The sequence below is a fragment of the Comamonas aquatilis genome (assembly GCF_965139575.1).
GTDB classification, from domain to species: domain Bacteria; phylum Pseudomonadota; class Gammaproteobacteria; order Burkholderiales; family Burkholderiaceae_C; genus Comamonas; species Comamonas aquatilis.
Genome location: NZ_CBCSIW010000007.1, coordinates 40,932 through 97,371, shown reverse-complemented (window position 1 = coordinate 97,371; position 56,440 = coordinate 40,932). Strand labels below are relative to the sequence as shown.

51 protein-coding genes and 3 tRNA genes (1 of these 54 running past the window's edge) are annotated in these 56,440 nt (G+C 60.6%); 28 read left to right on the top strand and 26 right to left on the bottom strand.

The features are described from left to right. The 5 genes from tesG to ACNAZA_RS11120 all read right to left on the bottom strand — a co-directional run. Positions 1–636: the 5' portion of a 4-hydroxy-2-oxovalerate aldolase TesG gene (gene tesG / locus ACNAZA_RS11140; protein WP_415796634.1), read on the bottom strand. Its footprint begins 402 nt before the window's first position; the window shows 636 of its 1,038 coding nt (coding positions 1–636); its start codon is at positions 634–636; its stop codon lies off the left edge, out of view. Positions 637–650: 14 nt separating this feature from the next. Continuing rightward, positions 651–1,574, bottom strand: coding sequence for an acetaldehyde dehydrogenase TesF (gene tesF, locus ACNAZA_RS11135; protein WP_415796633.1), 924 nt, complete (start codon positions 1,572–1,574; stop codon positions 651–653). 6 nt (positions 1,575–1,580) lie between these two features. Continuing rightward, positions 1,581–2,375, bottom strand: coding sequence for a 2-hydroxyhexa-2,4-dienoate hydratase TesE (gene tesE / locus ACNAZA_RS11130; protein WP_415796632.1), 795 nt, complete (start codon positions 2,373–2,375; stop codon positions 1,581–1,583). Positions 2,376–2,381: 6 nt separating this feature from the next. Next, positions 2,382–3,221 (bottom strand): alpha/beta fold hydrolase, encoded by an 840-nt coding sequence (locus tag ACNAZA_RS11125; protein WP_415796631.1) that lies wholly within the window; start codon positions 3,219–3,221, stop codon positions 2,382–2,384. Positions 3,222–3,289: 68 nt separating this feature from the next. Continuing rightward, entirely contained in the window at positions 3,290–4,267 is a 978-nt protein-coding gene (locus tag ACNAZA_RS11120; RefSeq protein ID WP_415796630.1) for a flavin reductase, read from the bottom strand. Between the two features lie 276 nt (positions 4,268–4,543). On the opposite strand from ACNAZA_RS11120, the gene ACNAZA_RS11115 reads away from it, so the two are divergent. The 9 genes from ACNAZA_RS11115 (at position 4,544) to ACNAZA_RS11075 (ending at position 14,211) form a co-directional block, all read left to right on the top strand. Then, positions 4,544–5,740, top strand: coding sequence for an acyl-CoA dehydrogenase family protein (locus ACNAZA_RS11115; protein WP_415796629.1), 1,197 nt, complete (start codon positions 4,544–4,546; stop codon positions 5,738–5,740). A gap of 101 nt (positions 5,741–5,841) precedes the next feature. Then, positions 5,842–7,572 (top strand): FAD-binding protein, encoded by a 1,731-nt coding sequence (locus ACNAZA_RS11110; protein WP_415796628.1) that lies wholly within the window; start codon positions 5,842–5,844, stop codon positions 7,570–7,572. 13 nt (positions 7,573–7,585) lie between these two features. Then, the gene (locus ACNAZA_RS11105; protein ID WP_415796627.1) at positions 7,586–9,319 is read left to right on the top strand and encodes an FAD-binding protein; all 1,734 of its coding nucleotides are present in this window, start codon (positions 7,586–7,588) and stop codon (positions 9,317–9,319) included. 131 nt (positions 9,320–9,450) lie between these two features. Further along, a complete protein-coding gene (locus ACNAZA_RS11100) occupies positions 9,451–10,518 on the top strand; it encodes a 2Fe-2S iron-sulfur cluster-binding protein (RefSeq protein ID WP_415796626.1) in 1,068 nt (355 codons plus the stop codon). Positions 10,519–10,521: 3 nt separating this feature from the next. Next, positions 10,522–12,141 (top strand): FadD3 family acyl-CoA ligase, encoded by a 1,620-nt coding sequence (locus ACNAZA_RS11095; protein ID WP_415796625.1) that lies wholly within the window; start codon positions 10,522–10,524, stop codon positions 12,139–12,141. 95 nt (positions 12,142–12,236) lie between these two features. Further along, positions 12,237–12,312: transfer RNA gene (locus tag ACNAZA_RS11090), tRNA-Gly, on the top strand. Between the two features lie 98 nt (positions 12,313–12,410). Then, positions 12,411–12,499, top strand: a tRNA-Leu gene (locus ACNAZA_RS11085). Between the two features lie 368 nt (positions 12,500–12,867). Beyond that, complete coding sequence (locus tag ACNAZA_RS11080) at positions 12,868–13,494, top strand: DUF6806 family protein (protein WP_120966900.1); 627 nt, start codon at positions 12,868–12,870, stop codon at positions 13,492–13,494. 141 nt (positions 13,495–13,635) lie between these two features. Beyond that, complete coding sequence (locus tag ACNAZA_RS11075; RefSeq protein ID WP_415796624.1) at positions 13,636–14,211, top strand: YgjP-like metallopeptidase domain-containing protein; 576 nt, start codon at positions 13,636–13,638, stop codon at positions 14,209–14,211. A gap of 5 nt (positions 14,212–14,216) precedes the next feature. Here the strand turns inward: ACNAZA_RS11075 and murI are convergent, their stop codons facing one another. Next, positions 14,217–15,113, bottom strand: a complete 897-nt coding sequence (gene murI, locus ACNAZA_RS11070) for a glutamate racemase (protein WP_415796623.1) — start codon at positions 15,111–15,113, stop codon at positions 14,217–14,219. 158 nt (positions 15,114–15,271) lie between these two features. Then, a complete protein-coding gene (locus ACNAZA_RS11065) occupies positions 15,272–15,871 on the bottom strand; it encodes a hypothetical protein (RefSeq protein WP_415796622.1) in 600 nt (199 codons plus the stop codon). A 372-nt stretch (positions 15,872–16,243) separates the two neighbouring features. On the opposite strand from ACNAZA_RS11065, the gene ACNAZA_RS11060 reads away from it, so the two are divergent. From ACNAZA_RS11060 to ACNAZA_RS11025, 8 genes are all read left to right on the top strand, one after another. Next, positions 16,244–19,219: a monovalent cation/H+ antiporter subunit A gene (locus tag ACNAZA_RS11060; protein ID WP_415796621.1), complete on the top strand. Its 2,976-nt coding sequence runs from the start codon at positions 16,244–16,246 to the stop codon at positions 19,217–19,219. Further along, positions 19,219–19,584, top strand: a complete 366-nt coding sequence (locus ACNAZA_RS11055; protein ID WP_120966904.1) for a Na+/H+ antiporter subunit C — start codon at positions 19,219–19,221, stop codon at positions 19,582–19,584. Before ACNAZA_RS11060 ends, ACNAZA_RS11055 begins: the two co-directional genes overlap by 1 nt. After that, positions 19,581–21,431, top strand: a complete 1,851-nt coding sequence (locus ACNAZA_RS11050; protein ID WP_415796620.1) for a monovalent cation/H+ antiporter subunit D — start codon at positions 19,581–19,583, stop codon at positions 21,429–21,431. Before ACNAZA_RS11055 ends, ACNAZA_RS11050 begins: the two co-directional genes overlap by 4 nt. Continuing rightward, positions 21,428–21,928: a Na+/H+ antiporter subunit E gene (locus tag ACNAZA_RS11045; protein WP_415796619.1), complete on the top strand. Its 501-nt coding sequence runs from the start codon at positions 21,428–21,430 to the stop codon at positions 21,926–21,928. The genes ACNAZA_RS11050 and ACNAZA_RS11045 overlap by 4 nt, the downstream gene beginning before the upstream one ends. After that, positions 21,925–22,203 carry a K+/H+ antiporter subunit F gene (locus ACNAZA_RS11040; protein WP_415796618.1) on the top strand — a complete coding sequence of 93 codons (279 nt, stop codon included), beginning with the start codon at positions 21,925–21,927 and terminating at the stop codon, positions 22,201–22,203. The genes ACNAZA_RS11045 and ACNAZA_RS11040 overlap by 4 nt, the downstream gene beginning before the upstream one ends. After that, positions 22,200–22,655, top strand: a complete 456-nt coding sequence (mnhG, locus tag ACNAZA_RS11035; protein ID WP_415796617.1) for a monovalent cation/H(+) antiporter subunit G — start codon at positions 22,200–22,202, stop codon at positions 22,653–22,655. Before ACNAZA_RS11040 ends, mnhG begins: the two co-directional genes overlap by 4 nt. A 33-nt stretch (positions 22,656–22,688) precedes the next feature. Then, on the top strand, positions 22,689–23,066 hold the full coding sequence (gene crcB, locus ACNAZA_RS11030; protein WP_415796616.1) for a fluoride efflux transporter CrcB: 378 nt from the start codon (positions 22,689–22,691) through the stop codon (positions 23,064–23,066). Between the two features lie 236 nt (positions 23,067–23,302). Then, the gene (locus tag ACNAZA_RS11025; protein ID WP_415796615.1) at positions 23,303–24,178 is read left to right on the top strand and encodes an LOG family protein; all 876 of its coding nucleotides are present in this window, start codon (positions 23,303–23,305) and stop codon (positions 24,176–24,178) included. Between the two features lie 135 nt (positions 24,179–24,313). Here the strand turns inward: ACNAZA_RS11025 and ACNAZA_RS11020 are convergent, their stop codons facing one another. From ACNAZA_RS11020 to ACNAZA_RS10980, 9 genes are all read right to left on the bottom strand, one after another. After that, the gene (locus ACNAZA_RS11020; RefSeq protein ID WP_415796614.1) at positions 24,314–24,832 is read right to left on the bottom strand and encodes a DUF2199 domain-containing protein; all 519 of its coding nucleotides are present in this window, start codon (positions 24,830–24,832) and stop codon (positions 24,314–24,316) included. A 17-nt stretch (positions 24,833–24,849) separates the two neighbouring features. Further along, entirely contained in the window at positions 24,850–25,458 is a 609-nt protein-coding gene (locus tag ACNAZA_RS11015) for a DUF938 domain-containing protein (protein WP_415796613.1), read from the bottom strand. Between the two features lie 102 nt (positions 25,459–25,560). Beyond that, a complete protein-coding gene (locus tag ACNAZA_RS11010) occupies positions 25,561–26,148 on the bottom strand; it encodes a hypothetical protein (RefSeq protein WP_415796612.1) in 588 nt (195 codons plus the stop codon). A 15-nt stretch (positions 26,149–26,163) separates the two neighbouring features. Then, the gene (locus ACNAZA_RS11005; protein WP_415796611.1) at positions 26,164–26,589 is read right to left on the bottom strand and encodes a GFA family protein; all 426 of its coding nucleotides are present in this window, start codon (positions 26,587–26,589) and stop codon (positions 26,164–26,166) included. 144 nt (positions 26,590–26,733) lie between these two features. Beyond that, positions 26,734–27,459, bottom strand: a complete 726-nt coding sequence (locus ACNAZA_RS11000) for a TIGR02117 family protein (protein WP_415796610.1) — start codon at positions 27,457–27,459, stop codon at positions 26,734–26,736. 60 nt (positions 27,460–27,519) lie between these two features. Beyond that, on the bottom strand, positions 27,520–28,008 hold the full coding sequence (locus ACNAZA_RS10995; RefSeq protein WP_415796609.1) for a hypothetical protein: 489 nt from the start codon (positions 28,006–28,008) through the stop codon (positions 27,520–27,522). 158 nt (positions 28,009–28,166) lie between these two features. After that, positions 28,167–28,475, bottom strand: a complete 309-nt coding sequence (locus ACNAZA_RS10990) for an NIPSNAP family protein (protein ID WP_415796608.1) — start codon at positions 28,473–28,475, stop codon at positions 28,167–28,169. A 266-nt stretch (positions 28,476–28,741) separates the two neighbouring features. Then, positions 28,742–30,295, bottom strand: a complete 1,554-nt coding sequence (locus tag ACNAZA_RS10985; RefSeq protein WP_415796607.1) for a fumarate hydratase — start codon at positions 30,293–30,295, stop codon at positions 28,742–28,744. 413 nt (positions 30,296–30,708) lie between these two features. After that, positions 30,709–32,856: a putative bifunctional diguanylate cyclase/phosphodiesterase gene (locus ACNAZA_RS10980; RefSeq protein WP_415796606.1), complete on the bottom strand. Its 2,148-nt coding sequence runs from the start codon at positions 32,854–32,856 to the stop codon at positions 30,709–30,711. A gap of 285 nt (positions 32,857–33,141) precedes the next feature. On the opposite strand from ACNAZA_RS10980, the gene fumC reads away from it, so the two are divergent. Further along, complete coding sequence (gene fumC, locus ACNAZA_RS10975; RefSeq protein WP_415796605.1) at positions 33,142–34,533, top strand: class II fumarate hydratase; 1,392 nt, start codon at positions 33,142–33,144, stop codon at positions 34,531–34,533. A gap of 131 nt (positions 34,534–34,664) precedes the next feature. Here the strand turns inward: fumC and ACNAZA_RS10970 are convergent, their stop codons facing one another. Further along, positions 34,665–35,357, bottom strand: a complete 693-nt coding sequence (locus ACNAZA_RS10970; RefSeq protein WP_415796604.1) for a DUF3334 family protein — start codon at positions 35,355–35,357, stop codon at positions 34,665–34,667. Positions 35,358–35,462: 105 nt separating this feature from the next. Between ACNAZA_RS10970 and ACNAZA_RS10965 the strand changes: the two genes are divergently transcribed. Beyond that, a complete protein-coding gene (locus ACNAZA_RS10965; RefSeq protein WP_415796603.1) occupies positions 35,463–36,056 on the top strand; it encodes a hypothetical protein in 594 nt (197 codons plus the stop codon). Positions 36,057–36,089: 33 nt separating this feature from the next. Here ACNAZA_RS10965 and proX (ACNAZA_RS10960) read toward each other — a convergent pair whose 3' ends face one another. The 5 genes from proX (ACNAZA_RS10960) to ACNAZA_RS10940 form a co-directional block, all read right to left on the bottom strand. Next, a complete protein-coding gene (proX, locus tag ACNAZA_RS10960; RefSeq protein WP_415796602.1) occupies positions 36,090–37,175 on the bottom strand; it encodes a glycine betaine/L-proline ABC transporter substrate-binding protein ProX in 1,086 nt (361 codons plus the stop codon). A 95-nt stretch (positions 37,176–37,270) separates the two neighbouring features. Further along, the gene (gene proX / locus ACNAZA_RS10955) at positions 37,271–38,263 is read right to left on the bottom strand and encodes a glycine betaine/L-proline ABC transporter substrate-binding protein ProX (RefSeq protein WP_415796733.1); all 993 of its coding nucleotides are present in this window, start codon (positions 38,261–38,263) and stop codon (positions 37,271–37,273) included. Positions 38,264–38,357: 94 nt separating this feature from the next. Continuing rightward, entirely contained in the window at positions 38,358–39,581 is a 1,224-nt protein-coding gene (gene proW, locus ACNAZA_RS10950) for a glycine betaine/L-proline ABC transporter permease ProW (protein WP_415796601.1), read from the bottom strand. A gap of 12 nt (positions 39,582–39,593) precedes the next feature. Next, positions 39,594–40,907, bottom strand: a complete 1,314-nt coding sequence (gene proV, locus ACNAZA_RS10945) for a glycine betaine/L-proline ABC transporter ATP-binding protein ProV (RefSeq protein WP_415796600.1) — start codon at positions 40,905–40,907, stop codon at positions 39,594–39,596. A gap of 718 nt (positions 40,908–41,625) precedes the next feature. Next, on the bottom strand, positions 41,626–42,255 hold the full coding sequence (locus tag ACNAZA_RS10940) for a TIGR00645 family protein (RefSeq protein ID WP_120966926.1): 630 nt from the start codon (positions 42,253–42,255) through the stop codon (positions 41,626–41,628). Positions 42,256–42,669: 414 nt separating this feature from the next. Between ACNAZA_RS10940 and acs the strand changes: the two genes are divergently transcribed. Together acs and ACNAZA_RS10930 are read left to right on the top strand one after the other, a co-directional pair. Continuing rightward, a complete protein-coding gene (gene acs / locus ACNAZA_RS10935; RefSeq protein WP_415796599.1) occupies positions 42,670–44,667 on the top strand; it encodes an acetate--CoA ligase in 1,998 nt (665 codons plus the stop codon). 213 nt (positions 44,668–44,880) lie between these two features. Next, a complete protein-coding gene (locus tag ACNAZA_RS10930) occupies positions 44,881–45,348 on the top strand; it encodes a LapA family protein (RefSeq protein WP_415796598.1) in 468 nt (155 codons plus the stop codon). Between the two features lie 121 nt (positions 45,349–45,469). Here ACNAZA_RS10930 and argG read toward each other — a convergent pair whose 3' ends face one another. The 4 genes from argG to ACNAZA_RS10910 form a co-directional block, all read right to left on the bottom strand. Then, complete coding sequence (gene argG, locus ACNAZA_RS10925; protein WP_415796597.1) at positions 45,470–46,807, bottom strand: argininosuccinate synthase; 1,338 nt, start codon at positions 46,805–46,807, stop codon at positions 45,470–45,472. Between the two features lie 95 nt (positions 46,808–46,902). Next, positions 46,903–47,220 (bottom strand): pyrimidine/purine nucleoside phosphorylase, encoded by a 318-nt coding sequence (ppnP, locus tag ACNAZA_RS10920; protein WP_415796596.1) that lies wholly within the window; start codon positions 47,218–47,220, stop codon positions 46,903–46,905. 139 nt (positions 47,221–47,359) lie between these two features. Then, positions 47,360–48,130, bottom strand: a complete 771-nt coding sequence (locus tag ACNAZA_RS10915; protein ID WP_415796595.1) for a glycine zipper 2TM domain-containing protein — start codon at positions 48,128–48,130, stop codon at positions 47,360–47,362. Positions 48,131–48,266: 136 nt separating this feature from the next. Beyond that, positions 48,267–48,626, bottom strand: coding sequence for an ArsC family reductase (locus tag ACNAZA_RS10910; RefSeq protein ID WP_415796594.1), 360 nt, complete (start codon positions 48,624–48,626; stop codon positions 48,267–48,269). 85 nt (positions 48,627–48,711) lie between these two features. On the opposite strand from ACNAZA_RS10910, the gene folC reads away from it, so the two are divergent. From folC to ACNAZA_RS10875, 7 genes are all read left to right on the top strand, one after another. After that, positions 48,712–50,037, top strand: a complete 1,326-nt coding sequence (gene folC / locus ACNAZA_RS10905; RefSeq protein ID WP_415796593.1) for a bifunctional tetrahydrofolate synthase/dihydrofolate synthase — start codon at positions 48,712–48,714, stop codon at positions 50,035–50,037. A 110-nt stretch (positions 50,038–50,147) separates the two neighbouring features. Beyond that, a complete protein-coding gene (locus ACNAZA_RS10900; protein ID WP_415796592.1) occupies positions 50,148–51,062 on the top strand; it encodes an SPOR domain-containing protein in 915 nt (304 codons plus the stop codon). A 34-nt stretch (positions 51,063–51,096) separates the two neighbouring features. Then, a complete protein-coding gene (locus tag ACNAZA_RS10895; RefSeq protein WP_415796732.1) occupies positions 51,097–51,609 on the top strand; it encodes a CvpA family protein in 513 nt (170 codons plus the stop codon). A gap of 195 nt (positions 51,610–51,804) precedes the next feature. Next, positions 51,805–53,313 (top strand): amidophosphoribosyltransferase, encoded by a 1,509-nt coding sequence (gene purF / locus ACNAZA_RS10890; protein WP_415796591.1) that lies wholly within the window; start codon positions 51,805–51,807, stop codon positions 53,311–53,313. 328 nt (positions 53,314–53,641) lie between these two features. Then, the gene (locus tag ACNAZA_RS10885; protein ID WP_415796590.1) at positions 53,642–54,853 is read left to right on the top strand and encodes an O-succinylhomoserine sulfhydrylase; all 1,212 of its coding nucleotides are present in this window, start codon (positions 53,642–53,644) and stop codon (positions 54,851–54,853) included. Beyond that, complete coding sequence (gltX, locus tag ACNAZA_RS10880; RefSeq protein ID WP_415796589.1) at positions 54,853–56,259, top strand: glutamate--tRNA ligase; 1,407 nt, start codon at positions 54,853–54,855, stop codon at positions 56,257–56,259. The genes ACNAZA_RS10885 and gltX overlap by 1 nt, the downstream gene beginning before the upstream one ends. 72 nt (positions 56,260–56,331) lie before the next feature. Continuing rightward, positions 56,332–56,407 (top strand) — tRNA-Ala (locus ACNAZA_RS10875). Positions 56,408–56,440 lie beyond the last annotated feature (33 nt).

The window sequence follows — 56,440 nt, the reverse complement described above, 5'->3', positions numbered from 1 at the left end:
CAGCGAGTTGGCGATGCCCATGGCCAGGTTGTGGTGGCCGTGAAAGCCCAGCTCGGTTGCGGGGTTCAGGGCCTGGCGCACGGCGGACAGGCGTTCCTTCACGTCGTCGGGCAGCATATAGCCGGCAGAGTCGGTGATGTAGATGCAGTTGGCGCCGTAGCTTTCCATCAGCTTGGCCTGCTTGACCAGGCCTTCGGCGCTGTTCATATGGGCCATCATCAGAAAGCCCACGGTGTCCATGCCCATCTTGCGGGCCATGGAAATATGCTGCTCGGAGACATCGGCCTCGGTGCAGTGCGTGGCCACGCGGATGGTGGAGACGCCCAGCTCATGGGCCATCTTCAGGTGATCGACGGTGCCGATGCCGGGCAGCAGCAAGGCCGAAACCTTGGCCTGCTTCATCAGCGGGATGACGGTGGACAGGTACTCTTCGTCGGTGTGGGCGGGGAAACCGTAGTTGACCGAGCTGCCGCCCAGGCCGTCGCCGTGGGTGACTTCAATCAGGGGCACACCCGCGGCGTCCAGGCCGCAGGCCACGGACTTCATCTGCTCCAGCGTCATCTGGTGGCGCTTGGGGTGCATGCCGTCACGCAGCGTCATGTCGTGAACGGTGATCTTCTTACCTTTGAGGGACATGTTCTTCTCCTAGATCAGACGGCAACAGCGGCTTCGGCCAGCTCGAAGCGGCCGGCCAGGATTTCTTCGGCAAACATCTCGGCCGTGCGCGCGGCGGCGGCGGTCATGATGTCCAGATTGCCGGCGTACTTGGGCAGGTAGTCGCCCAGGCCTTCGACTTCCATGTAGATGGAGACGCGGTTGCCGTCGATCACGGGGCCGTTGACCAGCTTGTAGCCGGGCACGTACTTCTGCACTTCCTTGATCATGGCGTGCACCGAGGCTTCGATCTCTGCAACTTTGGGCGTATCCACGGTCAGGCAGTGGATGGTGTCGCGCATGATCAGCGGCGGCTCGGCCGGGTTGATCACGATGATGGCCTTGCCTTTTTGGGCGCCGCCGATCTTCTCGACCGCACCCGAGGTGGTGCGGGTGAATTCGTCGATGTTCTTGCGGGTGCCGGGGCCTACCGAGCGGCTGGAGACGGTGGCCACGATTTCGCCGTAGCTCACGGCCTGCACGCGCGAGACCGCCGCCACCATGGGGATGGTGGCCTGGCCGCCGCAGGTGACCATGTTCACGTTCATGGCCTTCTCGGCCACTTTCTCGGCCAGGTTGACGCTGGGCACGCAGTAGGGGCCGATGGCGGCGGGGGTCAGGTCGATCATCAGCACGCCCAACTCGTTGAGCTTGCGGCTGTTCTCGGCGTGTACATAGGCGCTGGTGGCGTCAAAAGCGATCTGGATGCCGTCTTCCTTGACGAAAGGCAGCAGGCCATCCACGCCATCGGCCGTGGTCTTGATGCCCATTTCGCGAGCACGCTTGAGGCCGTCGGATTCTGGGTCGATACCGACCATCCACACAGGCTCCAGAATAGAGGAGCGCTGCAGTTTCATGAGTAGATCGGTGCCGATATTGCCGGGCCCGATCAGTGCGCACTTGATTTTCTTTTGCGTCATGGTGTCTTACTCCGTGAATTGAATGGAACAGGTGCCCATGCCTGCGATGACCATGTCGAAACGGTCGCCAGCGGCGGCGGGAACCAGAGGGGCGAGGGAACCCGAGAGAATCACTTCGCCTGCCTTGAAAGGAATGCCGAAAGCGCCCAGGGTGTTGGCCAGCCAGGCCACGGCTTCGGCAGGATGGCCTTGCACGGCGCTGCCCAGGCCCGAGCCTGCGGGCTTGCCGTTCTTGCTCATCTGCATGGCGGCAGCGGCCAGGTCCAGCGAGGCCGGGTCGGTGTGTTGCTTGCCGATGACGAAGACACCGCAAGAGGCGTTGTCGGCCACGGTGTCCTGAATCTTGATCTTCCAGTCGTTGATGCGCGAATCGACGATCTCGAAGCAGGGCGCCACCCATTCGGTCGCGGCCAGCACGTCTTCCTTGGTCACGCCCGGGCCTTGCAGATCCTTTTTGAGCATGAAGGCGATTTCGCCTTCGGCGCGGGGCTGGATCAGGCCGGATGCTTTGAGTGAGACGGCGGCGCCGTCTTCGTATTCCATGCTGTCGGTCAGAAAGCCGAAGTCGGGTTGGAACACGCCCAGCATGTCCTGCACGGGCTTGGAGGTCACGCCTATCTTTTTGCCGATCACGCGCTCGCCCGATGCTTCGCGCAGGCGCAGCATGTGCAGGGAGATGTGATAAGCATCTTCCACCGACATTTCGGGGTGGCTGTCGGTCAGCGGTGCCAGGGTCTTGGCGGTGCGCAGCGCGTCGTAGAGGCGCTGGCCCTGGGTCTGGATGAATTCTTTGTTGCTCATGGAGGATCAGCCGTTTTGCATGAAGTCGATGCAGCTGCGGTTGAACATCTCGCGATGTTCGACCTGTACCCAGTGGCCGCACTGGTTGACCAGGATCACGCGGCAGTTCTTGATGCCCTTGGCCAGCTTGTCTGCGCCACCCACGGGGTTGAAGGCGTCTTGCATGCCCCAGAAGCCCAGCACGTTGCACTTCAGCTCAGGCAGTTGCTCGGTCATGTTGGGCACGATGAGCACGGAGCGCGCAGCCTGGGTCTGGGTCTCGGCAATCGGTGCGCGTTCGTTGATGATTTCGTCGGTCAGCAGCGATTGGTCCACCACCTGCATGCTCATCACGGCGCGCATGGCTTCCTTGCCTGTCTTGCCCGACTGATAGATGCTGAACATATTGGCAATACCGGGCATGTCCAGATAGGTCTGCAGGTCTTCCACACCGCCAGGGGCCATGAGGATCAGGCTTTTGACATCTTCGGGGTATTTGAGCGCATAGCCCAGCGCCACGGCGCCACCCAGCGAGTTGCCCAAAATGGTGATGTTCTTCAGGCCCAGCTTGTTCACCAAGCCCTTGATGCCGGCGATGAAAAAGTCCAGGTGGTACTGCTTGGGCTCTTCGGTCTTGGAGGAGAGACCGTAGCCCAGCATGTCGGGCACGATGGCGCGGAAACCGGCCTTGGCAAATTCCGGGTAGTTGCCCTTGAAGTTGCTGTAGCCGCTGGCACCGCCGCCCGCGCCGTGCAGGAAGATCACGGGGTCGCCCGAGCCTTGCTCGTGATAGTGCACCCGCTGGGTTTGGCCGGCGATCTCTCCGATGTCTACGTATTGGCCTTCGGGAATGGAAAATTGGCTCATCAGTGTTCTGTATAGCTAGAGTTGAACGGCGAAGGCTTGTCTCCGGCCTTCGGATGGAGAAGGGGAATTCAGGCCTTGGCTTGCCAGAGTTTGGGCAGGCCGGGGTCGGTGGCGGCAATGGCTTTTTTCAGCAGATTGCGCAGCGTCACAGCCTCCATCTCGCCCAGGCTGGCGGTCAGATCGGTTTCCACCGCCTTGGCTGCCGCCAGCACATGCAAGATGGCTTCGTTGCCCTGTGCAGTCAGCTGCAGCGATTGGGCGCGATCACGACTTTCCTCTACCCAGCCCTTGCTGATCAGCGACTGCAGGGCGACGGTGCCGATGTCGGTACCGGTGTAGGCCATGTGCGAGGCGATCTCGGCAGGCGATTGAGGTTGCTGGATGCTGAGCAGGGACAGCACGTAGAAATCGGCATCAGTCATGCCGAACTCGGCCATGGGGTTGCGTATGCCGCTCAGAAATTGAAAGTGAGCGCGGCCCATCAGATAACCAATCAGATTTTCTGAGTACGCGGTGTTGGTGTCGGCAGCCGGTTCGGTGGCAATGGCCTGCGACTTGGGCGAAGCCAGGGCGTAGCCGCCCGTGACATAGAGCAACGGCGGCGTGGGGTTGGCGTCGTAGTTCGTCACTTCGCCGACGAAGATGATGTGGTCGCCACCGTCGTATTGAAACGCCGTCTTGCATTGGAAGCGTGCGCTGCAGTCCTGCAGCAGCGGCGCATGCTCCTGTTTGGAGTCCAGGGGCAGGCCGGAAAATTTGTCCTCGCCGGCGCGGGCAAAGCGGTTGGACAGGGCTTCCTGCTCGTTGGAGAGGATGTGCACATTCCAGGTCTGGGCGCTCTGGAACACGGGCAGGCTGCGTGCGTTCTTGGCCAAGCTCCACAGCACCATGGGCGGCTCCAGCGATACGGAGTTGAAGCTATTGGCCGTGATTCCCACGGGTTCACCGTTTTCGGCACGGGTCGTGACGATGGTGACCCCGGTGCCGAACATGCCCAAGGCGCGGCGGAAGTCTTTGGGATCGAAGGTGGCTGCAGTACTTTGCATAGGGTGAATGTCTCCTTGCTGTGAGAGTGCGGCAACCGGGCTTGCGGGGAATCCTTCACATGGACTAGCAGGGGAACTTGGACCTGGTATTTGCCCTAGGCCCTCTTTTTGACGGCGTTGGAGCGGTCTTCGAGGTGGTGATTCGCCGGGAGGAGGTCGTTAGTCTGATCGGACGATGAAGCTGCTTTTGCATGGTGAGAGCATCCTTTTCCATAGGCGCAGAGCCTTGCCCACCACACCAAAAGCCGCCCGGTGGAGCGGTAACTGGAGACTCGAATGAACACAATGACCGACAACTACCTCACTCCCGATGCGCTTGCAGTGATAGATCGCGCCAAGGCTCTCGCTCCCAAGCTCGCGGCCCGTGCCCAGCAGGCTGACTGCGAAGGCAAGATCAGCGACGAATCGATTGCCGAGATGGCTGAGGCCGGTCTGTTTCGCGTGCTCCAGCCAAAGCGCTTTGGTGGCTATGAAATGGATCCACGCGTGTTCTATACCGTGCAGATGGAGCTGGCCAAGGGCTGCATGTCCACGGCCTGGGTCTACGGTGTGGTCGGTGTCCATCCATGGCAGCTGGCGTTGTTCCCCGATCAGGCGCAGAAAGATGTCTGGGGCAAGGACAGCAGTGTTCGCATTGCCTCGACCTATATGCCCACGGGCAAGGCCGAGGCGGTGGAAGGCGGCTATCGCTTCAATGGTCGCTGGAGCTTTTCAAGCGGTTCCAAGCACTGCGACTGGATCTTTCTCGGTGGCTTGTTGCCAAAGAAGGACGGATCCGGTGCGCTGGAGCATGTGACCTTTCTGTTGCCCAAGTCCGACTACCGCATCGAAGACAACTGGGATGTGCTGGGCCTGCGTGCCACAGGCAGCCATGACATCGTGGTGGAAAACGCTTTCGTTCCCGAGCACCGTACACAGCGCACCAATGATCATTCCGATGCCGGTTGCCCGGGCCGTGCGGAGAACAGCAGCTGGCTGTATCGCATTCCCTTTACCCATGTGTTCCAGCGTGCGGTGTCCACCGCCTGTCTGGGTGCACTCGACGGTGCCGTGGCCGAGTTCAAGCGCCGTGCCACCGCGCACGTGGGCAAGCATGGCAACAAGACGGCAGAAGACCCGAATGCCCAAACGGCGGTGACGGAAGCCTTGATTGCGATCGATCAGCTCAAGCTCGTGCTGTTCCGCAACTATGCCCGCATCGTGGACGCGGCAAAGACCGGCGTGCAGCTATCGCTCGAAGAGCGCTTGCTGCAGCGTGCGCAGGCTTCTCATGTGCCCAAACTGACGGGGCATCACGCAAACGAGCTGCTGCGCGCCAGCGCAGGCAGCGGGCTGTACAAAATCAATCCTATCGAGCGTGTGTTCCGTGACATCCATCAGGGGCGTGCGCATATCGCGAACAATACGGACGCCTATGTGCGTGCCTATGGCTCGCATGTGCTGGGCATCGCCAATCAGGAGCCCTTCGTCTGATTCCGGTTCGGTGAAATTTCGGCAGCCGCCCTTAGGGGCAGCTGTCGCAGATGCTTTTTGCAACAGTCCATCCATAAAACAAAGGTTCCGGGAGACAAGGTATGGCAGAACAAGAATATGACCTGATCGTTGTGGGCTCGGGTGCGGGAGCCCTGCTTGGTGCGATCCGCGCGCAGGAACAAGGACTCAAGACTTTGCTGGTTGAGAAAGCCAGCCTGTTTGGCGGAACCTCGGCTTTGTCGGGTGGCGGCATCTGGATTCCCGTCAATTACGATCAAGCGCGCGCAGGCATCAAGGACGATCTGGAAACGGCTTTCGGCTATATGAAGCGTTGCGTGCGCGGCATGGCAACGGACGATAGGGTGCTGGCCTATGTGGAAACCGCCAACAAAATGGCGGAGTACCTGCGCCAGATTGGCATTCCATATCGCGCCATGACCAAATATGCGGACTACTACCCGCATATCGAAGGGGCCAAGCCCGGTGGTCGCACCATGGATCCGGTGGACTTCAATGCGGCCAAGCTGGGGCTCAAGGCACTGGAGACCATGCGTTCAGGCTCCACCGGCAGCATGCTGTTTGGCAAGATGAGCATCAATGCGTTTGAAGCGCATTCCATGTTGTCGCGCGAGTTGAAATCGCGCTTCACCATCGTGGGCATCATGCTCAAATATTTTCTGGATTACCCCTGGCGCAACAAGACCAAGCGCGACCGCCGCATGGCCGGTGGCCAGGCCTTGATCGCCGGACTGCTGGCGGCAGCGAACAAGGCGGGTGTAGAGATGTGGTGCAACACACCGCTCAAGGAGCTGGTGCAGGACGCATCGGGGCGTGTGACGGGCGTCATCGTTGAGATAAATGGTCAGAGTGCGCAGATCAATGCCAAGCGCGGCGTGATGCTGGCTGCCGGTGGTTTTGAGCGCAACCAGGAAATGCGCGATCAGTACCTGAACAAGCCGACAAGGGCCGAGTGGACGGCGACCCCGGTTGACGGCAACACCGGTGATGCCCACCGGGCAGGGCAGGCCGTGGGGGCGCAATTGCACTTGATGGATTGGTCTTGGGGTGTGCCGACCATGGATGTGCCCAAGGAGCCCGCATTTCGCGGCATTTTCGTCGAGCGCTCGCTGCCGGGCTGCATGGTGGTCAATGCCAAAGGTCAGCGCTTTCTCAACGAATCCGGCCCCTATCCCGAGTTTCAGCAGGCCATGCTGGCCGAGCATGCCCAGGGCAATGGCGGTGTTCCCGCCTGGATTGTGTTTGACGCCGGCTTCCGCGCTCAGAACCCCATGGGCCCCTTGATGCCTGGTTCTGCGGTGCCCGACAGCAAGCTGCGCCGTAGCTGGTTGAACAATGTGTACTGGAAGGGCGAGACGCTGGAAGATCTGGCTGCCCAGATCGGCGTGGATGCGGCAGGCCTCAAAGACAGCGCCCGCAAGATGACGGAATACGCCCAGAGCGGCAAGGATCTCGACTTCGATCGCGGCGGCAATGTGTTTGACCGCTACTACGGCGATCCGAGACTGAAAAATCCCAACCTCGGCCCCATCGAGAAAGGTCCGTTCTATGCCATGCGGCTGTGGCCCGGCGAGATCGGTACCAAGGGCGGTCTGCTGACCGATCGCGAAGCCCGTGTGCTCGACACCGGCGGCAAGGTGGTTGAAGGCCTGTACTGCGTGGGCAACAACTCGGCTTCCGTGATGGGGCCGGCCTATGCAGGCGCAGGCTCGACGCTGGGACCGGCCATGACTTTTGCTTTCCGCGCCGTGGCGGATATGAAAGGTCAGCCCCTGCCGCTAGAGAACCCGCACTTGCTGAGCAAGGCTATTTGAGCGGGAGGCGGTTATGGCAAGTCCCAAGAAGCATGTCAGCACCATCAATCCGATTGGTGAGGCAGTCGAGGTGCGCTCGGCCGACGAAGTTCAGTGGTCAGATGCAGCCGATGTCGTGGTCGTTGGCTGGGGCGGCGCCGGTGCCAGCGCCGCCATTGAAGCGTGCGAGCAAGGTGCACAAGTGCTGGTGATTGATCGCTTCGGCGGCGGCGGTGCCAGCGTGCTTTCCGGTGGTGTGGTCTATGCAGGAGGCGGCACCCGTTACCAGAAGGAAGCCGGCTTTGACGATACGCCAGAGGCAATGGTGGCCTATCTCAAGCATGAGTCCAATGGCGTGGTCAGCGACGAGACGCTGGCCCGTTTCAGCCAGGAAAGCGTGGCCAATCTGGAGTGGTTGGAAAAGCAGGGGGCGACTTTTGCATCCACCATGCCATCCCACAAAACCTCCTATCCGCCTGATGGCGTCTATCTGTACTACTCGGGTAATGAGGTGGTGCCCGCTTATGGCAACTCAGTGCTGGCCAAAGCTCCAGCACCGCGCGGCCATAGAGTCGTGGCCAAGGGGCAGTCGGGAGCGACTTTTTTTGCGGCGCTCAAGCAGTCCACGTTGTCTCATGGCGCGCGCACTCTGACCCAGGCTCGTGTACAGCGACTGGTGCGCGAGCAAGACAGCGGCCGTATTCTGGGGGTGGAGGTGATGGTGCTGCCCGAGGGCGATCCACGTACCGAGCGCCACAAGCAGCTCGACGATTTGGTGGCCAAGTGGCGTCTGTACCAGGCGCCACGAGCCCAGGCGGGCCGGCGCGAAGCGGCTCAAATTGAGAGTGAGATCGGTGAAAAGCGCTTTATCCGTGCCCACAAGGGGGTGGTGCTGTCTACTGGCGGCTACATCTTCAACTCCGACTTGATGGAGAAACATGCGCCGGCCTACAAGCCCGGGTGGCTGACCGGTGCTGCAGGCTGCGATGGCTCGGGTTTGCGCCTGGGTCAGAGCGTGGGCGGTATGGGCCAGGATTTGCACAATATTTCGGCCTGGCGTTTCATCACGCCGCCTTCTGTCTGGCCCAAGGGCCTGGTGGTCAATTCCAAAGGGGAGCGCTTCTGCAACGAACAGGTCTATGGCGCCAAGTTGGGCTATGAGCTGATGGAAAAGCAGGGCGGCAAGGCCTGGCTCATTATTGATAGCAAGCTGCGTAGGCAGGCCACATGGCAGTGCCTGTTTGGTGGGTTATGGGCCTTCCAGTCCATGCCGGCGCTGGCGCTGATGTACAAGGTCGCCGTCAAGGGCCGCTCCGTGGCCGATCTGGCCAGCAAGCTCAAGCTGGATGCGGCTGTTCTGCAGCGTCAGTTTGATGATGCAAATGCCGCTGCTCGCGGAGAGAGTGACGACCCCATGGGCAAGTCCTCAGACATGCGCCACGAGTTCAAAGGTGGGGCGCTGTTTGCCATCGACATCTCCATCAGCCAGAAGATGTTCCCCCTGGCCGTTCTGAGTCTTGGCGGCCTACAGGTAAATGAGGACAACGGTGCGGTGATTGATGCGCAGGGACGCGATATTCCGGGTCTGTATGCCGCAGGACGTACCGCTATTGGTATTGCGTCGTCACGCTATGTCAGCGGCCTGTCGTTGGCTGACTGCGTTTTTTCTGGTCGTCGTGCCGGCAAGGCGGCAGCCTTGTCCGCCGCCCAGCCTGCGTTGGTTTTTGCGACGCAACGCATTGGAGCGCTGGAAAGCATGAGTTACTGAGCCTCTGGTATGCGTCCGCGGTCTTTGAGCACTGCGTCGAGATCGTTATCGGTTCGCGTGAGGAGGCAGTCATGACGGGGGTGTAGATCATGGCTGTACAGCTAGGTGTGAGTGAGTAAGGGGATAAATATATGAGCAGTGAAGCAACAACAGCCACATCGCGCTACCACCCGCTGCGTGTGCGCGCGGTGATTGAGGAAACTCACGACACCAAGTCGATTGTGTTTGAGGTGCCGCAGACGTTGGAGGAGCAGTTTCGCTATCGTCCGGGCCAGTTTCTGACACTGCGCCTGCCTATCGAAGGCCGCTATGTGCCGCGTTGCTACTCCATGTCCAGTGCGCCTGCGCTAGACGATGCGCTGCGCGTGACCGTCAAACGTGTGAATCAGGGGCGCGGTTCCAACTGGGTTTGCGACAAGGTTCGCGCGGGCGACATGATTGAGCTGATGCCGCCATCGGGCCTGTTCTCGCCCAAAAATCTGGCGCAAAACTTTGTGCTGCTGGCTGGTGGCAGCGGCATCACGCCGGTGTTCTCTATCTTGCGCACGGTGCTCAAGCAGCATCAGGGCAATGTGGTGCTGTTCTATGCCAACCGCGACGAACGCTCGGTCATCTTCAAAAAAGATCTGCAACAACTCGCGGCGGAATACCCCGATCGACTGCAGATCGTGCACTGGCTCGATTCCGTGCAGGGAGCACCGTCGCAAAAGCAGTTGTCGGCCTGGGCCAAGCCTTGGGTCGGCGCTGCGGGTCAGGCCTTTATCTGCGGGCCGGGCCCGTTCATGGACGCCGCGCAGGCCGCCATGATCGCCGCAGGCATGCCCGCAGAGCAGGTGCATGTGGAGCGCTTTGTCTCGCTGCCCGATGAAGAAACCTTGCAGCAAATGCAGGACGCTGCTGAGCCTGTCGCCGCTGCGGTGGACCAAGCCGTGGTGCAACTGCGTCTCGATGGTGAAGAGTACGAGTTCAGCTGCAGCGGCACCGAGACGATTCTTGAGGCCGGGCTGCGTGCCGGTATCAATGTGCCGTTTTCTTGCCAGGCTGGCATGTGCGCATCCTGCATGTGCCAGGTGCAGGACGGCAGCGTGCATCTGCGCCACAACGAAGTGCTGGATGCCAAGGATCTGGCCAAGAAGTGGACGCTGGCCTGCCAGTCCATCCCCACCAGCGAAAAGCTGCGCGTCAAATTTCCGGAGTAATTTATGTCGAATATTCAACCCGGCGCAGCCGACCTTCCCAACACCTTGCCGGGCATGCTGGCTGAAGCGGTCAGCCGCTATGCGGAGCGCGATGCCATTGTCGAAAATGGCCGCAGCATCAGCTATGCCCAACTGCAGCAACAGGGCCGTCAGGCTGCGCGTGCGTTGATGGCGCTGGGGGTGCAGGCCGGTGATCGCGTGGCCATCTGGGCGCCCAACCTCAGCGAATGGATTGTGGCCGCTTGCGGCGTGCACGCCTCCGGTGCGGTGATGGTACCGCTCAATACCCGCATGAAAGGTGCTGAGGCCGCCGATATCCTGGAGCGCAGCGGCGCCAAGGTACTGGTCTGCGTGGGCGATTTTCTGAACAACTACTACCCCGACTTGCTGCAAGGCCAGCGCCCGGCAACGCTGCAGCATCTGGTGGTGCTGGGTGACAAGGTGCTGCCCAGTGCAGATTTGAGCTGGGCGCAGTTCATGGCTCGTGCCGAAGGCGTGAGCGCCGAGACGCAGCTGCAGCGCGAAGCGCAAATCGGCCCTGACGACACGGCCGACCTGATGTTTACTTCAGGCACCACAGGACGCCCCAAGGGCGTGATGGCCGCACACCGCCCCACGATTTTGGCCTTTAAGGCCTGGGCCGAAGTGGTGGGCCTGACCGAAGGCAGCCGTTACCTCATCATCAACCCCTTCTTTCACACCTTTGGCTACAAGGCGGGCTGGGTGGCAGCCTTTCTGCAGGGCGCTACCGTCTATCCCGAGCAGGTGTTCGAAGCCGAGGCCATCTTGCGCCGCATCGAGGCAGACCGAATCAGCTTTCTGCCCGGCCCGCCCACGCTGTTCCTGTCCATGCTGGCGCATCCGCAACTGGGCAAATACGACCTCGGCTCGCTCAAGTCTGCGGTCACCGGCTCGGCCACGGTGCCGCCCATTCTGATCAAGCGCATGCGTGAAGAGCTGGGCATTCAGAACGTGACCACGGCCTATGGTCTGACCGAATGCGGAGGCTGTGCCACGCTGTGCGAGCCCACAGACACGGTGGAAACCGTGGCCAACACCTGCGGCAAAGCCTTGCCCGGTACCGAGCTGCGCTGCGTGGACGAGCAGGGTAATCCTGTGGATGTGGGCGAAGCCGGCGAAGTGGTGCTGCGCGGCTATCACGTCATGAAGGGGTACTTCGAGGACGATAAAGCCACGGCGGAAACCATCGATGCTGATGGCTGGCTGCACACCGGCGATGTGGGCGTGCTGGACGAACGTGGCTATCTGCGCATTACCGACCGTCTGAAGGACATGTTCATCGTTGGTGGCTTCAACTGCTACCCGGCAGAAATCGAGCGCATTGTCTCCAACCACGCCGATGTAGCACAGGTGGCTGTGGTGGGTTTGCCCGATGAACGCATGGGCGAGGTGGGTTGCGCCTGCGTGGTGGTGCGCAATGGTGTGACGCTGGACAAGGAGGCTTTTATCGCCTGGTGCCGTGCCAACATGGCCAACTACAAGGTGCCGCGCGTGGTTATGCAGCTCGATAGCCTGCCGCTCAACGCATCCAACAAAGTGCTCAAGCGCGACCTGCTTGAGATCGTCAAAGCCAGACTGGAGCAGGCGGCGCAACCTGCCTGAACCGGAGGCAAGAAATTTTGGCCAGCTTTCCCAAAGCGGCCAAAATTCATGGCTATAATTCGTGCTTGTCTGTAAGGTGCTTGCTTTTCAGATATGCGGGAATAGCTCAGTTGGTAGAGCGATACCTTGCCAAGGTATAGGTCGACGGTTCGAACCCGTTTTCCCGCTCCAGATTCGAAAAGGGAAGCGAAAGCTTCCCTTTTTCATTGCATGGCTCGTTATGCCGATGCAATACTTAGGGTGGCAGATTTGTCTGTCGCACCAAGTGGGCCCCGATGGTGAAATTGGTAGACACTGCAGACTTAAAATCTGCCGCTTTTAACAAAGCGTACCGGTTCGATTCCGGTTCGGGGCACCAGGAAATTTCTGCAAAAGCCTGCTTTTTCATTGAAAGCAGGCTTTTGTTTTTGGTGCTGGCTGCAATGGCCGTCATCGTGCAGGTTCGCGCCATCGACGTGAATGCCTCCATGGCTAGGGCCTCAAGCCATCTTGGCTGGCCCGCTCAGCTCAAAAAATCAATATCCAAGCTTGCCGTCGGCGGGCTTTTTTTGCCTCTGTGTCGATGGCCTTGACTGGTGTATTGATAGGGGGAACGTGCGAAAATACCCCCTAAACCGGTGCAGGCTTGAGTTGCGGTTTGCCTGATTGGACAGTTCACGCAATGCTTGCAATATGGAGCCTGTGTGGCGAGCGCTTTGCTTTAATCACCGGACTGTGAGAGAAAAGATGTCAAGTTACAACGCTGCTTTTGAGATTCATGTTCACGGCCAGGTGCTTTTGCGTGCCGACGTTACGTTTGAGCAGCTGCAAGACGCTCTGCGCCCGTTGTGGGCTTATGCGGGTGCGCGTTCGCTCAGTGATGGCGCGCAAAGCTATTACGACGAAGAGCCTGGCATCAAGTTCGACGAGCAGGAGCATGCAGTGCAAATGTGCTGGACAGTGCGTGGTGATGATGACTTTCGCCAGGCGCTGGATGACATGTGCATGGGGCTCAATGAGTTGGCAGAGCAGGGTGCGGCCATTGAGGTGACTTTCTACGACACCGACTTCGACGAAGAAGAGGCTCCCGAAGAAGCACAAAGCCGTGATGATTTCCTGATGCTGTTTGTGGGTCCCAATCCCGCAGCCATCATGCAGGTGCAGCGCGATTTGCTGGTGCAGGATGTGATCAATATGATGGAGCGCCACTTTGACGCTTCGGAGTTGAGCGGCGTGGTGGCGGAGGTCGACAAGCTGTTCTCGCAACGCTTCGAGGCCCTGGTGAGTTCGCTGGAGCTGGGTAAGCCGCCGCGTGGTGCCGGCGGTTCGGGTTCGGGCCACGGCGGCAATCGCCGTCCCCGTCATTTGCACTGAGCCTTTGCTCAGGTGGCCGCCAGGCCGCTGCCATCTCGCCCTCTTGTGTCTGTGCCAAGAGGGCTTTGTTTTTGAAGTGCTTGTCCGACTGCTGTGAAACCGATACCCACCCCGAAATACTCAGGTGCAATCACGCCCCAGATGCGCAAGAAATCGGTGCCTGCGGTTTCCGGGGGCGGGTGTGTGCCAATGGCTTTGCCTTATCTGGCCGGCTATGCCGCTTCGCTGCAAAACAAGGCGCGAGACTGGTTGCAGGCCGGCAAGGCCGGGCAATGGTTGCTGCAAAAATACCCGGCAGCGCATGCCATGCGCAATGACAAGGCTTTGTACGACTATGTAGATGGCCTCAAGTCCGAGCATTTGCGCAATGCCGGGCTGCTGCACAAGGTGGCATATGACAGCAAGATTCATGTGGTGCGCAATGCCTTGGGTCTGCACACCCGCCGTGTCATTACCCATGGGAGCAAGCTCAACACCCGCCACGAGATTCATGTGGCGTCCATGTTCAAGCAGACACCCGAGGCATTCTTGCGCATGATTTGCGTGCACGAATTGGCGCATCTGCGCGTGATGGATCACGACAAGGCTTTCTATCAGCTATGCACCCATATGGCGCCTGATTACCATCAGCTGGAATTTGATGTTCGTCTGTATCTCAGCCATCTGGACGAAGGTGGCGAGCCTCTTTGGAGTGCGCCGGCGGACGTGCCTGCTTGAAGGCTTCAGCAGACCTGCGCGCTGAGTGACGGTACCTGTACCTGGGCGCAGGTTTGTGCCGGCAGATCCAGCCAGCGCTGGGCGGCGGCTTGCAGTGCACTCAGGCTTCCGGTCGTCATCAGCTGTATCTGCCCCGCTCCTGCAATCACTTCGTTGGATGCTGCCTTGATTTCGGTGACCAGCGTGTGGTGCTGCTCCAGCATGCGGCGAGTCTGGCGTGCCACGGGAGCGCCGGTGTCCAGGAACTGAATATCAGGTCCTAGCAGTGCGCGCAAATCGTCTTTGACAAACACGTAGTGGGTACAACCCAGCACCAAGGTGTCCATTTGCCCGGTTTTTTGGCCAAAACTACCTAAAGCTTGCGTATATGTGGCGCAGAGTGCTCTTATTTCGGTAGTTTCCGGGTCTGCGGGTAGTGGTAACTCCGTGCTGCGCTCTATGGCTTTTGCCAATCCGTCGCAAGGCTGTAGATGAAAGCGAGCGCGCTGACCGTGTTCTTCAACCAAGCGTGCCACGCGATAGCTGGTAATGGTGCCGCGCGTAGCCATCACCCCCACGTGGTGGGTCTGGCTGGAGTAAGACGCAGGTTTGATTGCCGGTTCCACGCCAATGACCGGCAGATCCGGCATCTGGGCGCGCAATGTCTCCACGGCCGCAGCCGTGGCGGTGTTGCAGGCAATCACCAGAATTTTGATGTCATGCTGCTGGCGCAGGTACTGGGCGATGGCCAGAGTGCGTTCCTGCACAAAGGCGTCGCCGCGCGCATCGCCGTATGGGGCGTTGCCACTGTCGGCCAGATAGACAAAATGCTCATGAGGCAGCTCATGCCTCAGGGCTTGCAGCACGCTCAGGCCGCCAACGCCGCTGTCAAAAATGCCTATGGGTGAGTTGAAAGTGGGCATGGAGCTGGCGTTTCGCAGAGTATGGTCAAAACTGGGCTCGAGTATGCGTCGTATCAAGCAGCTGAGGTGAGCTTGGGGACATCACAAAGATTCGCTGCAGTGGCTTGTTGGCCTTGGGTTACTCCAAGTAAAAACAGTACTTGTTGTTATGTTGCGCATCATTCATGCAAATCTCCTTTATCGGTGTTTATTTGCATGGATTGCACAAATTCTCCGAAAAAGGATTGGCGCACGTTCAATAGTGCTGAAAGAGAACCTGCTGGGTATTGTTCAAAGCTCTCGCGATCAATGCAGAATTCGAAAAAAAGATACCCAACGCCTTTGATCTTGAACTGATAGGGGCAGCTTTTGCCTGAGCCACGCTTTTTCTCCACCATGGCCGTTCGGCTGCTGTCCTGGCCTAGCAGCACGGTGTAGGCCATAGGCAGGCTGGACGAAATATTCAGCCACAACACGCCAAAGAAAAAAGCCAGGCAAAGCGGTGCCATCAACCAGCGCTTCAGTGGGCTATAAGTGAGCCAGGGGCCAGCCGGTCGCCATAGGCCGCGCCGATACAAAGCCCGTAGCAGCATGCAGCTGGCAGCTATCAAGAGCAGGGTCAGATAGGTTGCCGTGATGCGCCAGTGAGGTGCGGGAAGGAATCCGCGCCAGAAAATGGGCGCCAGTGCGCCCAGCAAGCAGAGCAGGAATACCGATATCAGCCATTTCTGGTGATTAGGCGTTCCGTTTTGCCAAAGTCCATTTATCTTCCGGTTCATGCCAAAGCTTCCAGTTTGGGTCAGAGACTATGCCAGCCTGTTTTAGATGCTCGGTACGCTTCGCAGGTATGCCGCAGACCCTGCGGGCAGGAAGAGTGCCCGCAGTCTGCTTGACTCAGGAGCTGCCCGGAGACTGATAACTCCGGATAGGCATGATGGACTGAATGGTGTTGAATACCGTTGTGAATGTTTGGGAATTGACTCTTTTTTGGTGAAATGGGTCTGCATACAGGTGCTCTGAGGTTTTGCTCTGATCAGATTGCTACCATGCCTTTTCTGATAGTAATTGAAGGTTATCGTTGGATTAAATCCTGTGGATGCTCAGGTTTTTATAGCGGGGCAATAAGCGCTTGCCCCTAGAATGGTTCGCCCATGCCCCTGATTACCCTCGTACTACTTCCCTTCGTCGGCAGCCTTCTGGCTGCCTTTTTGCCTGCAAATGCACGCAATTCAGAGTCAACTCTGGCAGGCATCATTGCTCTGGTGTGTGCGGTACAGGTGGGAATGTTGTTCCCCGAGGTGGCTGATGGGACGGTTCTGCGCCAGGAAATCGCCTGGTTGCCAGCGCTGGGTCTGAATCTGGTTATTCGCATCGACGGCTTCGCATGGATGTTTGCCATGCTGGTGTTCGGCATCGGAGCACTGGTGGTGCTCTATGCCCGCTACTACATGTCGCCGGCCGATCCGGTGCCGCGTTTTTTCTCCTTCTTTCTCGCCTTCATGGGAGCCATGGCAGGTGTGGTGCTGTCGGGCAACATCATTCAACTGGTGTTTTTCTGGGAACTGACCAGCCTTTTCTCATTTTTGCTGATCGGTTATTGGTATCACCGCAAGGACGCGCGCCGTGGCGCGCGCATGGCGTTGACGGTAACGGGTACCGGGGGGCTGGCCATGCTTGCGGGCATGCTGGTGCTGGGTCATGTGGTGGGCAGCTACGATCTGGACAATGTGCTGGCCGCGGGGCAGCAGATTCGCGATAGTCATCTGTATTTGCCGGCATTGGTGCTGATCTTGATGGGTGCACTCACCAAAAGTGCTCAATTTCCATTTCATTTCTGGCTGCCCAATGCCATGGCTGCGCCCACGCCGGTATCTGCATATCTGCACTCGGCCACCATGGTCAAGGCCGGCGTATTCTTGCTGGCCCGCATGTGGCCAGTGCTGGGAGATACCGATGCCTGGTTCTGGATGGTGGGTGGGGCAGGTGCCTTAACTTTGCTTATCGGCGGTTATTGCGCCATGTTCCAGCATGATCTCAAGGGATTGTTGGCATATTCCACGATTTCCCATCTGGGCTTGATCACATTGCTGCTGGGATTGAATAGCAAGTTGGCAGCGGTGGCCGCCGTGTTTCACATCATGAATCACGCCACGTTCAAGGCCTCGCTGTTCATGGCGGCCGGCATTGTGGACCATGAAAGCGGTACGCGCGATATCCGCCGCCTCTCGGGCTTGCGGCATCTGATGCCGATTACGGCAACTCTGGCTTGCGTGGCCAGCGCGGCCATGGCGGGCGTGCCGCTGCTCAACGGCTTTATCTCCAAAGAGATGTTTTTTGCCGAAACCGTCTATCTGGATGCCGCACCCTGGGTCAAGACGGTGCTGCCGGTGGCGGCTACGGTGGCGGGCATGTTCAGCGTGGCTTATTCGCTGCGCTTTACGGCCGATGTGTTCTTTGGCCCCAAGGCCACGGACTTGCCGCATACCCCGCATGAGCCCCCACACTGGATGCGCGTGCCTGTGGAGTTGTTGGTCATGGCCTGTCTGATTGTGGGCATCTTCCCGGCCTGGGCCGTGGGTGGGTTTCTTGCCGCTGCGGCAGGGCCTGTAGTCGGAGGCGAGTTGCCTGAGTACAGCCTGGCGATTTGGCATGGCTGGAATATGCCGCTGATCATGAGCCTGGTGGCTTTGGCAGGCGGCATTGTTCTCTACACCATGCTGCGCTGGCAGCGTGAGCTGGGGCGTTTTGACGATACGCCGCTTCTTGGCCGTATCAGCGGCAGCCGGGTGTTTGAAAACCTGCTGGCGCGCATCACCCTGGCCGGTCGTGCGGGCCGCAGGGCGCTGTCCACGCGCCGGCTGCAGTGGCAGATGCTGTGGCTGGTCTGCGTGGCCATCGTTGCCCTGGCTTTGCCGCTGTGGCTGCAAGGCATGAAGCTGGGAGATCGTGGCACCTTGCCCATCTCGCCCTCGTTTGTGTTGCTGTGGATCATTGGCGGCCTGTGTGCCCTGGGCACGGCCTGGAAAGCCAAGTACCACAGACTGACGGCGCTGATCATGCTGGGCGGGACAGGCCTGTGTACCGTGCTGACCTTTCTCTGGTTCTCTGCCCCCGACCTAGCCCTGACCCAGCTGGTGGTGGAAGTGGCCACCACGGTGCTGATGCTGCTGGGCCTGCGCTGGTTGCCCAAGCGTGACAAGGCCATGCGCACCAATGACAGTTTTGACGCGCGAGCCAAGGTGCGCCGTCTGCGCGACCTGATTCTTTCGCTGATTGCCGGTGGCGGCATGGCCTGGCTGGCCTTTGCCATGATGAGTCGCCCCTTCTACGAAAGCTCTTCCACCTTCTTCCTGGAGCATGCTCTCAGCGGTGGCGGCGGCACCAATGTGGTCAATGTGATGCTGGTGGATTTCCGCGGCTTTGACACCTTTGGCGAAATCGTGGTGCTGGGCATTGTGGCCATTGTGATTTATGCGCTGCTCAGGCGCTTTCGCCCCGCGCGCGAAACCATGGATATTCCGGAGCAGCAGCGCTATGTGCCAGGAGACTTGCAGACCGATCTGTTGAATCCGCGCAACGCCAGCGACACCGCGGTGGGCTATCTCATGGTGCCCGCCGTGCTGGTGCGATTGCTGCTGCCGTTTTCCACGCTGGTGGCCGCTTACATCTTTATGCGTGGCCACAACCAGCCCGGCGGCGGTTTTGTCGCAGGCCTGGTGTTCTCTGTGGCTTTGCTCATGCAATACATCATCTCCGGCACGCACTGGGTGGAGGCTCACCTGCCGCTGTATCCACGCCGCTGGATCGCGGCCGGCCTGCTGTGCGCTCTGGCCACGGGCATGGGCTCCATCGTGGCTGGCTATCCTTTCCTGACCAGTCACAGCTTTGACTTCGAATTGCCGCTGCTGGGCCACATACATATAGCAAGTGCTACGTTTTTTGATATTGGCGTGTTTGCGCTGGTGGTTGGTTCCACCATGCTGATCTTGACTGCGATTGCCCACCAATCGGTACGTGGCCACCGTTTTCATGCGCGTCTGATCGAAGAACGTGAACAAGAAGCCAAGGAAGCGGAGGCTGCCGTGCAGGCGGCGACTGCCGAGGCATTGGCCCGAGGAGGTATGTGATGGAATTGATTCTGGCTTTGGCTATCGGTGTACTCACCGGCTCGGGCGTGTGGCTGCTGCTGCGCCCACGTACTTATCAGGTCATCATGGGCTTGGCCCTGATGTCCTATGCCGTCAATCTCTTCATTTTCAGTATGGGTCGCCAGGGGCTGGCCATCAACAAGGCCCCGGTGCTGCGTAACGGTGTGCCCACCGATCTGGCCCACTATGCCGATCCCATGCCCCAGGCGCTGGTGTTGACCGCCATCGTCATCGGCTTTGCCATGACGGCACTGTTTCTGGTGGTGCTGCTGGCGTCGCGCGGCTCCTCGGGGACCGACCACGTGGATGGCGTTCATTCGCGCACCGAGCAGGAAATGCTATGACGCAGTGGATCGCCAATCTGATGCCGCATCTGATGCTGGCACCCATCATGCTGCCCATGTTCACGGCGGCCTTGATGCTGTTCCTGCGCGAGGAGCATCAGCGCTTCAAGCTGGGTATGAACCTGATCTCCACCGTGATCGGGCTGGCAAGCGTGATCATGTTGCTGGGCTGGACCAATCAGGCCGGCGCGCCTGTCACCATGGCCGTTTACATGCCGGGCAACTGGCCTGCGCCCTTTGGCATTGCACTGGCGCTGGACCGTCTGACGGCACTAATGTTGTTGGTCACTTACGTGGTGGCCCTGGCTGCGCTGATGTTCTCGGCGGCGCGTTGGCATAGAGCCGGCGTGCATTTTCACCCGCTGTTCCAGTTGCAGCTCATGGGCTTGTGCGGTGCGTTTCTGACGGCCGACCTGTTCAATCTGTTCGTGTTTTTCGAGATCATGCTGGCCGCATCCTACGGCTTGCTGCTCCATGGTTCGGGCCGCACCCGCATACAGTCCGGCCTGCATTACATCGCCATCAATCTGGCGGCGTCCTCGCTGTTCCTGATCGGCGTGTCCATGCTCTATGGCATTACCGGCACGCTGAACATGGCCGATCTGGCCCGCGCCATTCCCCAGGTGCATGAGGCGGATAGAGGCTTGCTGCATGCGGCCGCCGGTATTTTGGGCACGGCCTTTCTGATCAAGGCCGCCATGTGGCCGCTGAATTTCTGGCTGGTGCCGGGCTATAGCGCTGCCACGGCACCGGTAGGTGCGGTGTTCGCACTCATGACCAAGGTGGGGGTCTATGTCATCTTGCGTCTGTGGACGCTGCTGTTCAGCTCGGAGGCCGGTGCCTCGGCCCTGTTCGGCAGCAGCTGGCTGATTCTGGGCGGCATGGTCACCATGGCGTTTGGTGCCATCGGCATGCTGGGCTCGCAGCGCCTCACGCATATGGCAGGCTTTGCGGCCATTCTTTCGTCGGGAACCTTGTTGGCCGCCACGGGCTTTGGCGAGAACCTGCTGACGGCCGGCCTGCTTTATTACCTGCCCAGCTCCACCCTGGCCGTCAGCGCCTTGTTTCTGATTGCCGACGTGGTGGACCGCTGGCGCGCCGATGAAGAGGAGGGCGAACCCTACGAGGATGATGAGGCGCCGTTTCTCAACGCCGAGCTCCTGCCCTCCGTGGGCTTCAATCTTGACGAGCATGAAGAGCTGTTGATCGGCCGGGCGTTTCCGGCGGCAGCGGCCTTTGTGGGTCTGAGCTTCATGGTCTGCACGCTGCTGATTTCGGGTCTGCCGCCGCTGTCGGGCTTTGTGGGTAAGTTTGCAATGCTCACCACCTTGCTCAACCCGCTAGGGCTGGGCACCTCCAATGGCATGCTCATGGGATGGATGGGTTGGTTGATGGTGGCTTTGCTCATCGTTACCGGCTTGATGGCGCTGGTGGCGCTGACCCGTGCCGGGATTCGCCACTTCTGGGCCAATCCCGAACAGAGCGCACCTTCGCTTCAGGTGGCCGAAGGCCTGCCCATTGCCTTGTTGCTGCTGTGCTGCGTGGCCTTGACGGTCAAGGGCAATGACGTCATGCGATACACCCAGCGCGCGGCCAATGCCCTGCATTCGCCCGATGTCTATGTGCAAACCGTGCTGGGCATGGAACCGGTGCCGGCTCCCAAGGAAAAGAAGGCGCTGGAGCAAGCCAGTCCGCAGGCTGCGGCGCGTGCGGCTGCACTGGCCATGGAAGAGCCGCCGGTGGAAGGCATTTCTGCGCCTGAGCCTGAAGCCGAGTTGCAGGCGCTGGGCGCCATGAAGCTCAAAACCAGCGGCAATGCATTGGCACACAAGGAGATGCGCCCATGAAAAATCTCATGAAAAGCATCTTTCCCGCACCGCTGCTATCTGTGGCGTTGCTGGTGCTGTGGCTGCTGCTCAACCGTTCGGTCAGCTCGGGCTATATCGTGCTCGGCGTCCTGTTGGGTCTGCTGATTCCCATCTTGCTGCGCGGCCTGCGTCCCTTGCCGGTGCGCGTCAGTCATCCGCTGACGATTGTTCGCCTGGCGCTGCAGGTGGTGTGGGATACCTCGGTGTCCAATTTCAATGTGCTCAGGTTTTTGCTGTTCCCCAAAATGCGCAGGCACCCGGCTGCGTTTGTGCACATTCCGCTGGATTTGCGTGACCCCAACGGCCTGGCCGTGCTGGCCATGATTGTCTGCCTGACGCCGGGCACGGCTTGGGCGGAAATTTCTCGGGATCGCTCGATGCTGCTCATCCATGCACTGGAAGTGAATGACGAGCAAGAGGTCATAGACCACATCAAGCAATGCTATGAGCGCCCGCTGATGGAGATTTTTGAATGAAACTCTGGTTCTATTGGGTCATAGGTCTGGCCTTGGCCATGTTGCTGGTGGCCATGGGCTGTGCCGTGGTGCGCTTGCTCAAAGGCCCGCATGCACAGGATCGCGTGCTGGCGCTGGACTGCATGTACCTCAACGGCATGCTGGTCATGCTGGTCATGGGCATTTTGTACGACAGCACCAATTACTTCGAGGCCGCTTTGCTCATCGCCCTGTTTGGCTGCGTGGGCTCGACGGCCATGGCCAAGTTCCTGCTGCGCGGCGAGGTGATCGAATGAGTACGGATGTCATGGGCGCTGATCTGCCGCTATGGGCCCAGGTGCTGGTGGCCGCACTGGTGCTGACCGGGGCGTTGATCGCGCTGCTGGGCTCGCTGGGCCTGGTGCGTCTCAAAAGCTATTTCGAGCGCGTGCATGCGCCTTCCATCATTGCCACCATGGGCTGCTGGTTGATCATGCATGCGACCTGGATTTATTTCTCGGTCAGCGGCCAGGGCTTTGTCATGCACTCGGTGCTGATTGCGATTTTCATCGCCGTGACCGTGCCCATCACCACGATTTTTCTGATGCGCGCGGCCTTGTTCCGTGGTCGCAGGGCGGGAGAGCCCGTGCCCCTGACCTTGAGCAATCTGGTGCGTAACGAGCCACAGGAAGCAAGCGAAATGGCTGAAGGCGCCAAGCCTGCCGAACCCCCCGATGGAGCTGCCAGCGAGGGCTCTGCCAAGGCATAAGCAGACCGTTGCGGTTTGCGCTAGATTGGTTTCATGCTCAATATTCTTGCCATCTGCGTTGGCGCCTGCCTGGGTGCCTTGTCGCGCTGGTGGCTGGGCCTGTGGCTGAGTTCGGGCGCTGCACTGCCTTGGGGCACGCTGGCCGCCAATCTGATCGGCGGCTACCTGATCGGCATTTTTGTGGCCTTGTTTCAGACCCTGCCCCAGCTGGACCCGGCCTGGAGGCTGGCCATCATCACCGGTTTTCTGGGAGCGCTCACGACGTTTTCCAGCTTTTCCTCCGAGGTGATCGTCATGCTGCAGCAGCAGCGCCTGGCTGCTGCGCTGGGCTGGACCGGCCTGCATTTGTTTGGCTCGTTGACCATGACTTTCATGGGCATGCAAAGCTGGAGTTATGTGACCGGCCGATGACGCGGCCTGTGCTTTGTTGCATTGATGACTATGGCTTCAAGCAATGCTGGCGAATAGAGGCCAAATACTGGCTCAGGCTATGAGTTTGTGAGCGTATAGTGCAATCATCATCTGCGCTGCAGGCGCATTTGACGGTTTGTTAGTTAGGCCACAGCCAGCAGCAGCCACAGCTTTTTTCCAGATGCTGTGGCCAAATGAAAGTCGGCTGGCTGAGCTGTTTTAATGAGTGAGGGTCCATGCAAATCTCTTCTCCCCTTTCCGACACCGATCTGGCCAATGCCTGGACTGAGCTGCACAACGATGCACACAACGGTAAGCCGCTGGAACCCCAATCCAACCGACTGGCATTTGCCGATCCGGAATTCATGTTCCGTCGCGAGACGCGTGGCATCCGCATGCAGCTGGAGCTGCTCAAACCCGATCTCTCCCAGATTGAGCGTGGCATAGAGCACACCGTGGTGGTCTACGGCAGCGCCCGATTTGTGGATGCCGAGCAGGCCGCAGCACAGCTGGCCGAGGCGCAGAAAAGCGGCGATGCGCAAGCGATTGCGCTGGCCCTGCGTGCCGTGCGCAATGCCGAGCGCTATGAGGCCGCCCGTGCCTTCGCCCATATTGTGGCCAGCGAAGGCATGAAACTACCGCCGCAAGAGCGTTTGTATATTTGCACCGGCGGCGGGCCCGGCATCATGGAAGCGGCCAACCGCGGTGCCCACGATGCAGGTGCGCCCAATATCGGCTTGAATATCGGTTTGCCGCATGAGCAGCATGGCAACCCCTACATCACGCCCGATCTGAGCTTCAAGTTCCACTACTTTGCCCTGCGCAAAATGCACTTCATGATGCGCGCCAAAGCCTTGGTGGCCTTCCCCGGCGGCTTTGGCACCATGGACGAGCTGTTCGAGGTGCTGACGCTGGTGCAGACCCACAAGAGCAAGCCGGTGCCGGTGATTCTGTTTGGTTCGGAGTTCTGGAAGAAGGTGCTCAACTTTGATGCACTGATCGAGGAAGGCACGATCTCGGCCAAGGACCTGAACCTGTTTCGCTATACCGACGACCCGGCCGAAGCCTGGCGCTTCATCCAGCAGTACTACAACGAAGGCTGGACTGTCTGAACACGGCAATCTGCTGCCAATCCAAGAGCTGCCTAGGCAGCTCTTTTTCATGGCTTCGGAGTGAATGGGTTTGCCATATGTTTCATAGCGTTTGGCACTTGATTCATAAGCGCTGCAGCCTGAAATGGCTTGAAGTCAGCCGTGCATGGCCTGCTCGGCCAGTTGCTGTGCGCGTCGAACCGAGATGCCGTCGCGCTGATCCCTGGCCAGCGCATCGCTGGCGTTCTCGCTTTGGTGCAGCACGACGCGTGGGCGCGTACCGTCGGTTTGAATCCATACATCGGCGCCGCGGCTTTGCTCTGTGGGGTAGATGCCTATGCGATTGGCCAGCCAGCCAAAAAAGCCATCTCCTGGCTGGGGCTCGTCAAAGGTATCGAGATAGCGCTTGAAGCTTTTCTCGCTGGCAGAGACCCTGACACCCCAAAGAAATGGATCTTCCACGCCAAGAATGGGTACTTCAAGTAGGGCCCGGACAAAGTATTGCGTGCCTTCGGGGGAGGCAATCACGCAAAAGTCGTCGCTGAGCTCGGCAATGTCCCGCTTTTCTTCCTCGCTGAGCTGGGTGTAGGGCGAAGGTGCATCAAAGCCAAAGCTGGGAGAGCCTTCATGAATCTCGTCGCAGCTGGTGCAGCGGAAGGCGAATAGGGCGGCCATCAACAGACTCCGGAGTTTCAGTCAATTTTGCGAAAGACCAGGACGCGATTATTTGCAGGCATGGCCTGATCTTGCTGTAGTGCCAGACCGTGTTTGCGGGCCAGCGCTTCGATATCTTCAAAGTGGCGTATGCCGCTGTGGGGATCGCGCGCGCGCAGCCAGGCATCGAAGGCGCGGTTGCTGTCGCTGGTGAATTTCCATCCGTAATTGAAAGGCCCGTAAACGGCCAGCACGCCCTGGTCAGGCAGATGCCCCGCCAGGGCAAACAGCTTTTGCACCAGCGGCCAGGCCACGATATGGCAGGTGTTGCTGGTGAAAATGGCATCCGGGGGCGTCGCAAGCTTCGGCCATTCGCTGCAGCTCAGGTCCAGCTCCAAAGGCGGGCGCAGATTGGGCGCCGGGTGCGCCGCATGCCAAGCCTGGATGCCGGTGTGATTCTCGGCCAGATCGCTGGTTTGCCAGAGCAGATGCGGTAGGCGGGGTGCAAAGTACACGCTGTGCTGGCCGGTGCCGGAGCCGATTTCCAGCACATGGGCGCGGTCGGAAAACACGGTTTGCAGCACCTCGAAGATGGGAGCCTGGTTGTTTTCACAGGCCTGTGAAAAGGGAAGTGCGCTGGAGTTCATGCCGGGAGAATAGGTGGAAAAACGGGGCTTATGCTTGCTGAGTTGGCCTAGCGAATGAGCCGGGCGAGAGCCTGTTTCTGAGTATGTCGGATCATGCCGCGCTCAGGGTTTGAAGCGGATCTGCATTTCGGGCCGTTGATCGAGACGGCCCATGTTCCAGCGGTAGGAGCCTTGGCCCTGCGCCGGTGTGACATTGGCATTTTGCGAGATCACCTGGGCATTGGCCGGAAGACGAACCTGCAGCGTGCCATCGACATGTATGCCCAGCTGGGCCAGATTGCTTCCTTCCTTGTTCTTCAGTGCCTTGGCGGCAATGGTCATCACACCCTCCGCATCGGTTTGCACGCTGAACATGTCCAGCAGCTTCAGTGGCTCGCCCGCGGATCGGCTGCCATCCATCTCCAGTGTGTAGCGTGCATTGCCCAGATAGACGGCTTTCTTCACGTCCGGCTCCTCGCTGAGTTTCTGGGCTTCGGCCGCCAGGCCCTGGTGATCCTTGTCGCTGAGCACGCCTTGCCGGTGCTGCTTCAGCAAGGCCATGGCGTCGACCACGGTGCCGTTGAAACGGTAGCTATAAGCCGCATCGGGGTGAATCGTGATTCTGGCGCTAAAGCGCTCGGGCACCAGGCAGCCGCTGAGCATGGCCGAAGCAGCCAGAGCGCAGAGCCTCAAAGGCAGGGTTGTGGGCATGCACTCTGCTTTCTTTTAGCGGGGTGGCGTTGCAGGTGGCTGGGGCTGGCCTTCGAGCCGCTGCAGGCTCTGATCCATGCAAGCCCATTGGGGGGCACTGGAGGCCCAGATATTCATGACCGGGCGGATGGAGGAAGGATCGTCCAGGTTGCCGGCGCGCACCACGCGAAACTGCGGACGGGCCGATGAAAAGGCAAACAGCTGGGAGCCGCACTGGGGGCAGAACTGGCGGGTGATTTCATTGCCGCTGGCCGCTGTCTTGCGGAACTCGGCCAACTGACCCGATACCGTGAGCGCTTCGGTGGGAATCATGAAGTTGACCGTGCCATTGGCCGCCAGGTGCTGGCAGTCGCGACACCAGCACACACGCGGCATCTGTGGCTCGGCGTTCAGCCTGAAGCTCACGGCACCGCAAAGACAATGGCCAGTTCTCTCGCTCATGGGCTCTCTCCTCGAATCAATGGACTGGCCCATGGTAACGGCTGTCGGCGCCAACGGGGTCGGCATCTACCCAAGGTGAGGTGTGCAGACCGATCGTTTGGTGTCAGAGGCGGAGCAGGCAGCACGCTGCGCGGTGGAGGCTTGCTAGGGTGCCGGGCAGGCCAGATGGCTGCCACGGCTGCCGCGCAGCACGCTGCCTGCGGTCAGGCTCAGGCGAGGCGAGATGTCCACTCCTGCGGCGGCCAGCACGCTGGCGGTCCAGCGGTTGCAGGTATTGAGCAGGTGGTAGCTGCCGTTGGCCAGATAGAACTGGCTGTCGCCATAGATGCCGGGGCCAGCGTCCACGGGCTGCCCACCTGTGGTACGGGCAAAGCTGTCGGCAATCACTTCGACCATGCGTTCATAGGCCTGGCCGTCCACGCAAAGGCTGGCGGCATCGCTGCCTTGCAGAAACCGGCTGGTATCCGGCACGGCCACCACATGCATGACCGAACCACGGGATGCAAACAAGGCCTCCAGTGCTAGGCCGGCAGTGATGCTCTTGGCCCGGTAAAAGCCCACATCGCCCCAGCCGATCTCATAGTAGGCAGCCCCCGGAAAGCGCTGGCGCAGGGAGGGCAGCCGTTCATGCAGAGCTTGCGCCGGCAGCACAATGCCGGCATGCCAGCCGTTGGCTACGATATGAAGGCGCACATTGCCGGTAACGGCGGCGGTCGAATTGTGCCGGGGCTGCCAGTGCCATACCAGCCAGCCCATAACGCCCAGGGCGAGGACGGCCAGTATCAGTGGCTTGAGTCGGGTGCGCGTGTCCGGCTTGAGATCACTTCGGCCCTGAGGCGGCGGCTTTGGAGTCTGATACTGGTTGCTCATAATTGAATAGCTGTTTGCGCTTGATTCTCAAGGGATACAGCGTCAAAAGAGCATAAGTTCTCAGCACTGCCATAGCAACTTGGCCGAGCCACCCGCGCAGCTGCAGCGAAATATATAGGCGCAGCCGCCACCACCGAAGTTCATCTCGGTCTTCCAGTCCGGCCCTTGTTCCAGCTGAGCCACAAACTCCATGGGCTGGCGGCAGCTGTCGCACTGCGGTGTTTCATCGTTTTGCAGCCAGGAAGGCTCTCCGCCCAGTTGCCCCAGCACTTCGCGGCCCGGTTTGGCAGAGCTTTCCATCCACTGGCTTCTGGCCTGGTCGTAGTCCGCCGCATCGACCGTCAGCAAACTGGCGCCATGGCGTGTCTGGCGCAATGTCTCGCCGTCGGCAGGCGGTTGTAGCAGTTGCAGCTCGGAGGTGCCGACGGCGATCACCTGGTTGCCGCCGCCATCGGCATCCCACTCTTCACAGAGACCAGGATCGTTCTGGCACATAAAGAGCAGCAGCAATTCGTCGGATGCGCTCCGGATCTGCCCCAGAAACTGCATGGCTCCTTTGCATGTCCTACAAGCAGGCCACTGCACCCAGCCCTGCGGCGCACTGGGTTGGCCGCCAAACACGGTTTCGGCACTGGGCCCTGCATTGCAGTCTGGGAGATGGAGCAGCAAGGTGGTCATGGTGGAATGTTCAAGCGTGAGTTTGGGCGTCAGGCGGCAAACACGGGGCGAAAGAAGGAGCGCTCGTAGCTGATGATGCAGCGCGTATCCGTCGCATATTGAAAGGCGGCCTGGCACTGGGCATCTTCCATGGAACGGGCTCGGTAATCCTCGTACAGGGCCAGCGAGGGAAAGCTGAACATGGCAAGGGCAATATTGTTGGCCCCTTCCGAAGGCAGAAAGTAGCCATGGTGGGTGCCGCCAAATTTCTCCACCAGCGGAATCCACAGCTTGCCGTAATGCTCGAACTCGGCCAGCTTGTAGGGGTCGACGACATAGCGCAGATAGCAGGTGATCATGAAAGCTTTCCTGTATGGATTCAGTCAACAAGGCCGACGGCCCAGGCCTGAGGGTTTTGCTATTGGAACAAGAGCTAGTAGCGTATATGAAACAAGGCGTTGAGGGTCAAAATACTTAAAATTTCAATTCCGTCATTGATCAGGGCCCGCTAGCCGCAGTCAGCTCTATGCGCATCCAAGCGCAAGGCAAGGCAGCGCGATGCACAGACGGGCATGAAAAAACCGCCCGAAGGCGGTTGGATGGATGCCCAAAGCGTCAGTGCCGATCAGGCTCCGGCCACGCTGATGCCCTTGAACTCGCCGGTGGCAATCTTTTCTTTCCACACGGCGGGGCCGGTGATGTGGGCGCTGGTGCCGCCGGCATCCACGGCCACGGTCACAGGCATGTCGACCACGTCGAATTCATAGATGGCTTCCATGCCCAGGTCTTCAAAGCCCACCACTTTGGCGTGCTTGATGGCCTTGGAGACCAGATAGGCTGCGCCGCCCACGGCCATCAGATAAGCGCTCTTGTGCTTTTTGATGGCTTCGATGGCGACCGGGCCGCGCTCGGACTTGCCGATCATGGAGATCAGGCCGGTCTGCGACAGCATCATGTCGGTGAACTTGTCCATACGGGTGGCGGTGGTCGGGCCTGCAGGGCCGACCACTTCGTCACGCACGGGATCCACGGGCCCCACGTAGTAGATCACGCGGTTGGTGAAGTCCACGGGCAGCTTCTCGCCCTTGGCCAGCATGTCCTGAATGCGCTTGTGGGCGGCATCGCGGCCGGTCAGCATCTTGCCGTTGAGCAAGATGGTGTCGCCGGGCTTCCAGCTGGCCACTTCTTCCTTGGTCAAGGTGTTGAGGTCCACGCGCTTGGACTTGTTGTAGTCCGGTGCCCAGTCGATTTTGGGCCAGGTGTCCAGCGATGGGGCATCGAGGAACACGGGACCGCTGCCGTCCATCACGAAGTGGGCGTGGCGGGTGGCGGCGCAGTTGGGGATCATGGCCACGGGCTTCGATGCCGCGTGCGTGGGATACATATTGATCTTGACGTCCAGCACCGTGGTCAGGCCGCCCAGACCTTGGGCGCCGATGCCCAGGGCGTTGATCTTCTCGAACAGCTCCAGACGCAGCTTTTCCACGTCATCCAGCTCTGCACCGCTGGCAGCCTTGGCTTGCAGCTCGTACATGTTCAGGTCTTCCATCAGGCTTTCCTTGGCCAGCAAAACCGCTTTTTCAGCCGTGCCGCCAATGCCGATGCCGATCATGCCCGGGGGGCACCAGCCTGCGCCCATGGTGGGGATGGTCTTGAGCACCCATTCCACCAGGTCGTCGCTGGGGTTCATCATGATCATCTTGGACTTGTTCTCCGAGCCGCCGCCCTTGGCAGCCACGGTCACATCCACCTTGTCGCCGGGCACGATCTGCACGTTGATCACGGCGGGGGTGTTGTCCTTGGTGTTCTTGCGCTTGAAGTGGGGGTCGGCCACCACCGAGGCACGCAGCGTGTTGTCGGGGTGGTTGTAGCCGCGGCGCACGCCTTCGTTGATGGCATCTTCCAGTCCCATGGTGAAGTCTTCCCACTTCACGTCCATGCCCACCTTCAGGAACACGTTGACGATGCCGGTGTCCTGACAGATGGGGCGCTGGCCGGTGGCGCTCATCTTGGAGTTGGTCAGGATCTGGGCCATTGCATCCTTGGCCGCAGGGCTTTGCTCGCGCTCATAGGCGCGGGCCAGATGCTGGATGAAATCCGGCGTGTGGTAGTAGCTGATGTACTGGAGGGCACCTGCGATCGAATCGATCAGGTCCTGCTGGCGGATGGAGGTCGTCATCGTGAAGCTTCTCGGTTGGCAAATTTTGCGCCAGGGGTGGGCGCGGGAAAACTTTTTTGGTAGCCGCCGATTATCGGCGCAAGCGTCTGCGCTTGCAGCTCAAAGCCGACTAGTCTTATATAGGACTTGAGGTGGGCGAGCTTACTGCATACCGTGAACTGAGGGGTAGCGCTGGGACACTCTATTCATCAAAAATGAGAGCTAAATACGTACGTTTTAAAAGCGCTTTAGGCTTGTTTGATTAGATATTTCGACCATGAAAATACCGCCCTGATGCCCAGCTGCTGACCGCTCGGCACCCATGCAGGCTCTGAACTCTTGAGCCGGCATGGGGCAGGGCACACAATGCGTGGGCAAGGCGTTAGGGGGTGTGAACGAGGGGCGCTTGCGCAGCGCAGTCTGGCCGTGCCCGCTCAGCAGGTCAGACTGCCCATCACCGAATCCGAGAAATCGGCCGCTCCGTCCGGTTTTTGGCCCTGGGCCCAAGCCAGCAAGGTTTCGGCAGGCATGGGCTTGGCATACAGATAGCCCTGCAGCTCGTCGCAATGCATGGCCAGCAGAATGTCGCGCTGGCCTGCGGTTTCCACCCCTTCGGCCACGACGCGCAGGCCCAGAGCGTGGGCCAGGCGCACCACGGCATCCACCACGGCACGGGCATCGCCCTGGGTTTCCAGGTCGCGGATGAAGCTGCGGTCGATCTTCAGCTGCTGTGCGGGCAGCTGGCGCAGATAGTTGAGGCTGGAGTAACCGGTGCCGAAATCGTCAATCGACAGATAGACGCCGATGCGGCGCAGTTCCTCGAAAGTACGCTGCGTGGCCTGGGTGTCTTCCATGGCCACGGATTCGGTGATCTCGCACAGCAGCATGGAGGCGTCCACACCCTGATGCTCCAGGGCCTGGGCGATGCGTTCGGCCAGACCGCTTTCGCGCAGCTGGTGCACCGACAGATTGATGGCCACGCGCATGTTCAGGCCCGTCTGCTTCCACTGCGCCAGCTGGCGGCATGCTTCCTGAATCACCCAGTTGCCCAGCGCGTTGATGATGCCAAAGCGCTCGGCCAGCGCAATGAAGACCTCGGGGCTGACCATGCCGCGGGTGGGATGGTTCCAGCGCAGCAGTGCTTCGGCACCGATGATTTGCCCGAGCTCGGCGTCGATCTTGGGCTGGTAGTGCAGCGAAATCTGGCCGCGCTGTATGGCATGGCGCAAATCGTTTTGCAGCTCCAGTTGCTCGGCCGCATCGCCTCCCATATGGGGCTCGAAGACGGCGTAGCCATTGCCGCCGTTGCGCTTGGCGGCATACATGGCCGCGTCGGCATTGGCAATCAGATGCTCGCGATCCCCATGGTCGGGGTGAACCACCACGCCGATCGAGCAGGTGATCTGCAGCTCTTTGCCGGCCACCTGAAAGGGCTCGGCCAGGCTTTTGAGAATCCGGTTGGCCATGGTGATGCAGGCCGTGATGTCCTGCACATCTTCCAGCAGCACCAGAAACTCGTCGCCGCCCACGCGCGCCACGGTATCGCTGTTGCGTGCCTGTGCGTTCAGGCGCTGTGCGGCGCTTTGCAGAATCTGATCGCCCGCCGCATGGCCGAAGGAATCGTTGATGGGCTTGAAGCCGTCCAGATCCACAAACAGAATGCCCAGGCGCTCCTTGACTCCCAGGTGATTGGTGCGCTCCATGCGCAGCAGTGCATGCAGCAGCCGGTCTTCAAACAGCAGGCGGTTGGGCAGATTGGTCAGCGGGTCGGCAAAGGCGCGCTTTTGCAGCTCGGCATTGGCGTTCTGCAGCCGCGCATTGCTTTCCTGCAGCGACTGGTTGAGTTGAAAAGCCGTGCTTTGCAGGCGCGCGTCCAGCAGCGTGGTGAACAAGGTGCTGATCAGCAGCATGGCCGTAGTGATCAGGATCACGGTGGTCAGCTCGGGGCCGGCCAGGGCATCGGCGCTCAGGCACAGAGCCCCTTGCGCGAAGTGGGCCGCCGACATACCTATGTAATGCATGCCGCAAATGGCCACGCCCATGATCAGCGAGGCCAGCGTCTGAAGCGCAAAAAGACGTTTGCCCCGGACGTGAAACAGTACGCGAAACAGGGTCAGCGCCGTGGCCGAAGCCAGCACGGCCACCAGCACCGACACCAGAACCAGCACCGGATCCCACTCTATGGGCACCGACATCACAATGGCGTGCATGCCTATGTAGTGCATGGCACAGATGCCGCCGCCCATGGTCAGCGCCCCTAGGGTCAGCTGCGGCCAGCGGAAATTGGGCATGGCGGCCAGGCCCAGCGCAATCCCCGAGGCGATCACGGCCGCAACCCAGGAGGCCAGGGTCATCAGGCCTTCGTATCCCAGCGTGATGGGCAGCTGGAAAGCCTGCATGCCCAGAAAGTGCATGGCCCAGATGCCGGTGCCCATCACCATGGAACCGCTGATCCACCAGACCCGTCCTATCTGTCTGTTGGCCAGGCGCACGCGCCGGGCCAGATCCAGGGTCACAAAAGAGGCCAGGACCGCAATCGCAATCGAGGCTGCCACGACAAGCGGGTTGTAGCTTGAGGGCATGTAGCTGCTGGTTGTATAGAGGGGGAGTTCAGCAAACATCGAATCGGTATTGCGCAGGGTTCTGAAGCCAAGCAGTCTTGGCTCCTCCGGGGGGAAACGTACTGTAACTATTCACCGCCGACCTTGGGGCCACGGGGATGTTGAGAGCCTGTTCTCAAACGGGGTGCTTGGCCTGCAGTAGCATCTGAGGGTTTGGGGCGAGGTATCGCCCTTGTTTTGCGGCCCACGGCAGCCAGAAGACATCCAGCCAGCTGCACCGCGTTGTATTGCCAGGAGTGAATCCCAATGACAGCCACCCGCCAGGAAAAAGACACCTTCGGCCCTATCGATGTGCCCGCCGACAAGCTCTGGGGCGCGCAGACCCAGCGCTCGCTACTCAATTTCGACATTAGCGGCGAGCAGCAGCCGCGCGAAATCATCCACGCACTGGCGCAGGTGAAAAAAGCGTCGGCCACGGTGAATCAGGCCCTGGGCCTGCTGGACGAGAAGAAATCCAAGGCCATCAATGCTGCTGCCGACGAGGTCATTGCCGGCCAGCATCCCCATGAGTTTCCGCTGGTGGTCTGGCAGACCGGCTCGGGCACGCAGACGAATATGAACGTCAACGAGGTGTTGGCCAACCGTGCCAGCGAACTGCTGGGCGGCGAGCGCGGCGAAGCGCGTCTGGTGCATCCCAATGACGATGTGAACAAAAGCCAGTCCAGCAACGACGTCTACCCCACGGCCATGCATGTGGCGGCCGTCACGGCCATCGAGCACAAGCTGCTGCCGGCGCTTGCCAAGCTGCGCACCACGCTGCAGGCCAAGAGCGAAGCCTTTGCCGACATCGTCAAAATCGGTCGCACCCATTTGCAGGACGCCACGCCGTTGACGCTGGGCCAGGAAATCTCCGGCTGGGTGGCGCAGCTGGCCCATGGCGAAAAACATGTGCGTGCCGCACTGCCTCATTTGTACGAGCTGGCGCTGGGCGGCACGGCCGTGGGCACGGGCCTGAATGCGCCCAAGGGTTATGCCGAGGGCGTAGCCAAGGAGCTGGCCCAGCTGACCGGCTACCCTTTCGTCACCTCGCCCAACAAGTTCGAGTCCCTGGCCAGCTGTGATGGCCTGGTCCATGCGCACGGCGCCTTGAAAACGCTGGCGGCCAGTCTGATGAAGATTGCCAACGATGTGCGCTGGCTGGCTTCCGGCCCGCGCAGCGGCCTGGGCGAAATCTCGATTCCCGAGAACGAGCCCGGCTCGTCCATCATGCCCGGCAAGGTCAACCCCACCCAGTCCGAAGCGGTGACCATGCTGTGTGCCCAGGTGATGGGCAACGATGTGGCCATCAACATCGGCGGCGCCTCGGGCAATTTCGAACTCAATGTATTTCGCCCCATGGTGGCGCACAACTTCCTGCAAAGCGTGCGCCTGCTGGCCGATGGCATGGTCAGCTTCAACGACCACTGTGCCGTGGGCATAGAGCCGAACAAGGCACGCATCGACGAGCTGGTCGGCCGCTCGCTGATGCTGGTGACGGCGCTCAACACCCATATCGGCTACGACAAGGCGGCCTATATCGCCAAGAAGGCCCACAAGGAGGGCAGCAGCTTGCGCGATGCCGCCATTGCCAGCGGCCATGTGACGGGCGAGCAGTTTGACCAGTGGGTGGTGCCCGAGCAGATGGTGGGCAATCTGTAAGCCTCAGCGGGCCGCGCAAAAACCCAGGGCTTGAGGTGAATCGACCTCAAGCCCTTTTTTCATCGGTGCATGCTGCTACTCAACTGGTAGCGGCGCATGAGTAAAGCGCGAGCCTGCTTTCCGGGTTGCGCTTACAGACCCAGAGATTGGAGCAAATCGTCGGTTTCGGACTGGGCGCGATCGGCCGCCAGTGTTTTTGTTGCCCGGCTGTCTTGCCCGGCCAGGGCCATCAGGGCATCCGGGTCCGGTTTTTCCTGGGGTTCGAAATCCTTGATCTTGACGAACTCCATATGGTCCATGGCCAGCTCAAGATAGAAGATGTGGTTATTGCCGGTGTAGAAGGTCACGCGCCGTGCTTCGGGGGCATCGAGGTTGGCGTCCACGCTCAGATTGACCTGCTTGTTCAGGCGAATCATCTTGGGCTGGCTCTGGGTGATATAGGTTTGCAGCTCGCGCTGCACCTTGCTGGTGAAATCGCCCACCACCTGGTTCATCAGCTCGCCCATGACGTTGCTCACGTCGTCGGAGGTGTAGGAGCCGGCCAGATCGCTCTCGCCCATGCCCATGGTCAGCAGATAGCTGCGGTAAAGCTCCATGGCGGCTTCGGCCGAGAAATTGATGATGATGAGACCGGAGAAGCCGCCATCGACCAACACAAAACAGCCTATATCGGGCTTGAGGCTGGTCTTGGTAATGCGCTGCACCATGCCTGAATACCGGATAGGGCACTGGGTTGCCAGTTGCAGCACTCCGGAAACGGAGTTGCACAGGCTGATCAGCACGTCTTCCGTGCCATGAACAATGGGGGCTTGGTGTGGGCTCATGGCCTGATTATGTATGCAACACTTTGTTGCATGCAGCACTTGGCGTCGATCTGACAGCCTGGGTCTCTGGTAACGTGCGCGCAGTGCAAGATTGAAGAGGTATTCATGCAAGACAAGCTGTGGCGGCTGGCGGGCAGTGCAATGGTGGTGCTGAGTTTGGCCGGTTGCTCGACCATGACCGACAAAGTGTCTCAGACCGTGAGCAGCACCTGGAACAAGACCTTATCCAGCCTGAGCTGGCAGAGCCAGCCCAAGACCGAGTCCAAGCCCGAGGCCGCTTCGCCTTTCAAGCCGGCGGCGCAGGCCGCAGCCGCCAGCCGTTTGCAGCCCAGCAAGGCCGGCGGGCGCTGGCAAGGCCTGTATCAGCTGCAAGGTGACAAGGGCAGTTTTCAGGAATGTGCCTCGGGTCAGACCATCGGGCTACTGGCAGAAGGCGATAACGTGCTGCTGGAGCAGGCCTATCTGAATACGCGCAGCAGCGCCACGGCCAGCATGCTGGCCGTGGTGACGGGGCAGGTAGTGGAGCTTCCTGCCGCCGATCCGGTGCTGGCCCAGCAGGGCCACAAGATGCTGGCGCTGCGCGTAGAGCGCTTTGTCAGCCTCTCCAGCAAGAATTTCTGCCGCCCAAAGCGCGGGTTGGAGATAAATCCGGGCATAAAAAACCGGCAGAACCTGCCGGTCATCAATTTCCATAGCTGATAGCGCAGATGGCATATGGGCTATCGGCGGTTTTTACTCTTGCTTTGCCGCCGCCCTGGCCTGGGCCAGCCAGCCATCAAAGTTTTCTTTATGGCCCTTGATCCACAGATCCACATGGCGCTGGATATCGGCGGGCTTGTTCTGGCCGTCGTGCAGCATGCGGTTTTGCAGGCTGATATCACTGATGGGTAGTTGCATGATCTCGAACAGCTTGCCGGCCGCCGGGTTCTTCTCGACCCAGACCTTGTTGGCGACTATGTACTCGTTGTTCAGCGGAAAGCCGTAGTTGCGCCCATTGGGTAATTGCGTGTCCGTGCCGGCCTGCACGCCGGGCATGGACGAGAACGGCACCTGCAGCCAGGTCATCTCATGGCCGGGGCGCAGCACATTGCTGAGCCAGTATGGAGTCCAGGCGTAATAGAGCACGGGCTTGCCTGCCTTGAAGCGCGCCAGCGTGTCCGCAATCAGTGCGGGATAGTTGCCCTGGGTATAGCTGACGGTGTTTTGCAGGCCGAAGGCCTGGATCTGGTGCGCCACCACGGCCTCGCCGCCCCAGCCCGCGTTGGGGCCTATGAGATTGGCCTTGCCGTCGCCATCGATGTCAAACAGCTTGGCCAGCTTGGGGTCCTTGAGCTGGGCCAGGTTGGTGATCTGGTAGGCATCTGCCGTCTTCTTGTCGATCATGTAGCCCTGAACCGCACCGTGGGCGTACACGCCCTTGCGCGAGAGCTTGGCATCGCCACCGGCTTGCTTGTAGAACTCTGCGTGGTGCGGATTCCAGTGGTTGGCCATGAAGGTGGCATCGCCGTTGGCAACAGCCACGTGGATCAGCGGGTAGTCCAGCTCTTCCCAGGGCTTGACGGTATAGCCCAGCTGTTGCAAGGCCTTGATGACCAGCAGGGTCTGAAAATTCTCCTCGGCCAGCGCACTTTTGACCGGCAGCACCGTGATGCCCCGGCCCGGCAGGGCTTGGCTTGGCAAATCCTGACCCGCAGCCCAGCCGACGGCGTGGCTCAGGCTCAGCGCAGCCAAGGCGGTGGCGCCCAGCAACAACTGGCGCCGGCGGCCGCGAACCTGTGGGTGAAGGCTGGGGGTCATGGTTTGCAAAGTCTTGGTCATCTTTGTGTTTTTTCCTTTTGATGGGGTTGGGGCGCTAGGCCCAAAAAAACGGCGCCCGCCAAAGCGGTACGCCGTCAAGTCCATATGCGCGAGGGTCAGGACTTGGCTGCGGCGGCCTTGGCCTGGGCCAGCCAGTCGTCAAACGTCTTTTGATGGGCCTTGATCCAGGCTTGGGCGTGACGCTCGATGTCGGCAGGCTTGTTCTGGCCCTGGCTCATCATGAAGTTCTGGGCGTTGATGTCGCTCACGGGCACTTGCATGATTTCAAACAGCTTGGCGGCTGCCGGGTTGTCCGTGGCCCATGCCTTGTTGGCCACGATTTGCTGGTTGTTGGCAATAAAACCGTAGTTCTTGCCATTGGGCAGCTGGGTGTCGGTGCCCGCCTGCTCGCCGGGCAAGGCCGAGAACGGCACCTGCAGCCAGACCACATCCTTGCCGGGCTTGAGCACATTGCTCACCCAGTAAGGCGTCCAGGTGTAGTAGAGGATGGGCTTGCCCGCCTTGTAGCGGGTGATGGTGTCGGCCATCAGTGCCGAATACGTGCCCTGCTTGTGCGTGACGGTGTCCTGCAGCTTGTAGGCACCGAGCTGGTGCTCGATCATGGCTTCGCAGCCCCAGCCCGGCGTGCATCCGGTCAGATCGGCCTTGCCGTCACCGTCGGTGTCGAACAGCTTGGCGATGGCCGGGTCCTTGAGCTGGCCGATATTGCTGATCTTGTAGGCATCGGCGGTCTTTTTGTCGATCAGATAGCCCTGGGCGGCATTGGCCGAAAAAACGCCTTTGCGGTAGAGCTTGGCATCGCCACCGGCATTCTTGTAGTAATCGGCATGCAGCGGATTCCAGTGGTTGGCCATGAAAGTGGCATCACCGTTGGCCAGCGCGATATGGGCCGTGGGGTATTCCACTTCCTTGAGCGGCTGCACCTCGTAGCCCAGCTTTTGCAGCGCCTTGGTCACCAGCAGGGTTTGAAAGCTTTCTTCGGCAATCGAGCTTTTGAGCGGCTGGACCTTGATGCCCTTTCCGGGCAGATCGGCCGCAGCCTTGTCATCGGCCGCCTGTGCCGGAGAGCCGGCCAGGCTGAGCGCCATGGCAGCGGCACCGCTCAGCAGCAGGGCGTTCAGGCTGCGTCGGCAGGCAGCGGCAGGCAGGGTGGTGGTTTTCATGGTTTTCTCCTTATCGCGATCAGGCCGACTGGGCGCCGGTGTTGGCGGGGCGGGGAGCGGGCTGGCTCAGGGCCTGGCTTTGCGGCTTGCTCTGAGGCTGGGTTGGGGACTGGGTGCGATTGCGCATCAGGCGCAGCACCAGGCCGGCGGGGCCGGACTGCCACCAGCGGGCACCGCCGCGCTGGGCTTCACCCATGGCCTGGGTGATGCGGTCCAGCACGATGGCCAGCAGCACAATGCCCAGACCGCCTACGGTGGCCAGACCCATGTCCAGACGGCCGATGCCGCGCAGCACCATCTGTCCCAGACCGCCCACGGCAATCATGGAGGCGATGACCACCATGGACAGCGAGAGCATCAGTGCCTGGTTGATACCGGCCATGATGGAAGGCATGGCCAGCGGCAGTTGCACCTTCCACAGCAGCTGGGCGGGCGATGCGCCATAGGCGCGGCTGGCCTCGATCAGATCGGGACGCACCTGGCGTATGCCCAGGTTGGTCAAGCGGATCAGCGGCGGCAGCGCAAATACGATGGTCACGATCACGCCGGGCACGTTGCCGATGCCGAACAGCATGACCACGGGTACCAGATAGACAAAGGCGGGCGTGGTCTGCATGGCGTCTAGGAAAGGCCGCGTCCAGCGCTGGGCGCGGTCGCTCGAGGCCAGAAAGATGCCAGCAGGCAGGCCTATGACCACGCAGAAGAACAGCGAGGTCAGCACCAGGGCCAGGGTGACCATGGCTTCGGACCAGATGCCCAGCAAGGCCACGGTGAGCAGGGCCACGGCCGAGCCAATCGCCAGTTTGCGCCCGGCAAACTGCCAGGCCAGCAGGGCAATCAAGAGCACCAGCATCGGCATGGGTACGGCCAGCAGCACATCGGTCACCCCGTCCAGGGTGGCATCGATGGGCGTGCGGACAGCCTGGAAAAAAGGACGGAAGTGGTCGACCACCCAGGCCAGGCCCTGGTTGATGGAGTCCTGCACGGGCAGGCCTTCGGTGCTGATCTGATGCCACAGATGGGCCAGACCGCCGTCATCTGTGGGTGTATCTGTAGCGGCTGCGGCTTGCAGCCAGTCGCCGGAGGATTCCGTGGCGCCGCTGTCGGCCCAGGGATCGCTGGACGCCGCGTCGATGGGCATCGCTGTCGTGGTGGTAGCGGTGGCCGCAGTGCTGTCCGCTGCCGACGCTGCTGCCCATGGATCGTCAAAAGTGGCGGTATTGTTTGTGTTGTTTGCTATCAAATCATTCCCTCCTTACTGTGCTTGTTGTGCTGGTGCCGTGGCTTGCGCCGTCTGAGCGATCGTCACGCCAGACGGGACGCTGGTGTCGAGCTTGATGGTCGGAATTTCCTTTTGTGGCGGCGGCACGGGCGGGGTGTCGCGGTCCAGGAACTTGAGCATGGTGGTTCGGCTGATGACGCCCAGGTATTTGCCGTCTTCATCGACCACGGGCAAAGGGCAGGGAGGAGCCGCTACGACGCCAAACAGCTCGGCCACCGGGGTGTTGCCCGTGATGGACGGCACGTTTGGGATGAAGGCGTGCTCCAGACCCAGCATGCCTTGATGGCCGTGCAGCGCATCGCGCAGCGACTGCGACGAGACCACGCCGAGGAAACGTTTGCGGGCGTCGAGCACATAAGCGTGGTCGCGGTCCGAGTCTTCCAGCAGGCGCAAGGCAGCGCGGCAGCCGCGGTTGCGGTGCTCAGAGATCACGGTCAGCGCCTGGCGGGCAATGTCGGCGGCCTTGAAGACCGCGGCTGTATCCACGCCGCGCACAAAGTGGCGCACATAGTCGTTGGCGGGGCTGCGCAGGATTTCATCGGGCGTGCCGACCTGCTCCACCTGGCCGTCCTTCATGATGGCGATGTGATCGCCAATGCGCATGGCTTCGTCCAGATCGTGGGAGATGAAGACGATGGTGCGGCGCTTGATTTGCTGCAGTCGCAGCAATTCGCTTTGCATCTCGGTGCGGATGATGGGATCGAGTGCCGAAAAAGCCTCGTCCATCAGCAAGATGGAGGGGTCGGAGGCCAAGGCACGCGCCAGGCCCACGCGCTGCTGCATGCCGCCCGAGAGTTCATCGGGATAGCTGGCACCCCAGCCGCCCAGACCCACCTGCTCCAGCGCTTCCTGTGCGGCTTTCTGGCGCTCGGCCCGGTCCACGCCGGCCAGCTCCAGGCCAAACGCCGTGTTGTCCAGCACCGTCAGGTGGGGCATGAGGGCAAAGGACTGGAACACCATGGAGATGTCCTTGCGGCGCAGCGCACGCAAGTCCTTGTCGCTCAAGCCATTGATGTCGTCGCCGTCAATCAGGATGCGACCGGCCGTGGGCTCGATCAGGCGGTTGAGCATGCGCACCAGGGTGGACTTGCCCGAACCCGAGAGGCCCATGACAACGAAGATTTCACCGGCTTCGATGGTGAAACTGGCGTCGAACACGCCGATGGATTGCCCGGTCCGGGCGAGGATGTCCTGCTTGCTCGCGCCTTGTTTGACAAGGTTGAGTGCAGTTTTCGGGTCGTCACCGAAAACCTTGAAGACATGATCAATAACGATTTGCTTGGCCACTGTGGCGTTCTCCTTTGAATGAGAGGTGGAACACAGTCCAGCACCCGAACGACAACCGCCGTGGGTGCTGGCGCGCAAGCCAAAAGAAAGCCCTGATGCCGCAGCGCCACCCGGCCGACAGGGCTAGATGAGCTACGCGATGGTGCGGGTTGCACCTTGGGTCCGTCCGGATGGCACAAGCGATGTGCGCGCAAGGACGGCGAGAAGGCGAGAGTCGCGAGGCCGGTACCGACAGGCACGGGTGGCATCGCTGCATGCTCTCTGGCGGCTGAGTCCGGCAGGGTTGCCGGAGTGAGCCTTTTGCATCAGGGCCGTGTTTCGGCCCGTTTGGCGGGCTCGCAACCTTCAAAAGTGAGGTGCGAAATTCCCGCCGGGGAGTGGGTCAACCGTGCCATGGGAGCACGGAGACAACCTGCGAGGCAGGTGGTAAATGACTTTTTAATATATCGAATCGATTCTTACGTGTCAAATCGAGCTGTAAGCCTGGGCCTGAAAATCCCGCCATATCGGCCGATATGGGCTTTTGAAGGGCTGTGATTTTTTCAAAAACCATAGCTATAAGCGCTTGATATATCTTGATTTCTGGCTTTTTTGCTCAGAATCTGGCTTGCTTGTCAGGAAACTAAATGTTTCCGTGGTCAAGAAAAGGCCTTGGCGCATGAAAAAAGCCCCGCGATGTGCGTGGCATGGCGGGGCTTGAAGCGGGTTGGGCGGCCTATCAGTGGCGGTGCGCGCTGCTGGTAAGTTTGTCCGTCAGCGCAATGGCCAGAGCCGACAGCAGGAAGACCACATGAATGATGGTCTGCCACATCAGTACCTGCAGTTCATAGCTGCCCGCGTTGATGAAGGTCTTGAGCAGATGGATGGAGCTGATGCCGATGATGGACAGCGCCAGCTTGACCTTGAGCACCGAAGCGTTCACGTGGCTGAGCCACTCGGGCTGATCCGGGTGGCTGTCCAGGCCCATGCGGCTGACAAAGGTTTCATAGCCGCCCACGATGACCATGATCAGCAGATTGGAGATCATGACCACGTCGATCAGCGCCAGCACCACCAGCATGATGACGGTCTCATTGAGGCTGGTGATCTGCACATCACTCTTGTAGCCAATGCTGGTGACCAGGGCCTGCAAGGCTTCCTTGTTGCCGAAGACGGCTTCCACCAGATGCCACAACTCCAGCAGAAAGTGCCAGACGTAAACGGCCTGGGCGGCGATCAGTCCCAGGTACAGCGGCAGTTGCAGCCAGCGGCTGGCAAAAATCAATGAGGGCAAAGGACGCAAAACGGCAGCGGCCTGGCTGGGTTTTTGCGCGGGAGAACCTGCTTCGTTGGGGTGAGGGTGGCTCATGGTAGTGGCTAGAGGCGGCAGCGCACAGCGAACCCTGCATGAGGCCGGTCCGTTGCTGCAATGCCTGAAGTTGGAAGATAAAAAGAGAGCTGAGGACCGGCTGCGCGAGCTGGTGTGTTTTTGGGTGTGATAGCTGTGCTTGCCTACGGCCGCCACAAGCGGGGCAACGCCCCGAATCGGCACGGCAGCAGGCGCGAGATTCTACGGGCAGCGGAGCCGTGGTTTGGGTGAAAATGTATGTAAGCCTGTGGCGATCAAGCGCCAACTGCTTTCAAATTGTGAGCGGTAGAGGTATTGACACAAACGGTTGCGGCGAGACGCCATGCAAACGTGGCCTCAGTCAGTGGCGTGTAAGACCGACCCACGACAGTACACCCACAATAAATTCATTGGCATGCATAGGAGACAACAACGATGAGCACAGCGACATCAGCTATTGAATCGGTCCTGGTGGAAAACCGGGTCTTCCCGCCGCCTGCAACTTTTGCGGCCCAGGCCCGCATTGCCAGCATGGAGCAGTACCAGGCCTTGTGCGACGAGGCTGAGCGCGACTATGAAGGCTACTGGGCGCGTCTGGCCCGCGAGAACGTGGTCTGGAGCAAGCCCTTCACCCAGGTGCTCGATGAGAGCAATGCGCCGTTCTTCCAGTGGTTTGCCGACGGCGAGCTCAACGCCAGTGCCAACTGCCTGGACAAGCACATGGGCACGCCCGTCGAGCACAAGACGGCGATTATTTTCGAGGCCGACGGCGGCGAGGTCACCAAGGTCACTTACCGCGAGTTGCTCGAACGTGTCTCGCAGTTTGCCAACGGCCTGAAGGCCCATGGCGTGCAAAAGGGCGACCGCGTCCTGATCTACATGCCCATGACCATCGAGGGCGTGGTGGCCATGCAGGCCTGCGCGCGCATCGGCGCCACCCACTCCGTGGTGTTCGGCGGCTTCTCGGCCAAGGCCGTGCAGGAGCGCATTGTGGACGTGGGCGCCGTGGCGGTGATCACCTCCAACTACCAGATGCGCGGCGGCAAGGAGCTGCCCCTCAAATCCATCGTCGATGATGCGCTGGCGCTGGGCGGCTGCGAGGCCATCAAGAACGTGTTCGTGTACGAGCGCACGCCCACGGCCTGCAACCTAGTGGCCGGTCGCGACAAGACGTTCGGCGAGCTGCTGCAAGGCCAATCCAAGGAATGCGCTCCGGTCGCCGTGGGCGCCGAGCATCCGCTGTTCATCCTCTACACCAGTGGCTCCACCGGCAAGCCCAAGGGCGTGCAGCACGCCACCGGCGGTTACATGCTGTGGGCCAAGCAGACGGTGGACTGGACGTTCGACATGAAGGACAGCGATGTGTTCTGGTGCACGGCCGATATCGGCTGGATCACCGGTCACACCTATGTGGCCTACGGCCCCCTGGCCGCTGGCGCCACGCAAATCGTCTTCGAAGGCGTGCCCACCTTCCCCAACGCCGGGCGCTTCTGGCAGATGATCGAGCGCCATGGCTGCACCATCTTCTACACCGCACCCACGGCGATCCGTTCGCTGATCAAGGCGGCCGATTCCGACGCCGCCGTGCACCCCAAGAACTGGGATCTGTCCAGCTTGCGCCTGCTGGGCTCGGTGGGTGAACCCATCAATCCCGAAGCCTGGATGTGGTATCACAAGCACATCGGTGCCGAGCGCTGCCCGATCGTGGACACCTTCTGGCAGACCGAGAACGGCGGCCACATGATCACGCCGCTGCCCGGTGCCACGCCGCTGGTACCCGGCTCCTGCACGCTGCCGCTGCCCGGCATCACGGCTGCCATCGTCGATGAAACCGGCAACGACATGGCCAATGGTGCTGGCGGCATGCTGGTGGTGAAGAAGCCCTGGCCCAGCATGATCCGCAACATCTGGGGCGACCCCGAGCGCTTCAAGAAGAGCTATTTCCCCGAAGAGCTGGGCGGCAAGACCTATCTGGCCGGCGACGGCGCCGTGCGCAGCGTCGACCGTGGCTACTTCCGCATCACCGGTCGCATCGACGATGTGCTCAACGTCTCGGGCCACCGCATGGGTACCATGGAAATCGAATCCGCTCTGGTGTCCAAGACCGATCTGGTGGCCGAGGCTGCCGTGGTCGGCCGCCCCGACGATCTGACCGGCGAAGCCATCTGCGCCTTTGTGGTGTTGAAGCGTCCCGTGCCCCATGGCGAAGAAGCCAAGCAACTGGCCAACGAACTGCGCAACTGGGTGGCCAAGGAAATCGGCCCGATTGCCAAGCCCAAGGACATCCGCTTTGGCGAGAACCTGCCCAAGACCCGCAGCGGCAAGATCATGCGTCGTCTGCTGCGCTCGATTGCCAAGGGCGAGGCTATCACGCAGGACACCAGCACGCTGGAGAATCCCGCAATTCTGGAGCAGCTGGCCAAGACCAACTGAGGACCGCTGGCAGCACTTGCTGCCAGCGCGGAGATGGCCGATTTCAGTCATCTCCTGGCCCTCCTGCCCTAGCGGTGAAGGCTGCGAATCCGGGCGTAAAAGCCAAGCCGCTGTCGACAGCGGCTTGGCTTTTTGTTGACTATTGATGCGCAATTCTTGATAAATTGGGTTAAAACGCTTTCTGTAACCTGTGTTGTTATGGAGGACAAAACCATGAGCTTTCGCACAATTTCCCTGACCATCATCGTGGCTCTGATCGCCGTGCTGGCCGCTTTCAACTGGGGTGCCTTATCTGCGCCATCCACGGTTTCTCTGGGCTTTACCGAAGTTCAAGCGCCTTTGGGTGTGCTCATGCTGGCCTTGACGGCCTTGCTCAGCGTCTTTTTCATCGCCTATGTGCTGTGGATGCAGGGCTCGGTGCTGATGGAGGCACGTCGCCATGCCAAGGAAATGCAGGCCCAGCGCGAGCTGGCCGACAAGGCCGAGGTTTCGCGTTTCACCGAGCTGCGCTCCGTGATTGAAGCCATGCACGCCAAGGACAAGGAGGCGCTGATGGCCAGGCTGGATGCGCTGGAAGCCCATTTGGTCAGCCGAGCCCAGGAGTCCGACAACAGCACGGCTGCCTATGTGGGCCAGCTGGAGCAGCAGGTGCATCAGCTGAGTCAGTCGGGTTCGCGTTAAGCGTTTTTGATAGCATTTACCGCTGATCTCATAAGCGCTTGTAGCTTGGAAAGCATAAAAAAAAGCCGCTGCAGTGCAGCGGCTTTTTCGTGACCATGCGGCCAGGCGTGTGTGACGCGAATTACTTCTTGTCGCCGCCCAGCTGGGGCAGGGCAGTGCTGGTGCCCAGCGACAGCAGACCGGCCTTGGAGTAGATGGCCAGCTTGTCGCGGGTGTCCATCAGATCCAGATTGCGCATGGTCAGCTGGCCGATGCGGTCGGTGGGGCTGAACGGCGCGTCCTCCACCTTTTCCATGGACAGACGCTCGGGAGCGTAGGTCAGGTTGGGCGATTCGGTGTTCAGGATGGAGTAGTCGTTGCCGCGGCGCAGTTCCAGCGTCACGGTGCCGGTCACGGCACGGGCCACCCAGCGCTGGGCGGTTTCGCGCAGCATGATGGCTTGCGGGTCGAACCAACGGCCCTGGTACAGCAGACGGCCCAGGCGCAGGCCGTTGATGCGGTACTGCTCGATGGTGTCTTCGTTGTGGATGCCGGAGACCAGGCGTTCGTAGGCAATGTGCAGCAAGGCCATGCCGGGGGCTTCGTAGATGCCGCGGCTCTTGGCTTCGATGATGCGGTTTTCGATCTGGTCGCTCATGCCCAGGCCGTGGCGGCCGCCGATGCGATTCAGCTCCAGGAAAACTTCCACGGCGTCGGTGTATTCCTTGCCGTTGATGGCCACGGGGCGGCCTTCATCGAAGGTGATGGAGACTTCTTCGGCCAGAACTTCGACTTCGGGCTTCCAGAACGCCACGCCCATGATGGGGTTGACGATGCGGATGCCGCTGTTCAGTTGCTCCAGGTCCTTGGCCTCGTGGGTGGCGCCCAGCATGTTGGAGTCGGTGGAATAGGCTTTTTCGGCCGACATCTTGTAGCCGAAACCTTCCTTGGTCATGAAGGCCGACATTTCGGCGCGACCGCCGAGTTCGTCGATGAAGGCGTTGTCCAGCCAGGGCTTGTAGATCTTCAGCGCCGGGTTGGTGAGCAGACCGTAGCGATAGAAACGCTCGATGTCATTGCCCTTGAAGGTGGAGCCGTCACCCCAGATGTTGACGTCGTCTTCCTTCATGGCCGCCACCAGCATGGTGCCGGTCACGGCGCGGCCCAGGGGGGTGGTGTTGAAGTAGGTGATGCCGCCGGTGGAGATGTGGAAGGCGCCGGCCTGGATGGCGGCAATACCTTCGTTGGCCAGCTGGCTGCGGCAGTCGATCAGACGGGCCTGTTCTGCGCCGTACTCCATCGCCTTGCGGGGGATTTCGTCGTAGTCGGCTTCGTCGGGCTGGCCCAGGTTGGCCGTGTAGGCGTAGGGCACGGCACCCTTGTTCTTCATCCAGCGCAGTGCAGCACTGGTGTCCAGGCCGCCGGAGAAAGCGATGCCGACCTTCTGGCCGACGGGTACGTGTTGCAGGATGGTTTCCATGAGATTTCTCTTTAAATTGATAGCGGCAAGCGCTTGACAGTTAAGCGCCTGGGGCTAAAAAAGCTTTGAATCTGCGACTGCCGGGCCGATGCGGCTCAAGCGTAGTGGCAGATGTAGTGGTAAGCCTCGGTCACGCGGATGTCGAACTTGGAGTTCGCAGGGATGTGAAAGCTCTCGCCTGCGGCAGACTTCTTCCACTCGTCGCTGCCGTCGAGCTTGTATTCGCACGCGCCGCCCACGCATTCCATGATTTCCGCAGCCGCCGTGCCAAAAGTCAAGGTGGCAGGCAAAACCACGCCCACGGACTTCTTGGTGCCGTCGGCCAGCGTGAAGCTGTGGCTGACGCACTTGCCGTCAAAGTACACATTGGCCTTGGTAGTGAGGCTGACGCCTTGAATGGATTCAGTGGTCATGGAAAAGGGCGCAAAGCGCGGTCAAAGGTCAAAACCAGTCATTTTAGGCCAGGCCTTAGCCTGCTGCGCGAATGCCCCAAAGAACAAGAGCCCCGACAGTGGGGCTCTGGGTTCACGCAATCAGCGATGGCTGGCGTGCTTATCGACGCCAGCCGTGGTTGCCAGGGCGTGGGTGGTAGCCGCCATGACCACGGTAGTAATGACTGGGGCGGGTGGCATAGTAGGCGCCGGCACCGATCACGGCACCGATCAGCAGCGGTGCCACGTAGTCAGAGGCTGAATAGCTGCCGCTGGAATAAGCCGGTGCCACGGGCTGGGGCGTGTAGTAGCCGCCTTGATAGCCTTGCGGATAGTCGCCGGGGTAGCCGTTTTGGTAGTTGGTCGAGTAAGCGGCCTGGGGAGGCTGCTGATTGCTGTAGTAGCCGTTGCTGCCATAGGCTGCATCGTTGTTGGCCGGCTGCACGCTCAGCGCAATCCAGTCGCCGGGCGGCGTGCTGGTCTGCGTGGTGTAGTTGCGGCCACGGTACTCATAGACCACGTTGTAGCCCACGGTCTGGTTGCGGTAGAAGGTCTGCGTGCCGCATTGGCGCACGGTCTGATACTGGGCCGGGCCTGAGGTCTCGGCTTGATTGCCCAGCATGGCACCGCCCACGACGCCGGCGGCTGTAGCCGCTGCACGCCCGCCGCCGCCACCAATGGCATTGCCCAGCACGCCGCCGGCAATGGCGCCAATCACGGCACCCGCGCCGGTGCTGCGCGGCGCCACGGCCACTGTCTGGTCATTGCAGACCTGTTGCGGTACGGCTACCTGCTGGGTAATCGGGGTGGCGGACAGCACGCGACCTTGCTCCTGGGCCAGGGCCACAGTGCCGGTTGCTGCTGCAAGAGTCATCACGATCAGGGTCTTCATGCTTTTCTCCAATCTCAGTACTTAACGCACCAGAGCAGCTAAAAGTTTAGTCCCAGCTTGTGAAGTGCAAGAGCCAGTAGGGTAAATCTAGGTAAACCCTTGTGCTTATGTGAGTGTTTGCTTCTGGTGGTGGACTTTAGCGTGCGCGATCTTGCCAGTCTTCGGGCTTGAAGCCCACGGTGACCTGGCCGTCAGCCCATTCCACCACGGGGCGCTTGATGGTGCTGGCGTGCTCCCGCATCACGGCGGCGGCGCTGGACTCGTCAATGGCGCCGGCCTTGGTGGCCTCGTCCAGCTTGCGCCAGCTCGTGCCCTGGCGGTTGAGCAGCTTTTCCCAGCCCACAGCCGCCATCCAGTGCGGCAGACGTTCGGCGGGCACGCCTTGTTTCTTGAAATCGTGGAACTGGTAGTCAATACCGTGCTCGGTCAGCCAGTTGCGGGCTTTCTTGACGGTGTCGCAGTTGGGTATTCCAAAGAGGGTGACGCGAGTGCTCATAAGGGGGCTCCTGTAATGGCTTGAAGCATTTGTCTATCTGGGCCGGCCACAAGGCCTCTAGGGCTGGGCGACAATAGCGAGCAGTATGCACACCACATTTCCCTCTCTGGATGAATGGCTGGCTTATTGCGAGCGACTGCATCCCCAAAATATTGCCCTGGGCCTGGACCGCGTGCGCGAAGTTGCACAACGCATGGGTCTGCATTTTGAATGCCCCGTCATCACGGTAGCCGGAACCAATGGCAAAGGTTCTACCTGCGCCATGCTGGAAGCCGTTGCCCTGCAATCGGGCTACCGCCCCGGCGTGTTCACCTCGCCCCATCTGGTGCATTTCGAGGAGCGCTGCCGCGTAGGGGGCGAGATTGTCTCGGCCCAGCAGCTGATGGCTCACTTCGAACAGGTCGAGCAAGCCCGGGTGCAGGACGGAAAAGAGGTGGCACTCACTTACTTTGAGTTCACCACGCTGGCCATTCTTCATCTGATGAGCCAGTCCAAGCTGGATGTGGCGATTCTGGAAGTCGGTCTGGGTGGGAGACTGGATGCCACCAATATTGTGGATGCCGATTGCGCCGTCATCACCAGCATCGACCTGGATCACATGGAACTGCTGGGCCCGGACCGCGAAAGCATAGGCCGCGAGAAGGCTGGCATCATGCGCGCCGGCCGCCCCGTGGTGGTCAGCGATCCGGTGCCGCCGCAAAGCGTGATTGACCACGCTGCCGAAATCGGTGCCGATCTCTGGCGCTTTGGCAAGGACTTCAATTACGACGGCGACAAGCAGCAATGGGGCTGGGCCGGTCGTGGCCGCCGTTACGCCGGTCTGGCCTATCCGGCACTGCGCGGCGCCAACCAGCTGGTCAATGCCGCTGGTGTGTTGGCCGCGTTTGAGGCGATTCGCTCTCTGTTGCCCGTCACGGCCCAGGCCGTGCGCACCGGCCTGTCCATGGTGGAGCTGCCCGGACGCTTTCAGATCGTTCCCGGCCAGCCCACGCTGGTGCTGGATGTGGCGCACAACCCGCACTCGGTGGCGGCGCTCACGGCCAATCTGGATGCCATGGGCTACTTTCCCCGCACCCACGCCGTATTCGGTGCCATGGCGGACAAGGACTGGGTGCCCATGCTCACCAAGGTGGCTCCGCTGATCGATCACTGGTACTTCACCGACCTGCCCACGGCGCGTGCGGATTCGGCGCAAGGCCTCAAGGCCAAGCTCGAGGAGCTGCAGGCCACGGCAGGGCTGCGCAAGGATGTGAGCCTGCAAACCTTTGCCAGCCCCCAGCAGGCGCTGGACGCGGCCGTGGAGGCTTCGGATGCGGCTGATAGAATCGTGGTCTTTGGCTCGTTCTTCACCGTGGGTGGTGTGCTGCAAAACGGCACTCCCCGTCTGAGCGCCAAGCATCTGGGCCATTGAAACTGATAGGGTCGCTTCGAGTCGCCTGGCTGCAGCCTGCAAGAGCTGTGGCTAGCGCTCGAATTAGGCCGTAAATGGGCTGTCTTCAGGCCCGAATGAGTCCGTACTACATGGCACTTTTCAATATTCGTTGGCCGGGCAAGAAAAACGACGCGGCAGACTCCACAGCGGGCGCCAAGCGTCCCAGCCGTCTGCCTCAGGGCGAGACCGTGGAAGCCATGCGTCGCCGTGCACGTCATCGCCTCATTGGCGCGGCCGTGCTGGTGCTGGTGGGCGTGGTGGGCTTTCCGCTGCTGTTCGATACCCAGCCGCGCCCGATTCCTGTCGATATCCCCATCGAGATTCCGGATCGCGACAATGCCGCGCCCGTGGTGGTGCCTGGAAGCCGTGGCACGGGTGCGACGACTGCGCCGACCGGACACGTAGCCGCTGGCGCCTCTCTGGATGATGGTGAAGAGGTATTGGCCCCGGCTCCTGCGCCTGCAGTTTCTGCGCCGCGTGCGGCCGTGGCTGCCACGCCGGCCCCGGCTGCTGCCATCGTGGCGCCTTCGGCTCCCGTGGTTGCGGCGATTGCGCCGCCTGCGCCCAAGCCTGAGGTCAAGAAACCTGAACCTAAGCCCGAACCCAAGCCGGAGGTCAAGGCCAAGCCCGAGGTGAAAAAGCCCGAGCCCAAGCCGGAACCTAAGCCCGAGCCCAAACACAAGCCGGACACCAGCAAAAGTGATGATGCGGCCCGTGCCCGTGCGCTGCTAGAAGGGCGCAGTGCGCCGGAAGCCTCGGCAGCCAAAGAGTCGGCAGGCGGCAACGAGCGCTTTATCGTGCAGATCGGCGCTTTTGCCGAAGTCGGCAAGGCCAATGAAATCAAGTCCAAGCTCGGTGGCGGTGCCTTCACCCAGACCGTGGATACCAAGGATGGCAAGCGTACCCGCGTGCGCATGGGGCCTTTCAAGAGCCGCGAGGAAGCCGACAAGGCCGCTGCGCGCGCCAAGGGGCTGGGCTTGCCGGCTTCGGTGTTCAAGGGCTGATGCAGCCGCCTGAGCGTTTTGGGGTGTTGCCTTGATGACCACGCTGGACTGGATTTTGGTGGCCGTTGTGCTGGGCTCCATGTTGTTGGGGGCTTGGCGCGGTCTGGTCTATGAGGTGCTGTCGTTGCTGGGCTGGATCGTGGCCTTTGTCGTCGCCCGCAACTGGGCGCATGAGGTGGCTGTGTGGCTGCCGCTTGATGGTTGGGATATGCAGCTGCGCTATGCCGCAGGCTTTGTATTGCTGCTGGTGGGGGCCATGTTTGCTTGGGGGCTGGTGTCATGGCTGGCCAAACAACTGATAGAAGCTGTGGGTTTGCGGCCGGTGGACAGAGCCTTGGGCTCACTCTTTGGTATCTTGCGGGCCATGGTGCTGTTGCTGGTGCTGGCCCTGGTGATTCGATATACGCCGCTGCACAGTGCGCATTGGTGGCAGGAGTCGGCGCTGGCGCCGTTTCTGTCGCAAGCGTTGGGGTGGGTGCAGCCCGCGCTGCCCGGGCAGTGGGAGCAATGGCAGTGGGAACAATATTTGCCAGCCGCTTCTTCTTGAGGTGGGCTGGTTTGTCTCCAAATACCGAGGGTGTCTGGAGACTGACAGGGTGGCGGCCAGGTGCTGCGGCCCTGGACTTGAATTCGGTGTAGAGGCATAAGCTCTGCGCCTGATGTCAAACGCAGGCCGGCCAATGGGTGGCGAGGCAGGCGAGTGTGGCGAGGGATTGCCTTCGCGAACAGATGGAACGCTACTATGTGTGGAATCGTTGGTGTGGTCAGCACCGCACCCGTGAATCAGCTGATTTATGACGCTTTGCTGCTGCTGCAGCACCGTGGTCAGGATGCCGCCGGCATCGTGACCCAGCAGGAACGCAAGTTCTTCATGCACAAGGCCAAGGGCATGGTGAAGGACGTGTTTCGCACCCGCAACATGCGTGCTCTGCCCGGCAATGTGGGCCTGGGCCAGGTGCGCTATCCCACGGCCGGCAATGCATCCAGCGAGGAAGAGGCCCAGCCTTTCTATGTGAATGCGCCATTCGGCATCGTGATGGTGCACAACGGCAACCTCACCAACGCCAAGCAGCTGCGTAGCGAGCTGGCGGAGACCGATCACCGCCACACCAACACCGAGAGCGACTCCGAAGTGCTGCTCAACGTGCTGGCCCATGAGATTGGCCGTGCCTCAAGCGGTGCGCCGCTCAAGACCGAAGATGTGTTTCAGGCCGTGCGTGCCGTGCACAAGCGCATCAAGGGCTCGTATGCCGTGATCGCCCTGATTGCCGGTTACGGCCTGCTGGCCTTCCGCGATCCCTTCGGCATCCGTCCCCTTTGCATCGGCAAGGGCGCGGATGGCACGCATATGCTGGCCAGCGAATCCGTGGCCCTGGAAGGCACGCTGCATCAGTTCGAGCGCGATGTGGCACCTGGCGAAGCCGTGTTCATCAGCAACGACGGCACGGTGCACAGCGAGCAATGCAGCGACAAGAGCGAGCTGCACCCCTGCGTGTTCGAATACGTTTATCTGGCCCGTCCGGACTCGACCATGGACGGCATTTCCGTCTATCAGGCCCGTCTGAACATGGGTGAGACCCTGGCCAAGCGCGTGGTATCTGTGGTGCCGCCCAACGAAATCGATGCGGTGATTCCGATTCCAGAATCCAGCCGCCCCAGCGCCATGCAACTGGCACAGCTCTTGGGCATCCCTTACCGCGAAGGTTTTGTGAAAAACCGCTACGTGGGCCGTACCTTCATCATGCCGGGCCAGGGCGCACGCAAGAAATCGGTGCGCCAGAAGCTCAATGCCATCGGCAGCGAGTTCAAGGGCCGTAACGTGCTGCTGGTGGACGACTCCATCGTGCGCGGTACGACCTCCAAGGAAATCGTGCAGATGGCCCGTGACGCCGGTGCCAACAAGGTCTATCTGGCCTCGGCCGCGCCTCCCGTGCGCCACCCCAACGTCTACGGCATCGACATGCCCACCCGCACCGAGCTGGTAGCCTATGGCCGCACGGTGGAAGAAATCCGCCAGGTCATTGGCTGCGACGCGCTGATTTATCAGGATGTGGATGCCATGAAGCAGGCGGTTGGCAAAATCAACACGGCGGTTCAAGGTTTTGAAGCCTCCTGCTTTGATGGCGTCTACATCACCGGCGATATCTCCGACGAAGAAGTCACAGCCCTCAACGAAGGCCGCAACCGCGGTGCAGAAGAAGAGCAGGAAGACACTTCCCGCCTGTCTCTGCCCAACGCCCAGGAAAACTGAACTTCCGCTCTTCCCCGGCCGGCGGTGTAGATGCCGCAAGCCTTGCGATGCGTTGCGCGGGCAGTGCATCGCGATCGGGAGGACAATGGAGGCCGGGATTTCTCCCGTTCATTCAAAAGATGAGCTTGCTGCGCATGCCAATCAATAATTTCAGCTTGTTTCAAGCCTGGAATCGATGAAAGACGTGCGCAGACCGCTCCTTTTTTAATACCTCGGCAGATGCGTATGCTGCCGGCACGGATCGGCAAGATGAAAATGGGAGGTGGCCGTTGAAAAGGCCACTTCGTGTTTTCAGGGGCCGTGTCTGAACCACTTGGATCTGACGATTGTGACTACAAAGACATTACCCGAAGGTTTGCATCCCGACACCCTGGCCGTGCGCGAAGCCGTTGAGCGCAGCCAGTGGGGCGAGCACAGCGAAGCGCTGTACATGACCAGCAGCTTTGTGCAGCCCGACTGCGCCACTGCCGCCCGCCGCTTTGCCAACGAAGAACCGGGCTATACCTATAGCCGCACGACCAATCCCACGGTCAGCAGCTTCGAGCGCCGTCTGGCGGCCATGGAAGGCACGGAATGCGCCGTGGCCACTTCCACCGGCATGTCGGCCATCTTGCTGGTCGCGCTGACCGCCTTGAAGGCCGGCGATCATGTGATCTGCTCGCTGTCCATGTTCGGCTCCACCATCAAGCTGCTGGGCACGGAAATGGCACGCTTCGGTGTGGAAACCACATTTGTGCCCCAAACCGATGTCGCCGCCTGGAAGGCTGCCGTCAAGCCCAATACCCGTCTGCTGTTTGCCGAGACGCCCACCAATCCGCTGGCCGATCTGTGCGACATTGCCGCGCTGGCCGAAGTGGCCCATGCCAACAATGCCTTGCTGGCCGTGGACAACAGCTTTGCCACGCCCATTCTGCAGCAGCCCGCCAAGCTGGGTGCCGACATCGTCGTGCACTCGGGCACCAAGTTCCTTGATGGTCAGGGCCGCGTGATGGCCGGTGCCGTCTGCGGCTCGGTGGCGCTGGTGGACAAGGTCATGGGCACGTTCTTGCGCAGCGGCGGTCTGAATATCGCCCCGTTCAACGCCTGGGTGGTGATGAAGGGTCTGGAAACCCTGTCCCTGCGCGTCAAGGCGCAAAGCGCTGCAGCGCTGGAGCTGGCCACCTGGCTGGAATCCCATCCCAAGGTGGCCCGCGTTTACTATCCCGGTCTCAAGAGCCACGGTCAGCACGAGCTGGCCATGCGCCAGCAAAACGGCATGGGCGGAGCGGTGCTGGCATTTGATGTGGTGGGCGAGGGTGCCGAGCAACTGCGCGCCAATGCCTTCCACGTGGTTGACAGCACTCAGGTGTGCTCCATCACCGCCAACCTGGGCGATGTGAAAACCACCATCACCCATCCGGCCAGCACCTCGCACGGCCGCCTGACCGAAGAACAGCGCCAGGCTGCTGGCGTGGGTCAGGGTCTGATTCGTATCTCCGTGGGTCTCGAGCATCTCGAAGATCTGAAAAACGATGTCGCCCGCGGACTGGACACACTGTAATGACACAAAAAATTCGCACCCGTTTTGCCCCGTCGCCTACCGGCTTCATCCACCTGGGCAATATCCGTTCGGCTCTGTACCCCTGGGCCTTTGCCCGCGCCAATGGCGGCGACTTCGTGCTGCGCATCGAAGATACCGATCTGGAGCGCTCCACCCAGGCATCGGTGGACGTGATCATCGAAGGCATGGCCTGGCTGCAGCTGGACCACGACGAAGGCCCGTTCTATCAAATGCAGCGCATGGAGCGCTACAAAGAAGTGTTGGCCACGCTGCAGGCCAAGGGCTATGTCTATCCCTGCTATATGAGCATGCAAGAGTTGGATGCTCTGCGCGAAAAGCAGATGGCCAACAAGGAAAAGCCTCGCTACGACGGTACATGGCGTCCCGAAGAGGGCAAGGTGCTGCCGCCGATTCCTGAAGGCGTCAAGCCTGTGCTGCGTTTCAAGACACCGCAAAGCGGCGTCGTGGCCTGGGAAGACAAGTGCAAGGGCCGCATCGAGTTCCAGAACACCGAACTCGACGATCTGGTGATCGCCCGCCCCGACGGCACGCCCACCTATAACTTCTGCGTCTGCGTCGATGACATGGACATGAACATCACCCACGTGATTCGTGGCGATGATCACGTCAACAACACGCCGCGCCAGATCCATATCTTCGAAGCCCTGGGCGCCACCGTGCCCGTGTTCGCCCATCTGCCTACCGTGCTCAACGAGCAAGGCGAGAAGATGAGCAAGCGCAACGGCGCCAAGGCCGTGACCCAGTACCGTGATGAGGGCTATCTGCCCGATGCCATGGTGAACTATCTGGCCCGCCTGGGCTGGAGCCACGGCGACGATGAAATCTTCAGCCGTGCCCAGTTCCTGGAATGGTTCAATCTGGATCATCTGGGCCGCAGCGCCGGCCAGTTCGACGAAGCCAAGCTGCGCTGGGTCAATGCCCAGCACATGAAGGCCATGGACGACGTGGCGCTGGCCGCCATGGCCAAGCCTTTCGTGCTCAAGGCTGGTGTCGATGCCGCCTTGCTCGATGCTGATGACCGCTTGGTGCGCATCACGGCCTTGTTCAAGGATCGCTGCGAAACCCTGGTGGATCTGGCCAACTGGGCCAAGGTCTTCTATGTGGATGCCGTGGAGCGCAATGCCGAGGACTATGCCAAGCACGTGACCGAAGTCGCCACGCCGGTGCTGGATGCCTTTGCTGCGGCCATGCAAACCGTGGAATGGACCAAGGAGGCCATTGCCGCTGCCATCAAGGAAGTGCTCAAGGCCCAGGGTGTGAAGATGCCTGTGCTGGCCATGCCGGTACGTGTTTTGACCGTGGGTACGGCCCATACGCCATCGGTGGATGCGGTGCTGGAATTGCTCGGACGCGAAAAAATTCTTGCACGTTTGGGAAACCGCTAAAAATACGCATATAATTCGAGGCTCTGCACAACGCGACAAATTAAAAGTTGCAAAGCGCAGAGTGAGAATTTTGGGGGTATAGCTCAGCTGGGAGAGCGCTTGCATGGCATGCAAGAGGTCATCGGTTCGATCCCGTTTACCTCCACCAAAGTTTGATGACGGCTGATTGAAAAATCAGNAT

Coding starts and splice junctions, on each gene's coding strand:
- ACNAZA_RS11015 (WP_415796613.1), bottom strand. CDS start 25,458: ATGAACTCCAGCGCACTTCCCTTTTCACAGGCCTGTGAAAACAACCAG.
- gltX (WP_415796589.1), top strand. CDS start 54,853: ATGACACAAAAAATTCGCACCCGTTTTGCCCCGTCGCCTACCGGCTTC.
- ACNAZA_RS11105 (WP_415796627.1), top strand. CDS start 7,586: ATGGCAAGTCCCAAGAAGCATGTCAGCACCATCAATCCGATTGGTGAG.
- tesF (WP_415796633.1), bottom strand. CDS start 1,574: ATGACGCAAAAGAAAATCAAGTGCGCACTGATCGGGCCCGGCAATATC.
- ACNAZA_RS11045 (WP_415796619.1), top strand. CDS start 21,428: ATGAAAAATCTCATGAAAAGCATCTTTCCCGCACCGCTGCTATCTGTG.
- ACNAZA_RS11095 (WP_415796625.1), top strand. CDS start 10,522: ATGTCGAATATTCAACCCGGCGCAGCCGACCTTCCCAACACCTTGCCG.
- ACNAZA_RS11055 (WP_120966904.1), top strand. CDS start 19,219: ATGGAATTGATTCTGGCTTTGGCTATCGGTGTACTCACCGGCTCGGGC.
- ACNAZA_RS11065 (WP_415796622.1), bottom strand. CDS start 15,871: ATGAACCGGAAGATAAATGGACTTTGGCAAAACGGAACGCCTAATCAC.
- ACNAZA_RS10980 (WP_415796606.1), bottom strand. CDS start 32,856: ATGCCCTCAAGCTACAACCCGCTTGTCGTGGCAGCCTCGATTGCGATT.
- ACNAZA_RS11100 (WP_415796626.1), top strand. CDS start 9,451: ATGAGCAGTGAAGCAACAACAGCCACATCGCGCTACCACCCGCTGCGT.
- ACNAZA_RS11120 (WP_415796630.1), bottom strand. CDS start 4,267: ATGCAAAGTACTGCAGCCACCTTCGATCCCAAAGACTTCCGCCGCGCC.
- ACNAZA_RS10900 (WP_415796592.1), top strand. CDS start 50,148: ATGGCACTTTTCAATATTCGTTGGCCGGGCAAGAAAAACGACGCGGCA.
- purF (WP_415796591.1), top strand. CDS start 51,805: ATGTGTGGAATCGTTGGTGTGGTCAGCACCGCACCCGTGAATCAGCTG.
- acs (WP_415796599.1), top strand. CDS start 42,670: ATGAGCACAGCGACATCAGCTATTGAATCGGTCCTGGTGGAAAACCGG.
- ACNAZA_RS11020 (WP_415796614.1), bottom strand. CDS start 24,832: ATGGCCGCCCTATTCGCCTTCCGCTGCACCAGCTGCGACGAGATTCAT.
- crcB (WP_415796616.1), top strand. CDS start 22,689: ATGCTCAATATTCTTGCCATCTGCGTTGGCGCCTGCCTGGGTGCCTTG.
- ACNAZA_RS10995 (WP_415796609.1), bottom strand. CDS start 28,008: ATGCAGTTTCTGGGGCAGATCCGGAGCGCATCCGACGAATTGCTGCTG.
- ACNAZA_RS11025 (WP_415796615.1), top strand. CDS start 23,303: ATGCAAATCTCTTCTCCCCTTTCCGACACCGATCTGGCCAATGCCTGG.
- ACNAZA_RS10910 (WP_415796594.1), bottom strand. CDS start 48,626: ATGAGCACTCGCGTCACCCTCTTTGGAATACCCAACTGCGACACCGTC.
- ACNAZA_RS11110 (WP_415796628.1), top strand. CDS start 5,842: ATGGCAGAACAAGAATATGACCTGATCGTTGTGGGCTCGGGTGCGGGA.
- ACNAZA_RS11125 (WP_415796631.1), bottom strand. CDS start 3,221: ATGAGCCAATTTTCCATTCCCGAAGGCCAATACGTAGACATCGGAGAG.
- ACNAZA_RS11010 (WP_415796612.1), bottom strand. CDS start 26,148: ATGCCCACAACCCTGCCTTTGAGGCTCTGCGCTCTGGCTGCTTCGGCC.
- ACNAZA_RS11115 (WP_415796629.1), top strand. CDS start 4,544: ATGAACACAATGACCGACAACTACCTCACTCCCGATGCGCTTGCAGTG.
- fumC (WP_415796605.1), top strand. CDS start 33,142: ATGACAGCCACCCGCCAGGAAAAAGACACCTTCGGCCCTATCGATGTG.
- tesE (WP_415796632.1), bottom strand. CDS start 2,375: ATGAGCAACAAAGAATTCATCCAGACCCAGGGCCAGCGCCTCTACGAC.
- ACNAZA_RS10965 (WP_415796603.1), top strand. CDS start 35,463: ATGCAAGACAAGCTGTGGCGGCTGGCGGGCAGTGCAATGGTGGTGCTG.
- ACNAZA_RS11000 (WP_415796610.1), bottom strand. CDS start 27,459: ATGAGCAACCAGTATCAGACTCCAAAGCCGCCGCCTCAGGGCCGAAGT.
- ACNAZA_RS10990 (WP_415796608.1), bottom strand. CDS start 28,475: ATGATCACCTGCTATCTGCGCTATGTCGTCGACCCCTACAAGCTGGCC.
- ACNAZA_RS10915 (WP_415796595.1), bottom strand. CDS start 48,130: ATGAAGACCCTGATCGTGATGACTCTTGCAGCAGCAACCGGCACTGTG.
- ACNAZA_RS11050 (WP_415796620.1), top strand. CDS start 19,581: ATGACGCAGTGGATCGCCAATCTGATGCCGCATCTGATGCTGGCACCC.
- argG (WP_415796597.1), bottom strand. CDS start 46,807: ATGGAAACCATCCTGCAACACGTACCCGTCGGCCAGAAGGTCGGCATC.
- mnhG (WP_415796617.1), top strand. CDS start 22,200: ATGAGTACGGATGTCATGGGCGCTGATCTGCCGCTATGGGCCCAGGTG.
- proX (WP_415796602.1), bottom strand. CDS start 37,175: ATGACCAAGACTTTGCAAACCATGACCCCCAGCCTTCACCCACAGGTT.
- ACNAZA_RS10940 (WP_120966926.1), bottom strand. CDS start 42,255: ATGAGCCACCCTCACCCCAACGAAGCAGGTTCTCCCGCGCAAAAACCC.
- murI (WP_415796623.1), bottom strand. CDS start 15,113: ATGCCCACTTTCAACTCACCCATAGGCATTTTTGACAGCGGCGTTGGC.
- ACNAZA_RS11040 (WP_415796618.1), top strand. CDS start 21,925: ATGAAACTCTGGTTCTATTGGGTCATAGGTCTGGCCTTGGCCATGTTG.
- ACNAZA_RS11060 (WP_415796621.1), top strand. CDS start 16,244: ATGCCCCTGATTACCCTCGTACTACTTCCCTTCGTCGGCAGCCTTCTG.
- ACNAZA_RS10970 (WP_415796604.1), bottom strand. CDS start 35,357: ATGAGCCCACACCAAGCCCCCATTGTTCATGGCACGGAAGACGTGCTG.
- ppnP (WP_415796596.1), bottom strand. CDS start 47,220: ATGACCACTGAATCCATTCAAGGCGTCAGCCTCACTACCAAGGCCAAT.
- ACNAZA_RS10895 (WP_415796732.1), top strand. CDS start 51,097: ATGACCACGCTGGACTGGATTTTGGTGGCCGTTGTGCTGGGCTCCATG.
- proX (WP_415796733.1), bottom strand. CDS start 38,263: ATGGCGCTCAGCCTGGCCGGCTCTCCGGCACAGGCGGCCGATGACAAG.
- ACNAZA_RS10985 (WP_415796607.1), bottom strand. CDS start 30,295: ATGACGACCTCCATCCGCCAGCAGGACCTGATCGATTCGATCGCAGGT.
- ACNAZA_RS11075 (WP_415796624.1), top strand. CDS start 13,636: ATGCGCAAGAAATCGGTGCCTGCGGTTTCCGGGGGCGGGTGTGTGCCA.
- ACNAZA_RS10930 (WP_415796598.1), top strand. CDS start 44,881: ATGAGCTTTCGCACAATTTCCCTGACCATCATCGTGGCTCTGATCGCC.
- ACNAZA_RS11080 (WP_120966900.1), top strand. CDS start 12,868: ATGTCAAGTTACAACGCTGCTTTTGAGATTCATGTTCACGGCCAGGTG.
- folC (WP_415796593.1), top strand. CDS start 48,712: ATGCACACCACATTTCCCTCTCTGGATGAATGGCTGGCTTATTGCGAG.
- ACNAZA_RS11005 (WP_415796611.1), bottom strand. CDS start 26,589: ATGAGCGAGAGAACTGGCCATTGTCTTTGCGGTGCCGTGAGCTTCAGG.